Annotated in this window: 52 protein-coding genes and 1 tRNA gene (2 of these 53 cut by a window edge); 15 read left to right on the plus strand and 38 right to left on the minus strand. The window is 68.0% G+C overall.

Annotated features, from left to right (window positions below):
* The 4 genes from MJ605_RS06285 to MJ605_RS06300 form a co-directional block, all read right to left on the minus strand.
* Positions 1 to 789, minus strand: partial view of a lysophospholipid acyltransferase family protein gene (locus tag MJ605_RS06285; protein ID WP_243040374.1) — the 5' portion only. The gene continues 165 nt to the left of window position 1, outside the view; 789 of the gene's 954 nt are visible here — the first part of the coding sequence; it begins with the start codon at positions 787 to 789; the stop codon falls past the left edge of the window.
* Positions 786 to 1085, minus strand: coding sequence for an ApeI family dehydratase (locus tag MJ605_RS06290; RefSeq protein WP_243040375.1), 300 nt, complete (start codon positions 1083 to 1085; stop codon positions 786 to 788). The genes MJ605_RS06285 and MJ605_RS06290 overlap by 4 nt, the downstream gene beginning before the upstream one ends.
* Positions 1082 to 1804: a COG4648 family protein gene (locus MJ605_RS06295; protein WP_243040377.1), complete on the minus strand. Its 723-nt coding sequence runs from the start codon at positions 1802 to 1804 to the stop codon at positions 1082 to 1084. Before MJ605_RS06295 ends, MJ605_RS06290 begins: the two co-directional genes overlap by 4 nt.
* 81 nt (positions 1805 to 1885) lie before the next feature.
* Complete coding sequence (locus MJ605_RS06300; RefSeq protein ID WP_243040379.1) at positions 1886 to 2155, minus strand: phosphopantetheine-binding protein; 270 nt, start codon at positions 2153 to 2155, stop codon at positions 1886 to 1888.
* Positions 2156 to 2296: 141 nt separating this feature from the next.
* Here MJ605_RS06300 and MJ605_RS06305 point away from each other — a divergent pair, with 141 nt between their 5' ends.
* The gene (locus MJ605_RS06305) at positions 2297 to 3232 is read left to right on the plus strand and encodes a chorismate transformation FkbO/Hyg5 family protein (protein ID WP_486599037.1); all 936 of its coding nucleotides are present in this window, start codon (positions 2297 to 2299) and stop codon (positions 3230 to 3232) included.
* 8 nt (positions 3233 to 3240) lie between these two features.
* On the opposite strand, the gene MJ605_RS06310 is transcribed toward MJ605_RS06305, so the two are convergent.
* From MJ605_RS06310 to MJ605_RS06395, 18 genes are all read right to left on the minus strand, one after another.
* The gene (locus tag MJ605_RS06310; RefSeq protein WP_243040390.1) at positions 3241 to 4017 is read right to left on the minus strand and encodes a DUF4850 domain-containing protein; all 777 of its coding nucleotides are present in this window, start codon (positions 4015 to 4017) and stop codon (positions 3241 to 3243) included.
* Positions 4018 to 4098: 81 nt separating this feature from the next.
* Positions 4099 to 5472 carry a bifunctional UDP-N-acetylglucosamine diphosphorylase/glucosamine-1-phosphate N-acetyltransferase GlmU gene (gene glmU / locus MJ605_RS06315; protein ID WP_243040397.1) on the minus strand — a complete coding sequence of 458 codons (1374 nt, stop codon included), beginning with the start codon at positions 5470 to 5472 and terminating at the stop codon, positions 4099 to 4101.
* 186 nt (positions 5473 to 5658) lie between these two features.
* The gene (locus tag MJ605_RS06320) at positions 5659 to 6222 is read right to left on the minus strand and encodes an energy transducer TonB (RefSeq protein WP_243040399.1); all 564 of its coding nucleotides are present in this window, start codon (positions 6220 to 6222) and stop codon (positions 5659 to 5661) included.
* Between the two features lie 91 nt (positions 6223 to 6313).
* Positions 6314 to 6739 carry a F0F1 ATP synthase subunit epsilon gene (locus MJ605_RS06325; protein ID WP_243040400.1) on the minus strand — a complete coding sequence of 142 codons (426 nt, stop codon included), beginning with the start codon at positions 6737 to 6739 and terminating at the stop codon, positions 6314 to 6316.
* Positions 6740 to 6833: 94 nt separating this feature from the next.
* Entirely contained in the window at positions 6834 to 8246 is a 1413-nt protein-coding gene (gene atpD, locus MJ605_RS06330; protein WP_243040402.1) for a F0F1 ATP synthase subunit beta, read from the minus strand.
* A 182-nt stretch (positions 8247 to 8428) separates the two neighbouring features.
* On the minus strand, positions 8429 to 9355 hold the full coding sequence (gene atpG / locus MJ605_RS06335; RefSeq protein WP_243040404.1) for a F0F1 ATP synthase subunit gamma: 927 nt from the start codon (positions 9353 to 9355) through the stop codon (positions 8429 to 8431).
* A gap of 121 nt (positions 9356 to 9476) precedes the next feature.
* Entirely contained in the window at positions 9477 to 11027 is a 1551-nt protein-coding gene (gene atpA, locus MJ605_RS06340; protein ID WP_243040406.1) for a F0F1 ATP synthase subunit alpha, read from the minus strand.
* Positions 11028 to 11143: 116 nt separating this feature from the next.
* Positions 11144 to 11677 (minus strand): F0F1 ATP synthase subunit delta, encoded by a 534-nt coding sequence (locus tag MJ605_RS06345; protein WP_243040411.1) that lies wholly within the window; start codon positions 11675 to 11677, stop codon positions 11144 to 11146.
* Between the two features lie 3 nt (positions 11678 to 11680).
* Positions 11681 to 12151 carry a F0F1 ATP synthase subunit B gene (locus MJ605_RS06350; RefSeq protein ID WP_243040412.1) on the minus strand — a complete coding sequence of 157 codons (471 nt, stop codon included), beginning with the start codon at positions 12149 to 12151 and terminating at the stop codon, positions 11681 to 11683.
* 83 nt (positions 12152 to 12234) lie between these two features.
* Complete coding sequence (gene atpE, locus MJ605_RS06355) at positions 12235 to 12522, minus strand: F0F1 ATP synthase subunit C (RefSeq protein WP_074550143.1); 288 nt, start codon at positions 12520 to 12522, stop codon at positions 12235 to 12237.
* Between the two features lie 76 nt (positions 12523 to 12598).
* On the minus strand, positions 12599 to 13432 hold the full coding sequence (atpB, locus tag MJ605_RS06360; protein WP_243040413.1) for a F0F1 ATP synthase subunit A: 834 nt from the start codon (positions 13430 to 13432) through the stop codon (positions 12599 to 12601).
* 3 nt (positions 13433 to 13435) lie between these two features.
* Positions 13436 to 13801, minus strand: coding sequence for a hypothetical protein (locus MJ605_RS06365; RefSeq protein WP_243040414.1), 366 nt, complete (start codon positions 13799 to 13801; stop codon positions 13436 to 13438).
* Between the two features lie 245 nt (positions 13802 to 14046).
* Positions 14047 to 14439 carry a phasin family protein gene (locus tag MJ605_RS06370; RefSeq protein WP_243040415.1) on the minus strand — a complete coding sequence of 131 codons (393 nt, stop codon included), beginning with the start codon at positions 14437 to 14439 and terminating at the stop codon, positions 14047 to 14049.
* A gap of 155 nt (positions 14440 to 14594) precedes the next feature.
* The gene (queD, locus tag MJ605_RS06375) at positions 14595 to 14957 is read right to left on the minus strand and encodes a 6-carboxytetrahydropterin synthase QueD (RefSeq protein WP_243040416.1); all 363 of its coding nucleotides are present in this window, start codon (positions 14955 to 14957) and stop codon (positions 14595 to 14597) included.
* Between the two features lie 52 nt (positions 14958 to 15009).
* Positions 15010 to 15849 (minus strand): aldose epimerase family protein, encoded by an 840-nt coding sequence (locus MJ605_RS06380; protein ID WP_243040417.1) that lies wholly within the window; start codon positions 15847 to 15849, stop codon positions 15010 to 15012.
* A gap of 19 nt (positions 15850 to 15868) precedes the next feature.
* Positions 15869 to 16882 (minus strand): glycoside hydrolase family 43 protein, encoded by a 1014-nt coding sequence (locus MJ605_RS06385; RefSeq protein WP_243040418.1) that lies wholly within the window; start codon positions 16880 to 16882, stop codon positions 15869 to 15871.
* A 25-nt stretch (positions 16883 to 16907) separates the two neighbouring features.
* Positions 16908 to 18392, minus strand: a complete 1485-nt coding sequence (locus MJ605_RS06390; RefSeq protein ID WP_243040419.1) for an MFS transporter — start codon at positions 18390 to 18392, stop codon at positions 16908 to 16910.
* Positions 18393 to 18523: 131 nt separating this feature from the next.
* Positions 18524 to 21451: a TonB-dependent receptor gene (locus MJ605_RS06395; RefSeq protein WP_425600990.1), complete on the minus strand. Its 2928-nt coding sequence runs from the start codon at positions 21449 to 21451 to the stop codon at positions 18524 to 18526.
* Positions 21452 to 21946: 495 nt separating this feature from the next.
* Here MJ605_RS06395 and MJ605_RS06400 point away from each other — a divergent pair, with 495 nt between their 5' ends.
* From MJ605_RS06400 to uxaC, 3 genes are read left to right on the plus strand one after another with little or no spacing between them, the layout of a single operon-like run.
* The gene (locus tag MJ605_RS06400) at positions 21947 to 23197 is read left to right on the plus strand and encodes an MFS transporter (RefSeq protein WP_243040744.1); all 1251 of its coding nucleotides are present in this window, start codon (positions 21947 to 21949) and stop codon (positions 23195 to 23197) included.
* Positions 23194 to 24198 carry an endo-1,4-beta-xylanase gene (locus MJ605_RS06405; RefSeq protein WP_243040421.1) on the plus strand — a complete coding sequence of 335 codons (1005 nt, stop codon included), beginning with the start codon at positions 23194 to 23196 and terminating at the stop codon, positions 24196 to 24198. The genes MJ605_RS06400 and MJ605_RS06405 overlap by 4 nt, the downstream gene beginning before the upstream one ends.
* A 46-nt stretch (positions 24199 to 24244) precedes the next feature.
* Entirely contained in the window at positions 24245 to 25669 is a 1425-nt protein-coding gene (gene uxaC, locus MJ605_RS06410; protein WP_243040422.1) for a glucuronate isomerase, read from the plus strand.
* A 15-nt stretch (positions 25670 to 25684) separates the two neighbouring features.
* Here the strand turns inward: uxaC and MJ605_RS06415 are convergent, their stop codons facing one another.
* From MJ605_RS06415 to MJ605_RS06440, 6 genes are read right to left on the minus strand one after another with little or no spacing between them, the layout of a single operon-like run.
* Positions 25685 to 27172 carry a mannitol dehydrogenase family protein gene (locus MJ605_RS06415; RefSeq protein ID WP_243040423.1) on the minus strand — a complete coding sequence of 496 codons (1488 nt, stop codon included), beginning with the start codon at positions 27170 to 27172 and terminating at the stop codon, positions 25685 to 25687.
* Positions 27172 to 28212: a sugar kinase gene (locus tag MJ605_RS06420; RefSeq protein WP_243040424.1), complete on the minus strand. Its 1041-nt coding sequence runs from the start codon at positions 28210 to 28212 to the stop codon at positions 27172 to 27174. The genes MJ605_RS06415 and MJ605_RS06420 overlap by 1 nt, the downstream gene beginning before the upstream one ends.
* 13 nt (positions 28213 to 28225) lie before the next feature.
* Entirely contained in the window at positions 28226 to 30880 is a 2655-nt protein-coding gene (locus tag MJ605_RS06425; RefSeq protein ID WP_243040425.1) for a glycoside hydrolase family 3 protein, read from the minus strand.
* Positions 30880 to 32133, minus strand: a complete 1254-nt coding sequence (manD, locus tag MJ605_RS06430; RefSeq protein ID WP_243040426.1) for a D-mannonate dehydratase ManD — start codon at positions 32131 to 32133, stop codon at positions 30880 to 30882. The genes MJ605_RS06425 and manD overlap by 1 nt, the downstream gene beginning before the upstream one ends.
* A complete protein-coding gene (locus MJ605_RS06435) occupies positions 32130 to 34154 on the minus strand; it encodes a sialate O-acetylesterase (RefSeq protein ID WP_243040427.1) in 2025 nt (674 codons plus the stop codon). Before MJ605_RS06435 ends, manD begins: the two co-directional genes overlap by 4 nt.
* Positions 34151 to 36364, minus strand: coding sequence for an alpha-glucuronidase family glycosyl hydrolase (locus tag MJ605_RS06440; RefSeq protein WP_243040428.1), 2214 nt, complete (start codon positions 36362 to 36364; stop codon positions 34151 to 34153). The genes MJ605_RS06435 and MJ605_RS06440 overlap by 4 nt, the downstream gene beginning before the upstream one ends.
* A 101-nt stretch (positions 36365 to 36465) precedes the next feature.
* On the opposite strand from MJ605_RS06440, the gene MJ605_RS06445 reads away from it, so the two are divergent.
* On the plus strand, positions 36466 to 37551 hold the full coding sequence (locus MJ605_RS06445) for a LacI family DNA-binding transcriptional regulator (RefSeq protein WP_243040429.1): 1086 nt from the start codon (positions 36466 to 36468) through the stop codon (positions 37549 to 37551).
* 40 nt (positions 37552 to 37591) lie between these two features.
* Here MJ605_RS06445 and MJ605_RS06450 read toward each other — a convergent pair whose 3' ends face one another.
* The 4 genes from MJ605_RS06450 to MJ605_RS06465 all read right to left on the minus strand — a co-directional run bounded on the left by MJ605_RS06450 (position 37592) and on the right by MJ605_RS06465 (position 43344).
* A complete protein-coding gene (locus MJ605_RS06450; protein WP_243040430.1) occupies positions 37592 to 39025 on the minus strand; it encodes a sugar porter family MFS transporter in 1434 nt (477 codons plus the stop codon).
* A gap of 109 nt (positions 39026 to 39134) precedes the next feature.
* Positions 39135 to 40475 (minus strand): xylose isomerase, encoded by a 1341-nt coding sequence (gene xylA, locus MJ605_RS06455; protein WP_243040431.1) that lies wholly within the window; start codon positions 40473 to 40475, stop codon positions 39135 to 39137.
* Positions 40476 to 40524: 49 nt separating this feature from the next.
* Positions 40525 to 42039: a xylulokinase gene (gene xylB / locus MJ605_RS06460; RefSeq protein WP_243040432.1), complete on the minus strand. Its 1515-nt coding sequence runs from the start codon at positions 42037 to 42039 to the stop codon at positions 40525 to 40527.
* 312 nt (positions 42040 to 42351) lie between these two features.
* Positions 42352 to 43344 carry a quinone oxidoreductase family protein gene (locus tag MJ605_RS06465; protein ID WP_243040433.1) on the minus strand — a complete coding sequence of 331 codons (993 nt, stop codon included), beginning with the start codon at positions 43342 to 43344 and terminating at the stop codon, positions 42352 to 42354.
* A gap of 146 nt (positions 43345 to 43490) precedes the next feature.
* Here MJ605_RS06465 and MJ605_RS06470 point away from each other — a divergent pair, with 146 nt between their 5' ends.
* A complete protein-coding gene (locus MJ605_RS06470) occupies positions 43491 to 43973 on the plus strand; it encodes a winged helix-turn-helix transcriptional regulator (protein ID WP_243040434.1) in 483 nt (160 codons plus the stop codon).
* A 291-nt stretch (positions 43974 to 44264) separates the two neighbouring features.
* On the opposite strand, the gene MJ605_RS06475 is transcribed toward MJ605_RS06470, so the two are convergent.
* A tRNA-Met gene (locus MJ605_RS06475) sits at positions 44265 to 44341 on the minus strand.
* A gap of 168 nt (positions 44342 to 44509) precedes the next feature.
* Here MJ605_RS06475 and MJ605_RS06480 point away from each other — a divergent pair.
* The 8 genes from MJ605_RS06480 (at position 44510) to MJ605_RS06515 (ending at position 49629) form a co-directional block, all read left to right on the plus strand.
* Complete coding sequence (locus MJ605_RS06480) at positions 44510 to 45064, plus strand: RNA pyrophosphohydrolase (protein ID WP_243040435.1); 555 nt, start codon at positions 44510 to 44512, stop codon at positions 45062 to 45064.
* Positions 45065 to 45133: 69 nt separating this feature from the next.
* The gene (locus tag MJ605_RS06485; protein WP_243040747.1) at positions 45134 to 45334 is read left to right on the plus strand and encodes a (2Fe-2S)-binding protein; all 201 of its coding nucleotides are present in this window, start codon (positions 45134 to 45136) and stop codon (positions 45332 to 45334) included.
* 140 nt (positions 45335 to 45474) lie between these two features.
* Positions 45475 to 45945 (plus strand): bacterioferritin, encoded by a 471-nt coding sequence (gene bfr / locus MJ605_RS06490; protein ID WP_243040436.1) that lies wholly within the window; start codon positions 45475 to 45477, stop codon positions 45943 to 45945.
* Positions 45946 to 46106: 161 nt separating this feature from the next.
* Positions 46107 to 46859 (plus strand): DUF6776 family protein, encoded by a 753-nt coding sequence (locus MJ605_RS06495; RefSeq protein ID WP_243040437.1) that lies wholly within the window; start codon positions 46107 to 46109, stop codon positions 46857 to 46859.
* Entirely contained in the window at positions 46846 to 47277 is a 432-nt protein-coding gene (locus tag MJ605_RS06500) for a bactofilin family protein (RefSeq protein ID WP_243040438.1), read from the plus strand. Before MJ605_RS06495 ends, MJ605_RS06500 begins: the two co-directional genes overlap by 14 nt.
* A gap of 46 nt (positions 47278 to 47323) precedes the next feature.
* Entirely contained in the window at positions 47324 to 47701 is a 378-nt protein-coding gene (gene erpA / locus MJ605_RS06505) for an iron-sulfur cluster insertion protein ErpA (RefSeq protein WP_243040439.1), read from the plus strand.
* A gap of 13 nt (positions 47702 to 47714) precedes the next feature.
* Positions 47715 to 48689, plus strand: coding sequence for an NAD(+) diphosphatase (nudC, locus tag MJ605_RS06510; RefSeq protein WP_243040440.1), 975 nt, complete (start codon positions 47715 to 47717; stop codon positions 48687 to 48689).
* A 70-nt stretch (positions 48690 to 48759) separates the two neighbouring features.
* Positions 48760 to 49629: a cobalamin biosynthesis protein gene (locus MJ605_RS06515; protein ID WP_243040441.1), complete on the plus strand. Its 870-nt coding sequence runs from the start codon at positions 48760 to 48762 to the stop codon at positions 49627 to 49629.
* Between the two features lie 93 nt (positions 49630 to 49722).
* On the opposite strand, the gene MJ605_RS06520 is transcribed toward MJ605_RS06515, so the two are convergent.
* On the minus strand, positions 49723 to 51597 hold the full coding sequence (locus MJ605_RS06520; protein WP_243040442.1) for an MFS transporter: 1875 nt from the start codon (positions 51595 to 51597) through the stop codon (positions 49723 to 49725).
* 140 nt (positions 51598 to 51737) lie between these two features.
* Between MJ605_RS06520 and MJ605_RS06525 the strand changes: the two genes are divergently transcribed.
* Positions 51738 to 52382, plus strand: a complete 645-nt coding sequence (locus tag MJ605_RS06525; protein ID WP_243040443.1) for a dihydrofolate reductase family protein — start codon at positions 51738 to 51740, stop codon at positions 52380 to 52382.
* Positions 52383 to 52463: 81 nt separating this feature from the next.
* Here the strand turns inward: MJ605_RS06525 and purD are convergent, their stop codons facing one another.
* From purD to MJ605_RS06545, 4 genes are all read right to left on the minus strand, one after another.
* Positions 52464 to 53747 carry a phosphoribosylamine--glycine ligase gene (gene purD / locus MJ605_RS06530; protein ID WP_243040444.1) on the minus strand — a complete coding sequence of 428 codons (1284 nt, stop codon included), beginning with the start codon at positions 53745 to 53747 and terminating at the stop codon, positions 52464 to 52466.
* 262 nt (positions 53748 to 54009) lie between these two features.
* Positions 54010 to 55392: an AMP-binding protein gene (locus MJ605_RS06535; protein WP_243040445.1), complete on the minus strand. Its 1383-nt coding sequence runs from the start codon at positions 55390 to 55392 to the stop codon at positions 54010 to 54012.
* 186 nt (positions 55393 to 55578) lie between these two features.
* A complete protein-coding gene (gene tsaC, locus MJ605_RS06540; RefSeq protein ID WP_243040446.1) occupies positions 55579 to 56151 on the minus strand; it encodes an L-threonylcarbamoyladenylate synthase type 1 TsaC in 573 nt (190 codons plus the stop codon).
* Between the two features lie 2 nt (positions 56152 to 56153).
* Positions 56154 to 56933, minus strand: the final stretch of a protein-coding gene (locus MJ605_RS06545; protein WP_243040447.1) for a DNA topoisomerase I. 1725 nt of this gene lie beyond the right edge of the window; only the last 780 of its 2505 coding nucleotides appear in the window; its start codon lies off the right edge, out of view — the gene reads right to left on this strand; it ends in the stop codon at positions 56154 to 56156.

Here is a 56933-nt window from a genome sequence, read left to right on the forward strand (position 1 = left end):
GCGCTCCTGGCGCGGGATCCGGACCTGGTCGGCGAACGGCTCGAACACCAGCCGGTAGCGGTTGCCGCCTTCGTACAGGCCGAAGCACAGCATCACCGGCACGCGCAGCGTATGCGCCAGCAGCCACGGGCCCACCGGGAACGGCGCCGGCTCGCCGAGGAACGGCGCGCGGCGCAGCACCTCGTGCTCGCGGCCGCGATCAGCAAGCAGGGCCACCATCGCGCCCTGCGCACAGGCTTCGGCGGCGGCCAGCGTGATGGAGGCGCCGCCGCGCGAGGCATCGATCACGTTGGCGCCGACTTCGGGCGCCAGCGCTTCCAGCAGCTCGGTCATGGCCGGCGTCTTCTGCTTGTCCAGCACCACCCGCAGCGGGATGTCGGGCCGGCGCGAGCTGATCGCGCGCAGGGCCTCGAAGCTGCCCTGGTGCGTGCCCAGCAACAGCAGGCCGCGCCCCTGGGCGAGGCAAGCCTCGAGTGCGTCGAGGCCCTCCACGCGGATGTCGAAGCCCCGCTCGCCATGCGCGAGCAGGAAGATGCGGTCGAGGAGGGTGGCAGCGAAGCAGTGGATATGCTTCATCACCTGCCACGGCGTGGCCGGCCGGCCCAACACGCGCTCCAGGAAGCGGCGCGAGGCCTCTCGCTCGGGCCCGCGCCGCCAGTAGAAGTACAGCGTGATCGGATACAGGAACAGCCGCCCCAGTGGCCGGCCACCGTGCAGGGCGATGCTGCGGATCAGCCATATCGCGAAGCGGCCGCCGCCTTCGGGCCGGCTTTGCCAGTGCTCGCTCATGCCGCGCCCTCGATGATGCCGCGCGCGAGCAGTTCGCCGCCGCGATGAATGGTGAAGCGCACGCGCCCGGATGCCTCGGCCAGGGCCACCTGCGCCTCCTGTTCCGGATGCAGCGGCGCCACGAACTTCGCCTCGGCCACGCGGGCCAGGCGCTCGCCGCGCCAGGCGCGGAGCGCCTGCGCCACCGCTTCCAGCAGCAGCACGCCAGGCACCAGCGGCTCGCCCGGGAAATGCCCGGGCAGGCAGGGATGGTCGGCGGCGACCCGGAAAGTCCGCTGGAAGCCGGCGTGGCTCATGGCGCGGCAGGATCCTCGCCGCGCACCAGCTGCGGCCAGCGCGAGGCGATGCCCAGCGCCAGCTCGTGCAGGCGCGGATGGCGGATATGCCGTAGGCGCCAGCGACGAAAGGCATGTTCCAGCAGGAACGCCAGGGCGATCAGCACATAGCCGCCCACATGGGCGTACGACTGCGCCGGCCCCGCCGGCACCGGCCAGGGCAAGGCCAGGCCCAGCGAGGCCAGCAGGCCGCCCGGCTCGGCGCACAGCAGCAGCACCGACAGCACCAGCGCCTGGGTGGCGGTTAGCACGGTCCAGAACCAGGTGAGCCCCCGCGCGTAGGCCGCCAGGCCGGGCGTCCGCAGCCGTTCGGGACCTTCCACCGCCGCGATGAAGCGTGCGATCAGCGGCGTCGCCCCGGCGCGCAGGCTGCGGCCGAACAGCGAGGCAAGCAACAGGTTGATCGCGATGGGCACGCATGCCAACAGCACCCCCACCAGGCCATGCCACCACAGCCAGCCCATGGCCAACAGGGCCAGCAGCCAGGCCACCCATGGCGCCGGGCGGCGCGACGCCAGCCCGGGCGCCATCAGCAAGGTCAGCAGCAAGGCGCACGCCGCCAGCGAGAACGCCTGGCGGTGGGTGAGCACGCCGGCCATCGCCAGTACCGGATAGCCGAACATCAACGGCAGCCAGCGCCGGGGCGCGGATGACGACGGTGAGGCGGGTAGGGACGACATGGACGGATCAGCCTGCTCGCTCGGCATGGGACGACTGCGGCAGGACCTGCCGCGCACGTCGACCATCATGCCCGATGTTCGTTAAACGGCGCGGTGCCGTTCGATATGCTCGGAAAGCGTGCGCAGGCTGGTGAAGATCTGGCGGTTGTCCGGGTTGTCCGAGCGCAGCTGGAACCCGTAGCGCTTGGACACGGCCAGCGCGATCTCCAACGCATCGATGGAGTCCAAGCCCAGATCTCCGCCGAAAAGCGGGGCATCGGGGTCGATCTGATCGGCTGTGACGGTTTCCAGATTGAGGCTTTCCACGATCAACGTGGCCAGTTCGTGTTGTGCGGTGCTCTGCTCAGCCATGCTTCAATCCGTACGGTGCGAACGCCTCTCCCCCAGAGGCGACGGTCATCAAGTGTAACATGGCGCCCCCTTCTTCCCCGGCTTTCGCCCATGGTTCAGGGTTGTGAAATCGCCAATCCCGTCGCACGTCGGGCACCGCGAGTGTCCTACCGCCAGGCCGAAGCGGAGGCCGTGCTTGGCGAGCCCGGCACGCTCGCCGTGCTCGGCTTCGGCCGCGGCGCCGCCGGCAGCGAGGATCCCCGCTGGCTGGGCGTAGGCCTAGAGGGTTTCGACGCCCCGGCGCCGCTGGAGATCTGGCAGGTGGACGGCACGGTCGTCCATGGCCGCGTCGGCGCCCTGCGCTGGGCCGCTGGCGCGGGCTGGCTCTACGCGGCCATCGAGATGGACGAGCGCGAGCATGGCGGACCACTCGGCGCAGCCACGGCCGCCTACCGGCAACTGGGCGACTTCCTCGCCGTCCGCCGCGAACGGCATGTGCAGCGCCTCTGGAACTACCTCGCCGACATCAATCGGGGCGACGGCGACGACGAGCGCTACAAGCTGTTCTGCGAGGGGCGCGCGGCCGGCATGGGCGACCGCTTCGGCGAGGGTTTTCCCGCCGCCACGGCCATCGGCCACCACCTCGGCGAGCCTCGCCTGCAGGTCTACCTGCTGGCCTGCGACGAGCCCGGCCGGCGCGTGGAAAATCCCCGCCAGGTCAGCGCCTGGCGCTATCCGCGCCAATACGGCCGCATCTCGCCCAGCTTTGCCCGGGCCATGGCCCTGCCCGCCCAGGACGCGCTGGCGATTTCCGGCACTGCGGCGGTGGTCGGCCACGCCTCGGCGCATCAGGACGACCTGCTCGCCCAGTTGGACGAGACCCTGGCCAACCTGGAAGCGCTGCTGGCCAGCGCGGGCATGGCGACGGGCTTCGACACCCAGTCGCCGCTCAAGGCCTATGTGCGCCACGCCACGGACGCCCCGCAGGTACGCGACTTCATGCGGCGGCGCCTGCCCGGCGTGCCGGTGCTGCTGCTGCACGGCGACATCTGCCGCCGGGAGTTGCTGGTGGAGATCGACGGCTGGCGCTACGTCTGAGAGCCTGTTCAGCCCGACCAGCCGTTGGGTGCGCGGCAGGCGGGAAAGGCCTGCTGGAAATGCCCGACGAGGAAATCGGCCAGGCCGGTCTCGCGCTCGGGCAGCGCGGCATAGACGTCGGCCAGCGAAAGATCGCCCTTGCCGTCCGCGATCGGCACGCTGCTCAACACCGCCGCGCGTACCGTCAACCCGCCCATGCGGTAGCGGAACAGCGCCGTGCATTCGTCCGGGCGCGATTGCCAGCTCATCACCGGATTGGTCTGGCCGAGGTTGATCACGGGCTGGTCGTTCAGGGCGGCAAGGCGTTCGCCAGCCCCCGGCAGCAGGCCGGCGGCCTCGTCCAGCATGCATCCCACGCAAGCGGGTATCACCGTATACGTGACCCAGCCGGCCGACGCGCCCTCGGGCGCCGTGAAGGTGTAGATGGCATTGCCGTCGGCGCCGATGACGGCGCGCTGCACGCGCCATCCCGCGGGCACCGGCATCCAGCCCGCCGTGTCGGCGTAGAACCAGTGCGGCGGCTCCTTCGCCGCCGACCAGCCCGCCGGCAGGGGCGGCAGGCGGGCGGCATCGACGCGTACCCAGTCGCCGGAGCCGGCACGGACGTCGATCAGGGTCACCGCGACGCTGCCCACGGCGCTCTCGCGCAGCGCGTAGTCCGTGCCGGCGGCGGAGCGCAGGTCCGGCGTGGATCGCAGCTCGCGCACGCCAACGGCGGCCTGCGCCGTCGATAGATACAGCCAGCAGAGCATGGCGGCGGCAGCCGCCCGGAACATGCGACGCATGCGCTTTCCCCTGTCGCCAACGCGGCGGCCAGTTATACGCCGCCACCGCCGGCGCCGCGCCCCGCCGTTGGAGATAGGCCGTCAGTCCGCCTTGGTGGGGCGTCGCCAGCCATGCACGGTCGCCTGCCGGGCGCGGGCCACGGTCAGTTCGCCGGCGGGCGCATCCTTGCCGATCACCGAGCCGGCGCCGATGGTAGCCTGCGCGCCGATCGTCACCGGCGCCACCAGCGCGCTGTTGGAGCCGATGAAGGCGCCGTTGCCGATGGTGGTGAGGTGCTTGTTCGCGCCGTCGTAGTTGCAGGTGATGGTGCCGGCGCCGATGTTGACGCCGCTGCCGATCACGGCATCACCCAGGTAACTGAGGTGGTTGGCCTTGCTGCCCTCGCCGAGCGTGGCCTTCTTGGTCTCGACGAAGTTGCCGATATGCACGCCAGCCGCCAACGCCGTGCCCGGACGCAGGCGCGCGAAGGGACCGATGACGCAGGGGCCATGGGTCACCACGCCCTCGATGTCGCAATGCGCCAGCACCACGGTGCCGGCGGCGAGGCTGGCGTCCTTCAGGCGCGTGAAAGGACCGATGCGCACGTCGTCGCCCAGCGCTACCTCGCCTTCCAGGATCACGTCGACGTCGATTTCCACATCCATGCCCGCCGATACCTTGCCGCGCACGTCGATGCGCGACGGATCAGCCAGGCGCACGCCATCGGTCATCAAGGCCCTGGCCACGCGCGAACGGTGCTGCGCTTCGAGCTCGGCCAGTTGCAGCGGATTGTTGGCGCCGGCCGCCTCGACCTCGTCCTCGCATTCCACGCAGGTCGCCGCGCGGTTTTCGCCCGCGGCCATGGCGAAGATATCGGTGAGGTAATACTCGCCCTGCGCATTGTTGCGGCCGAGCCTGGACGTCCAGCGCTTCAAGGCCTCCGCCTCGGCGGCGACGATGCCGGTGTTGATCAGGTTGATCGCGCGCTGCGCGTCGTCGGCGTCCTTCTCCTCCACCACCGCGCGCACCAGGCCGTTGCCGTCGCGCAGCACGCGGCCGTAGCCGAATGGATCGGCCACGCGCGTGGCCAGCAGCGCCACGGTGCCCTCGGCGGCCACCAGCCGCTGCAGGGTCTGCACGCGGGTCAGCGGCACGTCGCCATACAGCACCAGCACGACGGCGGCGTCCGGCACGTCCAGCAATGCCTCGCGCACCGCATGCCCGGTGCCGAGCCGCTGCGACTGCAGCACCCAGCACAGGTCCGCCTGGCCTTCGAACGCGGCGCGCACCTGATCGCCGCCATGGCCATAGACCACGTGGATCGCCTGCGGCTGCAAGGCGCGCGCGGCATCCAGCACATGGGCCAGCAACGGCCGGCCAGCCAGCGGCATCAGCACCTTGGCCTTCTTCGATTTCATGCGCTTGCCTTCGCCGGCGGCAAGGATGATGACGTGCAGGGGAGCGTTCTTGTGCATACGCGGAAAACCATCTTGACTGGCCCGGGAGGATAGCAGCCGACATGCGGCGCTCCCCGGGCCCGATGATGTAGATCGTATAGCCAAGCCCTTCCCCAACCTCCCGCGACCATAGGGAGTCCCTCTTCTGGGCAAGCAGGGAGAGGCCGAATGGGGATGCCTGTGATTAAGGGCTTTGTTTGAACGCTAAGGCGTGGCGCGTCCGGATGCGCTCGCGTCGGCGACGGGCCGGCCGTCCCGCCAGGCAAAGCGGAATACATAGTCCAGGCTGAAGGGCCGCGTCTGGCTGCCTACTTCATGCGTGTTGCCGTCGGCATCCGCGGCCCATTGGCTGATGCGCAGGGGTTCGAACGTCCATTGCATGGCCGTGGCGCGCACCGCCTCGTCGAATAGGCGGGTGCGCGCGTCCGCCTGGGCCTCGTCCTCGATGCGGACCTCGCTGACCCTGCCTTGCTCGTCCACCACCAGGCGGGCCTCCACTTCTTGCGGCGGCAGTCGCTGGCCGAGCAGCGACGGCGGATAGGCGGGCGCGGGATGCTCGGCGGGCACGGCGCCGGTCGAGACCTCGCCCAGGGCCAGCTCGTAGTGCTTGAGGTCGCCCTTCGCGACGGCGCGATAGGAGGTGTCGCTCTCGGTCGTCGCATGCGGGCCGGCGGCCGGCACGCACGCGCACGCCGCCAGCATGGCCGCCGCCAGTCCCATCGGCCAGCCGCGGCAAAGCACCCGGAAATCCGCATGTGCCGTGCGCATGTCGTCGCCTCCTTGCCGAATCGCGGGGAGCATAAACAAAAACGCCGGCCCAAGGGCCGGCGTTCCGCTGGACGGTGGCTGGCCGCCCGCTTCAGTGCTTGAGCGTCTTGCGCAGGCGCTCCAGCGCCTGCAGCTGGGTGACGGCCTCGGCCAGCTTGGCCTGCGCCTCGGCGATCTCCACCGCATCGGTGCGGTTGGCCAGGGCGTCCTCGGCCTCCTGCTTGGCGTGCTGCGCGGCGGCTTCGTCCAGGTCGGCGGCGCGCGCGGCGGTGTCGGCCAGCACAGTGACCACTTGCGGCTGCACTTCCAGGATGCCGCCGGACACCCAGAACTGCTGGCGCTCGCCACTGCCCAGCACCACATCGACGTGGCCCGGCTTGAGGCGGGTGATCAGCGGCGCGTGGCGGGGCGCGATGCCCAGCTCGCCCATCTCGCCGGTGGCGACCACCAACTGCGCCTCGCCTGAGAAGATCTCGGCTTCGGCGCTGACGATGTCGACACGGAGGGTATGACTCATGACGGTATTCCGGTGCGTTCGGTGAAAAGCAGACGATGCTGTGTGATGCCGGTGAAGCACGACGGTCGCGCTTCACCATCATGCGTCACACCGATCAGGCCGCCTTCTTGGCGCCCATTTCCTCGGCCTTCTTGATGGCTTCGTCGATGCCGCCGACCATGTAGAACGCCTGCTCCGGCAGGTGGTCCACGTCGCCGTCCACGATCATCTTGAAGCCGCGGATGGTTTCCTTCAGCGGCACGTACTTGCCCGGCGAGCCGGTGAACACTTCGGCCACATGGAACGGCTGCGAGAAGAAGCGCTCGATCTTGCGCGCGCGGGCCACGGCCAGCTTGTCCTCTTCCGACAGCTCGTCCATGCCCAGGATCGCGATGATGTCCTTGAGCTCCTTGTAGCGCTGCAGCGTGCCCTGCACGCGGCGGGCCACGTCGTAGTGCTCGGCGCCCACGATGTCCGGGTCCAGCTGGCGGCTGGTGGAATCCAGCGGGTCCACCGCCGGATAGATGCCCAGCGAGGCGATGTTGCGCGACAGCGTGACGGTCGAGTCCAGGTGGGCGAAGGTGGTGGCCGGCGACGGGTCGGTCAGGTCGTCCGCAGGCACGTATACCGCCTGGATCGAGGTGATCGAACCGGTCTTGGTCGAGGTGATGCGCTCCTGCAGCACGCCCATTTCCTCGGCCAGCGTCGGCTGGTAGCCCACGGCGGACGGCATGCGGCCGAGCAGCGCGGACACTTCGGTACCGGCCAGCGTGTAGCGGTAGATGTTGTCCACGAACAGCAGCACGTCCTTGCCCTTGCCGGTCTCGTCCTTCTCGTCGCGGAAGTACTCGGCCATGGTCAGGCCGGTCAGCGCCACGCGCAGGCGGTTGCCCGGCGGCTCGTTCATCTGGCCGTACACCATGGCCACCTTGTCGAGCACGTTGGAGTCCTTCATCTCGTGGTAGAAGTCGTTGCCCTCGCGGGTACGCTCGCCCACGCCGGCGAACACGGACAGGCCCGAATGCGCCTTGGCGATGTTGTTGATGAGCTCCATCATGTTCACGGTCTTGCCCACGCCGGCGCCGCCGAACAGGCCGACCTTGCCGCCCTTGGCGAACGGGCAGACCAGGTCGATGACCTTGATGCCGGTTTCCAGCAGGTCGCTGGTGGCAGCCTGCTCGTCGTAGCTCGGAGCCTCGCGGTGGATCACCCAGCGGTCCTGCTCGCCGATCGGGCCGGCCTCGTCGATGGGGTTGCCCAGCACGTCCATGATGCGGCCCAGGGTGGCCTTGCCGACCGGCACCTTGATGCCTTCGCCGGTGTTGCGCGCGACCAGGCCGCGCTTCAGGCCGTCGGTGGAGCCGAGGGCGATGGTACGGACGATGCCGTCGCCCAGCACCTGCTGGACTTCCAGCGTGATGTCGGTGCCGTCGATCTTCAGCGCGTCGTAAACCTGCGGCACCTGATCGCGTGCGAACTCCACGTCGATGACCGCGCCGATGATCTGTACAACTTTGCCCTGACTCATGGATGTGCTCCGGATGGATCTTTTAGGTTCTGTACTAGCGCCGCCAGGGCGTCGCTCTTGTTTAAAAGTGCAACCATGGATGGTTGCTTCTTGACTCTAGCGATCACGGATGATCGCCCTGAACATTCACGGCCATAGATGGCCGCTTTTTGATCTGCTCTTGCAGGCAGGGATGCCTGCACTCATACAGCCGCCGCGCCGCCCACGATTTCCGAAATTTCCTGGGTGATCGCCGCCTGGCGCGCCTTGTTGTAGATCAGCGTCAGTTCGCCGATCACCTTGCTGGCGTTGTCCGACGCGCTCTTCATCGCCACCATGCGCGCCGCGTGCTCGCTGGCGAGGTTCTCCAGCACGCCCTGGTACACCACCGACTCGATGTAGCGGCTCAGCACGTGCTCGAGCACGGTGGCCGGATCGGGTTCGTAGATGTAGTCCCAGTCGTGCCTCTGCTCGAGCTTGAGGCCAGCGACCGGATAGTCCGGCAAGGTGGATGCGCTTTGCGCCTCGGCCATTTCCTCGGCCACCACCGGCAGCGGCAGCAGCGCATGCACCGCCGGCTTCTGCGTCATGGTGTTGACGAAGTCGTTATGGGCCAGGAACACGCGGTCGAGCTTGCCGTCGGTATAGGCGTCCAGCGCCACCTTGATCACGCCGACCAGGCTTTCCAGCTTGGGCTTCTCGCCCAGATGGCTGGCGCTGCCGATCAGGTTCACGCCCTTGAGGCGGCGGAAGAACTGGATCGCCTTCTGGCCGATGGCGATGACATCCACTTCCACGCCCTTGCCCTGCCATTCGCGGATGGCCGGCAGCAGGCGGCGGAACAGGTTGGAGTTGAGGCCACCGCACAGGCCGCGATCGGTGGTGATGACCAGGTAGCCCACGCGCTTGACCGTCTCGCGCTCGGCCAGGAACGGATGGCTGAAGTCGGTGCTGGCCTGGGCCACGTGCGCGATCACCTTGCGCATCGAGCGTGCATAGGGACGCGAGGCTTTCATCATGTCCTGCGCCTTGCGGATCTTCGAGGCCGAGACCATCTCGAGCGCACGCGTCACCTTGCGCATGTTCTGCGTGCTCTTGATCTTGGTTTTGATTTCGCGTCCGCTTGCCATTGTTCTCGCTCGCCTTGCTCGCTCGGGGGAATCGTGAATAGAGAGTAGGGAATAGTGAGAGCGTGGAACGAACCGGCTCTTGGCTATTCCCGATTCTCTATTCCCTATTCCCTGCTCTTACTCACCAGCTACCGGTCTTCTTGTACTCGTCGAGCGAGGCCTTGAATACACCCTCGATCTCGCTGTTCCAGTCACCGGTGGCGACGATCTTCTTCATCAGGTCGCCGTGGTTCTGGTGCATGAAGGCGTGCAGGCCCTTCTCGAAGGGCAGCACCTTGTTCACCGGCAGGTCGTCGAGGTAACCCTTCTCGGCGGCATACACCGACAGCGCCAGCTCGGCGATCGACAGCGGCGAGTACTGCGCCTGCTTCATCAGCTCGGTCACGCGCTGGCCGCGGTCCAGCTGCGCGCGGGTGGCCGGATCGAGGTCGGAGGCGAACTGCGCGAACGCGGCCAGCTCGCGGTACTGCGCCAGCGCCAGCTTCACGCCGCCGGACAACTTCTTGACGATCTTGGTCTGGGCGGCACCGCCCACGCGCGACACCGAGATGCCGGCGTTCACGGCCGGACGGATGCCGGCGTTGAACAGGTCGGTTTCCAGGAAGATCTGGCCGTCGGTGATCGAGATCACGTTGGTCGGCACGAACGCGGACACGTCGCCGGCCTGGGTCTCGATGATCGGCAGCGCGGTGAGCGAGCCGGTCTTGCCCTTCACCTCGCCGTTGGTGAACTTCTCGACGTATTCCTCGGACACGCGCGCGGCGCGCTCGAGCAGGCGCGAGTGCAGGTAGAACACGTCGCCCGGATAGGCTTCGCGGCCCGGCGGGCGCTTGAGCAGCAGCGAGATCTGGCGGTAGGCCACGGCCTGCTTGCTGAGATCGTCGTAGATGATCAGCGCGTCTTCGCCGCGGTCGCGGAAGTACTCGCCCATGGCGCAGCCGGAGTACGGCGCGATGTACTGCAGCGCGGCCGATTCGGAGGCGGAGGCGACCACCACGATGGTGTTGGCCAGCGCGCCGTTCTCTTCCAGCTTGCGCACCACGTTGGCGATCGACGAGCGCTTCTGGCCGATCGCGACGTAGATGCACCTGATGCCGGAATCCTTCTGCGCGATGATCGCGTCGATGGCCAGCGCGGTCTTGCCGGTCTGGCGGTCGCCGATGATCAGCTCGCGCTGGCCGCGGCCGATCGGGATCATCGCGTCGACCGACTTGTAGCCGGTCTGCACCGGCTGGTCGACGGACTTGCGCCAGATCACGCCCGGCGCGACCTTCTCGATCGGTGCGTTGAGCTTGGCGTCGATCGGGCCCTTGCCGTCGATCGGATTGCCCAGCGCATCGACCACGCGGCCGAGCAGCTGCGGGCCGACCGGCACTTCGAGGATGCGGCCGGTGGTCTTGGCGGTATCGCCCTCGCGCAGATGCTGGTACTCGCCCAGCACCACGGCGCCGACCGAATCGCGCTCGAGGTTCAGCGCCAGTGCATAGGCGTTGCCCGGCAGTTCGATCATTTCGCCCTGCATCACGTCGGCCAGGCCGTGGATGCGCACGATACCGTCGGACACGCTGATGATCGTGCCCTCGTTGCGAGCCTCCGCGCCGAGCTTGAACTGCTCGATGCGGCTCTTGATCAGTTCGCTGATCTCGGACGGGTTCAGGGTGGTGCTGGACATGGTCGGTATCCTGAAAATTTAGAAACGAGTTAAGAGGAGGGAGCAGTGAGTGGGAGCGGCGGCATCGCGGTTGCGTGTCCTCTCGTTTCCCACTTCTCCCCCGCTCTTGTCCGCGCTCAGTGCGTCAGCGCGCGGGTCATGCGCGCCAGACGCCCACGGGCGGAGCCATCGATCACTTCGCTGCCGGTATCGATCACCACGCCGCCGAGTAGCGATGCATCGACGCTGGTTTCCAGCTCGATCTCGCGCTTGAAGCGGCGCTTGAGCGACATCTTGAGCTGCTCGGCCTGCGCGGCGTCCAGCGCGAATGCGCTGGTCACCTTGACCAGCAGCTGCGACTCGGACTCGCGCTTGTACGCTTCGTACAGCGCCGCGATCTCCGGCAGCAGGGCCAGGCGGCGACGCTCGGCCAGCTCGCCCAGGAAGCGAGCGAACGGCGCATCGGCGGCCACGTCCTGCGGCAGGTGCAGCGCCACCAGCTGCGCCGGCTGCACGCGCGGGTCGCCGGCGAGGCTGGACACGCGCGGGTCCTTCGCCACCGCGGCGGCGAACGCCAGCGCCTGCGACCATGCGCCCAGCGAGCCGGCCTCGTGGGCCAGCTCGAAGGCGGCGCGCGCATAAGGGCGGGCGAGGGTGATTGCCTGGGCCATGGCTCAGATCTCGGCGACGAGCTGGTCGAGCATCGCCTTGTGGGCGGAAGCGTCGATCTCGCGCTGCACGATCTTCTCGGCGCCCTGGACGGCCAGCCGGCCCACCCAGCCACGCAACTCCTCGCGGGCGCGCTGCTGCATGCTGGCGATCTCCTCGGCGGCGGCGGCCTTCAGGCGATTGGCCTCGTCGATGGCCTCGGCACGGGCCTTGTCCACGATCTGGTTGGCCTGGCCCTGGGCGCGCTCGATGATCTCGTTGGCCTGCTGGCGGGCCTGCTTGATTTCGGTGGCGACCTTGGCGTCGGCATCCTTCAATTCGGCGCGCGCCTTCTCGGCGGCGGCCAGGCCGTCGGCGACCTTCTTCTGGCGCTCCTCGATCGCATGATTGAGCTGCGGCCAGATGAACTTGGTGGTGAACCAGACCAGGATGGCGAAAGAAACCATCTGGCCCAGGAAAGTCAGATTGATATCCATGAGCTTTCCGATTGACTCCGGTAACGCGTTAAACCGCCGATCGCCGCAGCGCTATCACGCTGCGGCGACTCTTGTCGCGCCGATCAGTGGCCGACGGCCGCCTGCACGGCCGAGAGCAGCGGGTTCGAGAACGCGAACAGCAGCGCCACGGCCAGGCCGATGATGAACGCGGCGTCGATCAGGCCGGCCAGCAGGAACATGCGGCCTTGCAGCAGCGGCACCAGCTCCGGCTGGCGGGCGGCGGACTCGAGGAACTTGGAACCCATGATGGCGATGCCCAGGCAAGCGCCGAGCGCGCCGAGGCCAATGATGATGCCGATGGCGATGGCGGTCAGGCCCTGCACATGGGTAAGAAGTTCGGCGACGTTCATGGAATTCTCCTGTGGATCTTTCTAAAGAGTGATAAAGGCAAAGCGGTTTAAAGCGGAACCGGATGGAACAAAGACCTCAGTGATGCTCACGCGCCGTGGCGATGTACACGATGGTCAGCATCATGAAGATGAAGGCCTGCAGCAGGATGATCAGGATGTGGAAGATCGCCCATGCGGTGTTGAAGATCACACCCGGCAGGAAGCTGATCCAGCCCGCGAACAGGCCCGCGATCAGCATGAACACCAGCTCGCCACCGTACATGTTGCCGAACAGTCGCATCGCGAGCGACACCGGCTTAGACAGGTATTCCACGACGTTGAGCAGGAAGTTGAACGGCACCAGGATGGCCACCACGACCGGGTTGTGGGCGTGGAAGGGGGCGGTCATCAGCTCCTTGCCGAAGCCCAGCGCGCCCTTGGCCTTCACGCCGTGCGCCAGCACGATGAAGAACACGGCCAGGGCCAGGCCCACGGTGGTGTTGATGTCGGCGGTGGGCACCCAGCGGAAGAACGTATGGTGGGCGGTCTCGGCGCCGGCGGCGGCCTTGATCGTCCAGCCCGGGGCATCCAGCGGCAGCAGGTCCATGGCGTTCAGGAACGCCACCCACATGAAGATGGACAGGGCCAGCGGGGTCACCGTGCGGCGGTCGCCGTGGAAGGTGTCCTTCACCTGGGTGTCCACGAACTCCACGATCAGCTCGACCAGGGCCTGGCCCTTGGAGGGCACGCCCGAGGTGGCCTTGCGGGCCTTGAGCCAGAACCACAGGCAGAACAGCGCACCCAACAGGAAGGCCACCACGATGGAGTCGAGGTGGACCTGCATGAACGCCCCATCGCCCAGGCTCACCGTATTGTGGTGAAGGTGGTGCTGGATGTATTCGGTGAGTCCGCCCTGCGGCTCGCTTGCCATGTGTTAGCCCTTGAATCTGAACGCCAGCAGATTTATCGCGTAAGCAGCCACCAGCCCCGTGATGGCAGCTAGTGGCGGTAGTTTCCATTGACCCAGGATCGCGATCAGCCCTCCGAAGATCACGATCCATTTCAGGACCATGCCTGACACCACGCGCCACAGCGTCATGCCGCCACCACCCAGTCCCGCGAAGGTGCGCCACGCCAGCAGCGCGGAACCCAGCGCCACCAGGGTGGCACCCGCAGCGGCCGCCCATGCCTCGCGGCGCCCCTGCGTCAGGAAGGTGAGACCTACGGCCGCCGCCACGGCAAGTTGCAGCAAGATCATGCGCAATGCCAGACGACGGCCGGAAGCAAGACTGTTGAGCACGTGACGTTCCCGCGCGGCTTCGCTCTAGGCGGCACCGAACCAGCTACGGGCCACGGTCCAATCCTAAAAAGTATATCAGTGGGTTATTTACAGCGACAAGCCGCCGCTGCCGCGGCATCTTGTCAGGCAAATGCGCCGTTCACGTCGCCTTCGCGAAATCTCACGCATAGAAAAAGGGCCGGACACGGGGTCCGGCCCTTGACGCAACTGGGGGGAAGAGGCGCTGCGTCGATAAAACCTTGGGCTTACTTGGCCGCGGCGGCCTTCTTGACGGCGGCCACCGGGGCGGTCACGGCGTCATTGGCGGCCTGCTGCTGTTCCTGCACCAGCGAGCCCAGCGACTCGGCGGTCTTCTGGGTCACGGCGATGATTTCCTGGGTCACCGCAACGGCACGCTCGGCGTTCTCGCGGCTGGCGGTGGCGGCCTTTTCCCACAGGACGCGCAGGCCGTCGATGTCACGGGTATCCAGGGCCTCGCTGATGAACTCGGCAGCGGCCTCGGACTGCTTCTCCAGCGCCTTGATCTGCAGCTCGGCGATCTTTTCCAGACCCTTGAGGGCCACCGACTGCGCCTTGAAGGCACTGTCGGCCAGCTGCTTGGCATAGGCAAAAACCTGGGTGTTCAGTTGCTGCGTCATGACTTGCTCCCTCGGCAGGGAATGGGGGGTAGTGCCATGCACTCTACCAAGCATTTTTGTGCAGTGCAATATATTTTTATCCCGCCATCTTTTCTGTCATGAATTGTTCAACAAATACATTGCCTTGTTTCATTGCCGCGAAATTTTGCACTGCGTCAAAAACTGTCGCGGCTGCAGCTGGCCCCCGAGGTGCAGGTCTCATGGACCACCACCTTGCCCAGGCCCGGCAGGGCCGGTTGCAGGCGCTGGAAGATCCAGCGCGCCAGCATCTCGCTGGTGGGGTTCTCCAGTCCCTCGATATCGTTGAGGTAGCGATGGTCGAGCTGGTCGAACAGCGGCGCGAAGGCCGCCTTCACGTCGGCGAAGTCCATCACCCAGCCCAACCGGGGATCCGGCTCGCCGCTTACGTGGATCTCGATGCGGAAGGAATGCCCGTGCAGGCGGGCGCACTTGTGCCCCGGCGGCACGTTGGGCAGCCGGTGAGCGGCCTCGATCTGAAAGACTTTGAAGATATGCATGCGTCTATTCTAGCGCCGCCGCCCATGCCCACCCGGCGACCGGCGACCCGCCTCAACGCCGGTCGCCTGGAACATCCGGCTCCAGCCACTCCAGCAGGAACCACGCGGACAGCGAGGCGCCCGGCGCGAGGCAGCGCTCCGGATCGAGGTTGAAGGCGTCGGGCGGGCCGCTCTGCGGCTCGACGCAGGTGGCGTGCGCGGTCTCGTCGTAGACCACCCAATGGTCGCAATCGGAGGTCAGCCGCAGCGATTGGCCGCCCCGTTCGAGCAGCACCGGCTGGCCATTGATGAAGCAGTCGTCCCACGGACCCGGCGGGGGCGCCGCCAGCGGGAGCGTGGGCAGGCCCTCCGGGTCGCGCGGGTAGTAGCGGCTGGGCCGGAAGTCGAGCCGGTCCGGCTTGCGGAACCAGGGATGCCAGCCGATCGTCGCCGGCATCGGCAGGTCGCCGGCGGTCACCGCCAGGCTCAGGCGCAGTTGGCGCGCGCCCACCTCGATGCGCTGGCGGGCCATGCCGCCGAACGGCCAGCGCTCATCCTGCGGCAGCCGCAGCGACAGCTCCGCGCGTGCCGCCGACAGCTGGCCCACATGCCATGGCAGGCCGAACGCCACGCCATGGATCGCATGCCCGCCGAGGTTGGCCGGCAACTGGTGGCGACGGCCACCGAAAGCGAAGCGGCCGTGGCGGATCCGCCCTGCCCAAGGCAGCATCGGGTAGCTGCCCCAGGCGATCATCGCCTGGTGACGGCTGTCGTAACCGACCAGCCAATCTTCGCCATGGAAGGTGATCTGGGCGATCCGGCCGCCCGCCATGGGCGCGAGGTCGACGGCCAGCGCGCCCTGCGCCAGGCGCACCAGCGGCCCGGGAGCCAGCGGGCTCGCGGCGTCGCGCATGGCCGCCGCCGACGGGGCATCATTCGCCATAGGGATGCAGGCAGCGGATCGCGCCGTCTTCGTCGTAGCGCAGCTCGGCCATCTTGATCGAGCGCAGATGCGTCACGCCACCCGACAGCAGGGAGTCGTGATAGAACAGATACCAGCGCCCCTCGAACTCGCAGATGGAGTGGTGGGTGGTCCAGCCGACCACCTCGGTGAGGATGGGCCCTTGGTAGGTGTACGGGCCATAGGGGTTGTCGCTGGTCGCGTAGCACAGCAGGTGCGTATCGCCGGTGGAATAGGACAGGTAGTAGCGGCCCTGGTAGGCATGCATCCACGGCCCCTCGAAATAGCGGCGCGCGTGGTCGCCGGCGAGCAGTGGCTGGCCGTGCTCGTCCAGGATCACGATCTCGCGCGACGGCTCGGCGAACTGCGTCATGCCGTCGGCCAGGCGGGCGATGCGCGGTCCCAGCGCGGGCTGGTGCGGCAGCGGTTCGCGATGGCTGGCGGCATAGGCGTTGTCGCGATACTTCTGCAGCTGTCCGCCCCAGATGCCGCCGAACACCATGTAGAACGCACCGTCGTCGTCGCCGAACACGGCCGGGTCGATCGAGTAGCTGCCCTCGATGGCCTCCGGCTCGGGCGTGAACGGGCCTTCGGGCCGGTCGGACACCGCCACGCCGATCTGGAACAGCCCATTGCTGCGCTTGGCCGGGAAGTACAGGTAATAGCGGCCGTCCTTGCAGGCCGCGTCGGGGGCCCACATCTGGCGCTCGGCCCAGGGTACGTCCTTCACGTGCAGGGCGACGCCGCAGTCGACGGCTTCGGACGTGGGCGAATCCATGCGGAAGACGTGGTAGTCCTCCATGCAGAAATGGTCGCCGTTGTCGTTGAAGGGCACGCCGCCGTCGATGTCGTGCGAAGGGTAGATGTAGATCTTCCCTTCGAATACGTGCGCGGAAGGATCGGCGGTATAGATATGCGTCACCAGCGGCCGGGAAAGGGCCCTGGCGGCAAGCGAGGCGAGGTCGAGGTTCGTTTCGTCCGACATGGAAGTACCTGCTGGATCCCGCCGCTCAGGAAGCGGCGCCGGCCAGCGACCGGCGCTCGCCGAGCTCCCGCTCGATGCGGAGTTCCATGGATTTGTTGATCTTGTAGAAGAACAGCAGCGCGACCGCCGCCAGGAAAGGCACGGAGCAGAACACGCTGACGGTGAGCCGGATGCCGTTGACCACGCCCGACGCCTGCGCCGCCGCATCGGCCACGTAGCCGTAGTGGGCCAGGATGCCGGCCACCATGGCGCCGCCGATGCTCAGGCCCATCTTCAAGCCGCACAGCATGGCTGAGAAGATGATGGCGGTCGCGCGGCGGCGGTTGCGCCATTCCGAATAGTCCGCCACGTCGGCGATCATCGCCCATAGCAGCGGGATGGTGATGCCGTAGAAGAAGCCATGCAGGATGTACGAGCCTACCACCAGGGCGACCGCATCCGGCGAGTACGCATAGAAGGCCAGCAGGAACAGGGTGGAGGCCAGCAAGGCGCCGCCGAACACGTCGCGCTTGCCGTAGCGGTCGGCCAGCCGCTTGGAGAAGCCGATGCCCACGATCATGAAGATGATGCCCAGCCCGTTGAACAGGCTGAAGGCGGAAGTCGGTGCATCCTTGGGCCAGCGGAACTCGGTCAGCCCCACGCCGGCCAGCAGCCGGTTCAGTCCCGCGATGAAGGCGTTGAAGCCCACGCGGTCGAGGAAGCCCGCCAGCTCGGCCTCGCTGAGGTAGTACTTGAAGTAATAGACGTACATGCCGCCCTTCAACGCCAGGTTGATGAACAGCAGCACGGTCACCGCCAGCATGATCTGCCAGGGGCGGTTGCGCAGCAGGTCCGCCAGGTCCTCGCGCACGGAGGAGTGCTGTTCCGGCGCGGGAACGATGCGCTCGCGGGTGGTGAAGAAAGTGGCCAGGAAGAACACCGTGCCGACCACGGCGAACAGCGTCATGGTGTTGTGGAAGCCACGCGCCTTGTCGCCGTCGCCCAGGATCAGCACCAGCGGCAACAGCAGCACCTGGATGATGAACTGCGCCACCATCACCGCCACGAAGCGATACGACGAAAGGCTGTTGCGCTGCGCCATGCTGCCGGTCAGCACGCCGCTCAGCGCGGAGTACGGCAGGTTGTTGGCCACGTACACCAGCACCAGCAGCGTATAGGTAGCCACCGCGTAGGTCACCTTGCCATGCTCGCCCAGCGCGGGCGTGCTGAAGGCCAGCAGCGACAGCGCGCCGAACGGCACCGCGGTCCACAGCACCCAGGGACGGAACTTGCCCCAGCGCGTACGGGTGCGGTCGGCGACCAGGCCCATGATCGGGGTGAACACGAAGGCCCCGAGCATGCCTACCGAGAATATCAGCGTCGCCGCGGTGGCCGCGGGAATGCGGAACACGTCGGTGTAGAAGAACGCCAGGAAGGTCACCAGCGTCTGGAAGATCAGGTTGGCAGCCAGGTCGCCGAGGGCGTAACCGACTTTCTCGGTGACCGAGAGTGCTTGGGCGTTGCTTGTCATGCGCGAGTCGGGACCACTGGAAACTTCGGGAAGCCCGCCGGCGCCGGCCGGCGAGCGCGGCGCGACGCGCAACGGCCCGCCCGGCATCGATGCCGGGACGGGCCGCGATACATCACGAGCGGACGTCACTCTCAGAAGCTGCCGCGCACGCCCAGCATGATCGTATAGCCTGGGGTGTAGTAGGTGTATGCGGCATTGTTGTAGGTGAAGGTGGTGCGCAGCGGCGCCTTCGTCATGTTGATGAAGTTGAAGGTAATCATCGGCTTGGACGGGAGCGACGCGAACTGGTAGCTGGCCGACAGGTCGAGCTGGCCGCGCGCATCGGTCTTGATCTGGCCGAACGACAGGCCGTTCTGGTTGGCGGTGGAGCTGATCTGCGCCGCGTTCCACACGTACGACAGGCGGACCATGGCGCCGTAGCCTTCCCAGTAGCCGGTGACGTTGTAGGTATGCGGCGAGATGCCGATGGCCTGCGCGGGCACGCCGCTGCCGATGCTCTTCTGCGAGACGACGGTGTAGTTCGCCTGGAAGCCCAGTCCCTTGACGAGGAAGTCCAGTGGCTGCACCCAGTTCGCCTCGGCGCCCTTGATGAAGAGCGTGCCGTCGGCGTTCACCTGCTGCTGTACCTGCACCTCGGCGGAACCCGGGCCACCGCGAAGATTGATCGCCTGCTGCTGCGTGTCGGTGAGGCTGGAGAACGGAATGCCCAGTTGGTTGAAGGGCACCAGGTTGACGCCGTTGACGGTGAAGCCGGTGATGCGCTTGCCGAATAGGTCCAGCGCCACGTAGCCCTCGTTGCCGGTGTACCACTCGCCGCCGAAGTCGAGGTTGGTGGCCAGGTACGGCGCCAGCTTCGGATTGCCCTGGGTGGCGACTTCCGCCGCCGGGTCGCTGAAGTTGGTGTTGGGCACCATCGCGCTCGGGTCGGGCCGGGTCAGCGAGCGCGACGCGGCCAGGCGCAGGACGATGTCGTCGGATGCGCTGTAGGCCAGGTTGAACGAGGGCAGGTAGTAGCCATAGCTGTTCTTGAGCGTCACGTACTGCAGCTGCGTGCCGATCGTCGACGGACCAGAGATGGTCTGGTCGGTGGAAGCGTGGCGCACGCCGCCGTTGACGCGCAGTTCGTGGCCCCACAGGTCGAACTTGCCGTTGCCTTCCAGGTACCAGGCCCAGGTCTTCTCTTCCATGTCGGCACTGTTGGCGCCGGTGGCGGCCGCGGTCGCGATCGGCGAAGTCGCGTTGTAGTAGCCGTAGTTGCTGGCGGCCATCAGCGCCGCGGTGTCGGTGGTGATGAAGCCGCCCGGCCCCGGCATCAGGTAGGACGCCAGCGCGGCATTGGGAATGGCGGCTTCCGCCGCGGCCTGCCAGGCCGCGCTGTTGTCGTAGGCGTTGATCTCGCGCTTGATGTCGTCGTAGGCGACGCCGACGCGGATGTTGTTGCTGTCGTCGCCGATCTGCAGGTCCTCGCGCGTGCCCTGGTTGCTGGTGACGCGGCGCTCCTTCTGCAGGTTCAGGCGATACCACTGCCAGCCGAGGTTGGGATCGTTCAGGCTGCTGCTGGGCGTGATGGTCGGATAGTTGCCGCCGGTATTGTTGTAGTTGACGGTGAGGTTCTGGCCCAGCGGCGTCTGCACCAGGATGGACGGCTGCTCGTTGAGGTACCAGCTGCGCTGCGAATAGCCCTGGAAGTCGAGCTTGATGTTCTCGTCGGAACCGAACAGCAGTTCGCCGCCCGGGTTGATGTTGTAGAACTTCACGTGCTCGTCGTACGGGCGCTGCTCCAGGAAGTACTGCGCGTTGGCGAAGGTGGCCTGGGTGACCACGTCATTGGAGTCCACCTTCATGTTGACCGGGATCATCGTGCCGCTGCGGCCCACCAGGTCCATGTCCAGGCGATCGAACTCGCGCTCCTGCTTGGAGAACATCGTGTCGAGGTAGAAATGCGCACGCTCGCTGGGACGGAACTCGAACGACATCAGTTCCGCCTGGTGATCGTTGGTGCCGTTGATGTACGCATCGCGGCCCAGGCGCGGGATCAGTGCATTGGCGATCTGCTGCGTGTTCAGGCCCGGGTTGTGGGCCAGCAGCCAGGCGTTGTCGATCGTCTGCCCGGCCGGCAGGCCCGCGCCGGCGCCCGCCGGCACCGTGCCCGGGATCACCCAGCTGCCGCCCGCCGGACTGCAGCCCGCGGTACCGCCGCATTGGGCGGCGCTGAGCAGCGGCGTGGTCCAGCCGATCGTCTCGAAGCCGCGCACGTCGTAGTCGCTGCGCGAGCCGGTCAGGCCGATCAATGCGCCGAACGTGCCCGACTCGTTGGTCCAGCTGCCGATGATGGAGCCGCGCGGCTTCACGTCGCTGCCGACCGAGCTGTAGCTGCCCTGCGCGGAGTAGGTCAGGTGCGTGCCAGGATTGTCGAACGGCCGCGTGGTGCGCATGTCCACCACGCCGGCCACGCCGCCCTCGGTCATGCTGGCTTCCGGCGTCTTGTTCACCGTCAACTGCGTGAAGAACTCGGTGGGCAGCAGGTCCAGGTCCACTTCGCGGTTCTGGTTCTGCGAATCCAGCGTACCGGACGAGGCGATGGCCACCTGGCTGCCGTTGAGCAGGATCTTGGTGAAGTCCGTGCCCAGGCCGCGGATCTGGATGTTCATGCCCTCGCCATCGACGTCGCGCGACATCTGCACGCCGGGAATGCGATTCAGCGATTCGGCGATGTTGGTGTCCGGGAACTTGCCGATGTCCTCGGCGAACACCGAATCGGTGACATTGGTGGCGTCGCGCTTGGCGTCGGTGGAGAACTGGATGCTGCTGCGGTAGCTGCCGCTGACGTTCACCGCGCCCAGCGTCTTGGCGGGGCCGGGAGGCGGCTGCGTGCCGCTGGCGTCCTGTCCGTTCGCCGGCGCATCGGCGCTCTTGGACTGCGGCTTCGCCTGCTGGTTCTGCGTCGTGGTCGATGCTGGCGCCGGCGTCTGTTCCTGCGCTTGCGCGGCCCCCACCACGCCAAGCAACGCCAAGCTCAATGCACGCGACAACACGGCTCTTGTGATCTGTGTCTGCACCATACTCCCCTCTCGATTCTGGTGGCGTCATCGTCCCCGGGGCGCCTTGCGGCACCCGCCGATGATTTGCTTTGCTGCAAATGGCTATCGCCGCGATTAGGCAAACCGCGGTTGTGGCGGAAAGGTAGCGCTAACAATTTCGGGGCGCACGCTGCATGGCAGCATTCGCTTTCGACACATTGCAAGTAACTTAAAGCAAAGCCAAATACGCCAACGAATGGTGGCGCGTGAACACGCCGAAAATAGCCGTGACTTTCGTATTACGCGACGACAATAATGGTAGCGCTATCACTTCGATGGCCCGGTCGGAGGGGACTGGCAATGAGGAGAACCGAACGCATGCGCGATATTCCAGCGACGCCTGGCCACGATCCCGCATCGCCCGGCCAGGAGATCGGCGGCAACCGGGCCAGCGCGTCCGCCTTCGCGGGAGATGACGTGGAAGCGGCCTCTCTCCATGCGCGCATCGGCCGCTTCCGCTGGCGCATCTGCGCGATGCTGCTGGCGGCCACCACCATCAGCTATATCGACCGGCAGGTGCTGGGCGTGCTGGCGCCGTTCCTGCAGGACAAGCTGAACTGGAGCGAGCTGCAATACAGCTATATCGTCACCGCGTTCCAGGCCGCCTATGCGATCGGCCTGCTCGGCGCGGGCGCGATCATCGACCGCTTCGGCACGCGCATCGGCTATGCGCTGGCCATCGGCATCTGGAGCGTGGCGGCGATGAGCCATGCGCTGGCCACCGGCGTCGTCAGCTTCGCGGCGGCGCGCTTTGCGCTGGGCCTGGGCGAATCGGGCAATTTCCCGGCCGCCATCAAGGCCGTGGCCGAATGGTTTCCGCAGCGCGAGCGTGCGCTGGCCGCGGGCATCTTCAATTCCGGCTCGAACATCGGCGCCATCGTGGCGCCGCTGCTGGCGCCCGTGGTGGCGGCGCGCTGGGGATGGCAGGCGGCCTTCCTGTGCACCGGCGTGCTGAGCGCCACCTGGCTGACGGTGTGGCTGCTCACCTACCGCACACCGGACCGGCAGCCCAGGCTCGCGCCGGCCGAGCGCACGTACATCGGCAGCGAACCGGCAGCGCCGGCGCAACGCGTGTCGTGGGCACACCTGCTGCGTCATCGGCAGACCTGGGCCTTCGTCGCTGCCAAGTTCCTGACCGACCCGATCTGGTGGTTCTTCCTGTTCTGGCTGCCGAAGTTCCTGCACGCCGAATATGGGCTCAGCCTGCTGGAACTGGGCATACCGCTGATCACCATCTTCCTGCTCGCCGACATCGGCAGCATCGCCGGTGGCTGGCTGGCGGGGCGCCTGATCCGCCGCGGCTGGAGCGTCAATCGCGCGCGCAAGGGCGCGATGCTGCTGTGCGCGCTGCTGATCGTGCCGATTTCGTTCGCGGCGAAGGCCAACCATCTGTGGCTGGCGGTCGCGCTGGTCGGCATGGCCACGGCGGGCCACCAGGGCTGGTCGGCCAATGTCTATACGCTGACCTCGGATATGTTCCCGCGCCACGCGGTGGCCTCGGTGGTGGGCATCGGCAGTTTCGCCGGCGCCGTGGGCGGCATGCTGATCTCCACCCTCACCGGCCTGCTGCTGCAGGCCACCGGCACCTACGTGCCGGTGTTCCTGATGGCCGGGGGCGCCTACCTGCTGGCGCTGGCGGTGGTGCACCTGCTGGTGCCGGCGCTGGCCCCGGCATCGCTGGATGGCCGCGATGCATCCCTCACCGCCGATGGAGTGACGCCATGACGAAGCCCCTCGCCTGGCTGGCGATCGCGCTGGCCGCACTCGTGCCACGCGCACATGGCCAGCCGATCGCCGCGGGCCAGCCCAAGTTCCTGGGCAGCGCCTACAGCGCGGCGCAGGCACCGGGTTTCGCCGACTACTGGAACAAGCTTACGCCGGAGAACGCGGGCAAATGGGGCAGCGTGGAGGCGGTGCGCGGCACGATGAACTGGACCGCGCTGGACGAGGCGTATCGTTTTGCCAAGACCCATGGCCTCCTGTTCCACCTGCATGTACTGGTATGGGGACAGCAGCAACCGGACTGGCTGCGCACACTGCCGCCCGCCGAGCAACGGCGCGCCATCGAGGCATGGTTCGACGCGCTGGCCCAGCGCTATCCCGATGCCGACTTCGTCGAGGTGGTCAACGAGCCGCTGCAGCATCCGCCCAGCGGCAAGCGCAAGGGCGCCGGCGACTATACCCAGGCGCTGGGCGGCAAGGGCGCCACTGGCTGGGACTGGGTCATCACCGCCTTCCGCCTGGCGCGCCCACGCTTCCCGCATGCCAGGCTGCTCATCAACGACTACGACATCACCCCTAGCACGGCGAACACACGGCGCTACCGCCAGATCATCGACCTGCTGCACCAGCAAGGGCTGATCGACGGCATCGGCGTGCAGGAGCATGCCTTCGAGACCCGGCCCAACGTGCCGATGGCCGTGCACCGCGCCAACCTCGACGTGCTGGCCGCGGCGGGCCTGCCGATCTACGTCACCGAACTGGATATCGACGGCCGCGACGACGCGCGGCAGCTCATGGACTACCAGCGCGTGTTCCCGGTGTTCTGGCAGCATCCGGACGTCAAGGGCGTCACGCTGTGGGGGTTCCGGCCGGGACTGTGGCGCGACAGACAGGGTGCCTACCTGGTGCGCAAGGACGGCAGCGAGCGGCCGGCGCTGGCCTGGTTGCGCCAGTATGTGCACGACCTGGCGGCGACGGGCGCCGCGCCTTCGCCACTCCATTGATGTGTCCTTCCGCGCTTCTCCATCTTCTTTCGGAAAACCACGTCCCATGACCACCGTCACGCATCCCCTGGCGCTGCACGAAGACCGCCTGTTCCCCGCCGACGCCACGCAGCGCGCGATCGCCCGCCGCCTGTACACACAGGTCGGCGGGCTGCCGATCATCAGCCCGCACGGCCACACCGACCCGGTCTGGTTCGCCACCGACGCGCCGTTCGCCAACGCCACCGAGCTGCTGCTGGTACCGGACCATTACGTGTTCCGCATGCTCTACAGCCAGGGTGTGCCACTGGACACGCTCGGCATTCCCCGGCGCGACGGCTCGCGCGGCGAGGTTGACGCGCGCGAGGCCTGGCGGGTGTTCGCCAGCCACTTCCACCTGTTCCGCGGCACGCCCTCGTCGATGTGGCTGAACCATGTCTTCCATGACGTGTTCGGCCTGCGCGTACGACTGGAGGCAAGCACGGCGGACCTGTACTTCGACCATATCAACGAGGCACTGCGTACCAGCGCGTTCCGGCCGCGCGCGCTGTTCGAGCGCTTCAACATCGAGCTGATCGCCACCACCGAATCACCGCTCGATCCGCTGCGGCACCATGCGGCCATCCGCGAAAGCGGCTGGCGGGGGCGTGTCATCACCGCCTATCGCCCGGATCCCGTGGTCGATCCCGAGCACGAGCAATTCCCCGATGCGCTGCGGCAATTCGGCGAGATCACCGGCGAGGACGTCCATACCTGGGATGGCTACCTGCGCGCGCATCGCCAGCGCCGCGCCTATTTCGCCCGCATGGGCGCCACCTCCACCGACCATGGCCATCCCACCGCGGCCACGGCCGACCTGTCGCCGGCGGAGGCGAGCCGGCTGTTCGACACGGTGGTGCGTGGTGGCGCCACGCCGGCGCAGGCAGAACTGTTCCGCGCGCAGGTGCTCACCGAGATGGCCGCGATGAGCCTGGACGACGGCCTGGTGATGCAGCTCCACCCCGGTTGCTTCCGCAACCACAACCGCGAGCTGTTCGAGCGCTTCGGCCGCGACAAGGGCGCCGACCTCCCGGTGCGCACCGAGTACGTCCATGCGCTCAAGCCGTTGCTGGATCGCTACGGCAACGAGCCGGACTTCCGGCTGATCCTGTTCACGCTGGACGAGAGTACCTACAGCCGCGAGCTGGCGCCGCTGGCCGGGCATTATCCCTCGCTGTTCCTCGGCCCCGCCTGGTGGTTCCACGACGCACCGGAGGGCATGTGGCGCTTCCGCGAGCAGACGCTGGCCAGCGGCGGCTTCTACAACACGGTGGGCTTCAACGACGACACGCGCGCCTTCCTGTCGATTCCCGCGCGGCATGATGTGGCGCGCCGCATCGACTGCGCCTTCCTGGCCAGGCTGGTGGCCGAGCACCGCATGGACGAGGACGAGGCGGCCGAACTAGCGGTGGCGCTGGCCTACGAGCTGCCGAAGAAAGCGTACAGGCTCTAGCGCGGCGCTGTCCGGTCAGCCGGATAGCGACTCGCCCAGCGCGCGCGATACCGACGATGGCGATGCATCGCCGAGCGCGGCGTACGCCCGCTGCTGCGCGGCCACGTAGGCGGCCTCGCCGGACCATGGCGCGAACACTTCCTTGATCGCGAGAAAGGCCGCGACATCGGCCGCGGGGTCGCCGGTGCAGGCCAGTCCCACCGCCGTCAATCGTTCGTTGAGCGGGTCGACCAGCGCCACGCCGCGTTGGGCCTGCCGCCGCACGAAGTGCATCCAGGCGGCGATGGGCAGGCATAGCGCGTCGATGGAACGTCCTTGCGCCAACGACTCGCCGAGGGTGCCCAGCAATCGCACGGGCAACTTCTGCGAGCCATCCCAGGCGATCTGCGAAAGGCGATGGCGGATCGATGGGTTGCGGAAGCGTTCGAGGATGGCGCCGATGTAGCGATCCGCCTCCAGGCCCTCCGGCAGGGCGATGGCCGGGGCGATGTGCCCGCGCATCAGCCGCTCGACGAAACCCGCCAGCGCCGGCGCGCCCATCGCATCGGCCACGCTGTCCAGCTCCATCAGCGAGCCCAGGTAGGCCAGCGAGGAATGCGCGCCGTTGAGCAGGCGCAGCTTGGCGCGGTCGTAGCCGGCGATGTCGTGGCTCAGGGTGGCGCCCAGGCGCTCGAACGGCGGACGCTCGTTGCAGAAGCGGTCCTCGATCACCCACTGGGCGTAGGTCTCGCGCTGGATCGGCCAGGCATCCACGCAGCCCAGCGCGGCATCGGCGCGTCCGCGCAGGGCGTCGTCGGTGGCGGGCGTGATGCTGTCCACCATCGAGCAGGGAAAGGCCACCTCGGCCTCGATCCATGCGGCCAGCGCGGTGTCGATGCGTTGCGCGTACTGCAGCACCGCGCGGCGCAGGCGATGGCCGTTGCCGGCAAGGTTGTCGCAACTCAATACGGTGTATGGCGCGATGCCGCGCTGCCGGCGTTCGCGCAGGCCGGCGGCCAGGTAGCCGATGGCGCTGCGCGGCGTGGCCGGCGCGGCCAGGTCGTGCACGATATCCGGATGGGTGAAGTCCAGGTCCTCGCCGGCCAGGCAATAGCCTTTCTCGGTGATGGTCAGCGTCACCAGCCGCACGGCGGGATCGGCCAGCCGCGCCAGCACGGCCGTGCCCTCGTCGCGCGCGCACAGCAGCTCGCGCAGCGCGCCGATCACGCGCCACGCGGTCTGCGGGCCAAGCAGGGCCAGCGCATACAGGCCGTCCTGCGGGCGCAGCGCGTCGCGCACCTCGCCGTTGTGCAGGGAGACGCCGCAGATCGCCCAGTCCGGGTGATCCGCCAGCAGGTCGTCCACGTACACCGCCTGGTGCGCGCGATGGAACGCACCGGCACCGAGATGCACGATGCCGATGCGGGTTCGCTCCAGCGCATAGGCGGGTCGCGCCACCGTGGGCGGCAGATCGGCAAGCGCCTGCGCGGACAGGCGCGGAAGGATGCGTGATGCGGCGGCCATCAGCGCTTCACCTCGAAACCCTCCTGCGCCAGGAAGGCGAGCATGTCCGCCTCGCGCAGCAGGTTGGCATCGCCGGGCACGGAATGCTTGAGGCAGGCGGCGGCGATGGCGAAGTCCAGCGCGGCCTCCTCGCTCATGCCACGCAAGAGACCGTGCAGCAGGCCGGCGGCGAAGGCATCGCCGCCGCCGATGCGATCGACGATGCCGGTCAAGGCATGGGGCACCGTGGCCAGCAGGCGCTCGCGCGTGGCGAGCATGCCGCGCAACGCCTGGTCGTCCACCGTGCGATGGCTTCGTTCGGTGGCTGCCAGGTAGCGCAGGCGGGGCCAGACCGAAAAAGCCGCGGAGGCGGCCGCGTGAAAACGCCCGGCCGCCTCCGCTTGGGGAAACTCCATGCCCAGCGCGAGGGCGATGTCGCGATCATTGCCGAACACCAGGTCGGCACCCGCCATGATCTCCCGCAGCAAGGCGGGTGCCTGCGAGGCGCGCGCGCCCCACAGCCGAGCGCGGTAGTTGCCGTCGAACGACACCCGCACACCCGCCGCGTGGGCCGCATGAACCGCCGCCAGGGCGGCCTGGGCCGTGGTCTCGTTGAGCGCCAGGTTGATGCCGGACAGGTGCAGCCATTGCGCGCCCGCCAGCAGGCGCGGCCAGTCGTAGGCGCTTGCCGGCGTGCCGGCAAACACCGAGCCGGCGCGGTCGTAGATCACCTCGGAGGGCCGCTGCATCGCGCCGGGAGTGAGGAAATAAAGGCCCATGCGCCCCTCGGCATGGCGCAGCCCCGCGGTATCCACGCCGTGCCTGCGCAGCTCGCCCGCGCAGGCATGGCCCAGCGCGTGGTCGGGCAAGGCGCTGACCATCAGGCTGTGGTGCCCCAGGATGGCCAGCGACACGGCCACGTTCGCCTCGGCCCCGCCGAAGCGCGCGTCCAGGCGTGGCGATTGCAGCAGCAGTTCGTGGCCCGGCGGCGACAACCGCAGCATCAGCTCGCCGAAGAGGACGATCCGTCCCTGGCCGGCGCTCGATGGTGGATGGCTCATGCGTCGTACTCCATCACGGCTGCACCGTGAATGTCGCGGTCGCGCGGATGTTCGCGCTGGAAGCGCCGACCTGCGCCTCGTAACGGCCCGGATCGACCGCATAGGCATGCCGCTGCTCGTCGTAGTAGCGCAGGTCGCGCTCGGGCGAAATCTCGAAGCTGACGCGGCGCTCCTCGCCGGGCTGCAGGTGGATGCGCTGGAAGCCCCGCAGTTCCTTGATCGCCCGTGGCCTCGACGGATGCAGCGGCCGCAGGTAGAGCTGCACCACCTCGTCGCCGGCGCGCTGGCCGGTGTTCTTCACCGTCACGCTGACCGTCAGGGGATCCTTGCCGCCCACGCTGGCGCGGTCGAGCGCGAGATCCGCATAGCCGAAGCGGGTGTACGACAGGCCATAGCCGAAGGGATAGAGCGGCTTGCCGCCGAAGTAGCGGTAGGTGCGCCCCTGCATGCGGTAGTCGTCGAAGGCGGGCAGCTTTTCGCCGGCCTTGTAGAAGGTCACCGGCAGGCGTCCGCCGGGATTGGCGTCGCCGAACAGCACGTCGGCCACCGCGTTGCCACCGCGCTGGCCGGGATACCACGCCAGCACGATGCCAGGGATATGCCGCTGTGCCCAGTCGATCGCCAGCGCCGAACCGGAGGTGAGCACCAGCACCACCGGCTTGCCGGTGGCATGCAGCGCCTCCAGCAGCTTTTCCTGGCTGGCCGGCAGGCGCAGGTCGGTGCGGTCGCCACCGGCGAAGCCGGGATAGTTCACCGTCATTTCCTCGCCTTCCACGTCGCTGGTCAGGCCGCCGACGAAAACCACCGCGTCGGCATGCCGGGCCGCGTCGAGCGCTTCCTCGAACGGCGGCTTGGCACCCGGTAAACGCCAGGCCAGCCGCACGTCGGCATTGTGCTCGCCCTTGGCGTATTCCAGGCGCAGGTCGTAGGCCTTGCCCGCCTCGAGCTGGATGAAGGCACTCGATGCATGCGGCACGCCCGCCTGCCACGCATCCAGCAGCAGCTGGCCGTCCACGTACAGCCGGTAGCCGTCGCTGGCAACGGCGCCCAGCTCGTAGCGGCCGGACACCGGCGGCAGCAGCTGGCCGGTCCAGCGCACACTGAAATCGTTGCCGTGCAGCGCGCGCTCGGCGGGCAGTTCGCCCTGGGCGACCAGGTCGTCGGTGGGCGTGGCGTGGTCCCATTGGAAGCCGATCTTCGCATCGACGCGGGTCAGCACCGGCGTCGCATGGAAGTCCGTGCCCTGGAAATACTCGCCCTTGAGGCCATGCTCGGCGGCATCGGCCGCAGGACGCAGATAGGCCGCGCCGATCGGCGTGCCGGTACCGCGTCCCCCGAAGCCCTCGACCAGCGGCGCGCCCTGAGCGTAGCTGACCTGCGCCTGCGGCAGGGCCTCGCGGATGCCCTGCAGGATCGTCACCGGCGCCGCGGGCGTGCCGTGGTAGTTGCCCAGCAGCGCGGTGACGTCGTCGGCCGTCGGCCCGATCACCGCCACGCGGCGCAACGCGTGCGACAGCGGCAGGATGCCGTCGTTCTTCAGCAGCACGATGGATTCCTGCGCGGCGCGGCGCGCCAGTGCGTCATGCGCCGGCGACTGGTTCACCGCATAGGGGATCTGCGCCCAGCGCACCTTTTCCGGCGGGTCGAACATGCCCAGCCGGAAGCGCGCGAGCATCAGCCGCTTGAGCGAGGTGTCGATTTCGGCCTCGCTGACCAGGCCCTGGTGCACGGCGGCGACGAGCGCCGCATAGGTCCTGCCGCAATTGAGATCGTCGCCATGCTTCACCGCCAATGCGGCGGCCTGCGCGGCGGTGGCCACGATCTTGTGGTGCAGGTAGATGTCCTCCACCGCATCGCAGTCGGAGACGACGTAGCCGTCGAAGCCCCAGTCCCTGCGCAGGATGTCCTCCAGCAGGCGCTGACTGGCCGAGGCCGATTCGCCGTCCACCCGATTGTAGGCGCCCATCACCGCATCGACCTTGGCCTCCTGCACCAGCGCTTGGAACGCCGGCAGGTAGGTCTCGTAGAGGTCGCGCTCGCTGGGATGCACGTCGAAGCGGTGGCGCTCCGACTCGGGCCCGCTGTGCACGGCGAAGTGCTTGGCGGTGGCGTCGAGCTTGCGATAGACGGGATCATCACCCTGCAGGCCACGCACGAAGGTCACGCCCATGCGCGAGGTGAGGAACGGGTCCTCGCCGTAGGTCTCCTGGCCGCGGCCCCAGCGCGGGTCGCGGAAGATATTGATGTTGGGCGACCAGAACGTGAGTCCTTCGTAGCGGCCATGCATGCCGCGCCGCAGGAACTCGTTGTGCTTGGCGCGCGCCTCGTCGCTGATGGCATTGGACACCTCGCCCATCAGGCCGGTGTCGAAGGTCGCGGCCAGGCCGATCGCCTGCGGGAACACGGTGGACTGGCCAGCGCGGGCGACGCCATGCAGGGCCTCGTTCCACCAGTCGTAGGCGGGTACGCCCAGGCGCGGGATCGCCGGCGCGGTGTTCTGCATCTGCGAGACCTTTTCGTCCAGCGTCATGCGCGCGACGAGGTCCGCGGCGCGCTCCTCGAAGCTGCGGCTGGTGTCCTGGTAGGCCGCCGTCTGCGACCAGGCCGGCAACGCGCAGGCGGCGGCGAGGATGGCAAGGCCAAGGATGGGCAAGCGTGGAGTCTTCATCACCAGTCCCACATCGAGCCGTCTTCCAGCCGCGCGACGGGCAGCTGCTTGGGCGCGTAGGGATAGCGCGCGGCCAGCTTCTCGTCGATGGTGACGCCATGCCCGGGCGCCTCGCCGCAATGCAGGCGGCCAGCGCGGAAGGCGTAGTCGTGCGGGAACACCGCGTTGGTCTCCTCCGAGTGGAACATGTATTCCTGGATGCCGAAGTTGGGCACCCAGGTATCGAAGTGCAGCGCCGCGCCCATGCACACCGGCGACAGGTCGGTGGCGCCGTGGAAGCCGGTGCGCACCTGGTGCAGCGCGGCGAAATCCGCCAGCCGGCGCAGGTGGGTGATGCCGCCGCCATGCACGATGGTGGTGCGGATGTAGTCGATCAGCTGGTGCTCGATCAGGTGCTTGCAGTCCCAGATCGAGTTGAACACCTCGCCCACCGCCAATGGCGTCACCGAGTGCTGGCGGATCAGCTCGAACGACTTCTGGTTCTCCGCCGGCGTGGCGTCCTCCAGCCAGAATAGCCGGTACGGCTCCACGCTGCGCGCCAGCCGCGCCGCCTCGATCGGCGTGAGGCGATGGTGCGCGTCGTGCAGCAGCTCCACGCCATCGCCATGGTCGGCGCGCAGCCGCTCGAACAGTTTCGGCACGATGTCCAGGTAGCGCGGGGTGGACCACACCGTCTCCAGCGGCAGCTCGCTCTCGGCCGGCTCGTAGGGCTTGCCGGCGGTGGCGACGCCATAGGCCTTCTTCACGCCCGGCACGCCGCATTGCGCGCGCACGGCCAGGAAGCCCTGCTCGACGTAGCGCCCCACTTCCTCGCTGGCCTCGCTGATGTCGCGCCCGTTGGCGTGCGCATAGACCAGCGCGCCCTCGCGCGAGCGCCCGCCCAGCAACTGGTAGAGCGGCAGGCCCGCCATCTTGCCCAGGATGTCCCACAGCGCCACGTCGACGGCGGCGATCGCGGTCATGGTGACCGGGCCGCGCCGCCAGTACGCGCCGCGATAGAGGAACTGCCAGATATCCTCGATGCGGCCGGCGTCACGGCCGATCAGGTTAGGCACCACGTGGTCCTGCAGGTAGGCGGCCACGGCCAGCTCACGTCCATTGAGCGTGGCGTCGCCCAGGCCGGTGATGCCAGAACGCGTCTCGATCTTCAGGGTGACGAAGTTGCGGCCCGGGCAGGTGACGATGACGCGCGCGGCGACGATCTCACGGTCGCGCGAGGAACCTTGCGGGGTGGCTTCAGCGGTGGTACTCATGGATGGCGTTCCTGTTCGGCAGGCGTCGAAATGAGGGAAAGCTCGAACGGCCCCACGGGGAGGCCCGAGCCGTCGTAAAGAGTGCAGACCGGGCTGTCGGCCCAGCCATAGCGCACGCGCGCGATGGCCGATGGCGCCATCGGCGCGCGCAGCACGACCTGGCGGCCACGGATATCCGCGCTGGCGTAATGGCACGAGTCCGGCTGCGCGCCGCACAGCTCGAAGCCGATCGGATGGTTCGCGCCATAGGCGACCAGCTCACCGGTGACCTCGCCGAAGTCCAGCACCACCGCATCGCCATCGCGCCGGGCCGAGACAGGTACGGGGCCGGAGGGTGGCAGTGATTCGCCATAAGCCACGCGACGCGCGGCGCGAGCCAGCCGTCGTCCCAGCTCCTGCTTGTTGGCCGGATGGATGTCGCCGCGCTCGCCGATGTCGATGGTTACCGCCAGGGCCGAATGCGCATCCTCCGCGGCGACCTCGCGTTGCGCCTCGCGCAACGCGGCCGAGCCGCTTTCCATGGGATGGACCGGCGGCGCGCCATAGTTGGCGATCTGCACGATCAGCATCGGCAGGGTCGCGCCGAAGCGCGCGCGCAGGTCGTCGCGCAGGCCTTCCAGCAGCACGCGGTAATGGCCCGCGTCGCCGGTGTTGGATTCGCCCTGGTACCACACCGCGCCGCGCAGGCCGTAGGCGCCCAGCGGCGCGATCATGCCGTTGTGCAGCGTGGACAGGCCGCTGGTCGATTGCCACGGCAGGCTGGGCGGCGAACCGTAGGACTTGGGCACGACCCGGTATTGCCATCCTTCGCCCAGCGGCACGCTGGAGCCATCGGCCAGGCGCAGCGCGCGCTGGTCGGCCGGCCCGTACAGGCCATCGCCGCGATAGGTGCCCAGCACGTTGACGGCGACCAGGTTGTCGCCCTCGTGCAGCACGCCGGCCGGCAGCGCATAGCTGCGCTCGCCGCCGTAGCCGGTGCCCACCCAGCGGCCGTTCACCCAGGTCTGGTCGGTTTCGTTGACCGTGCCCAGCGACAGCGTCGCGGCCTGCGCCGCCTGCCGCGCGCTCAGCCTGACCGTGATGCGGTACCACAGCATGCCGGTGAAATCAGCCAATGACGGTACGCCCCATTGCTGCCAGGGCCCCTTGCCGAGCGGCGCGGGAAGCCAGCCGTCGCGGCTGGTGCGCGCGGGGTTCCACGGCTCGTCGCCGGCCACCACGCCGGGGCGCGCGCGCCACCAGGCCTGCCACTGGCGATCCCACCGCTCGCCGGCCTGGGCGCGGTCCCTGGCGTAGAGCGCGAGCAGGTCCAGCGCCTCATCGTAGCCGCCGATCCTGCGCAGGGCCTGCGCACTCAACCATGGCTCGATGCGCGAGCCGTTCCAGGCCGACACGATCAGGCCCATCGGCACCGAAGCCGTCCTCTGCAGTTCGCGCGCGTAGTAGTAGCAGGCGGCGGAAAAGTCGGGGACGTTCGCCGGCGTGGCCTTCAGCCAGTGGTCGCCGGCGGGAATGGCGTCCAGCGGCACGGGGCTGGCGGCGTTGTCCACGGTGAGCATGCGGATGCGGTCGTTCGCGGCATCCTGGATCTCCGCCCAGGCGTTCAGCGTGTGCTTGACCGGCAGCACCATGTTGGACTGGCCCGAGCACAGCCACACGTCGCCGACCATCACGTCGCCGACGCTTTGCGACATGCCATCGGCGGCGGCGACCTTGAGCGTGTATGGACCGCCCGCCGAAAGCGGCGGCAGGGTCGCCTCCCAGCGGCCATCCGCGCCGGCACGGGCCTGCACGCTGTGCCCGGCGATGGCGATGGCCAGCGTTTCGCCGGGCCTGGCATGGCCCCACACCGGATTGGCGTGGTCGCGTTGCAGCACGGCATGGTCCTGGAACAGCGGATTCAGCAAGGCCGCATCCGCGCCATCGGCCCGCGCGCCGACGACGCCCAGGCAGCACAGCGCCACCAGGGCCAGTCCGGCGCGGCGCAGTCGCTGGCTTAGGGGCGTCGGGCGGACCGTCATGGACCGTGGCCCGGCACGTAGGGGAAGCGCAGCGCCTGGTAGTAAGCGAGCGGATGTTCCGGCGCGGGGTAGCCGGCCGGCAACGGCAGGCCGTTGAGGCTCTGGAAATAGGCGATGCTGGCGTCGCGCCACCACTGCGCCTCCTTCTGCTGGATCGCCAGGAACACGGCCGCCTTGCGGTAGCGCTCCGCATCGATATGGCCGTCCAGACGTCCCCATGTCTCGCGCATCTTCTTCACGTCGTCGACGCCCCGCGTGTAGTGCGTCACCAGCTCGTCCCACAGGGTATGGCCCGAGCGCATGCGATAGGTCCACGGCAGGTGGTGGAACCACAGCAGGTAGGCATCGGGAACGCGCCGCACATCGTCGAACTGCGCCGCGACCGGCGGCGCGTACTGCGCCACGGCGTTGCTGCCGGTGCTGCTGCGGTCGAAGCCGATGCCCTGCTTGTCGGCGCGGTGGTAGTACACCGGCGTCCAGTCCGCGCGCGGGCCGCTGGCATCCCACGGCTCGGGACCGTAGTGGTGGCCGTGGCCCATCAGGTGGTGCAGGCCAAGCGGCGTCATGTAGTCCACCACCGCCTCGCGCGAGAGCATCATCATGTCGACCACCGGCTTCACGAACGCCTCGTCGTTGCCGAAGGTCATGCGCGTCCATTCCTCGGCGATGGCGCGCGAGGACAGCGTGGGATCCCAGGCCAGGCGACCGTACGCATACCAGTTGGCCTGGTCGAAGTCCGAGCCGCACCAGTCGCGGTCGGCGCCGATGTTGGCCACGCCGGCCATGCCGGTCAGCGCGTGGCCGTCCAGCTCGCCGTCGACCACCTTGGCCACGGTGGAGCCCTTGCCCCTGGCCATGGTGTCGGCCGCCAGCGTTTCCTCGAACAGCGGCCCCAGGTAGACCAGGTGCGTGGCGAAGCCCAGGTACTCCTTGGTGACCTGGAATTCCATCATCAGCGGTGTCCTGGGCATGGCGCCGAACAGCGGATTGAAGGGTTCGCGCGGCTGGAAGTCGATCGGGCCGTTCTTCACCTGCAGCAGCACGTTGTCGCGGAACGCGCCGTCCAGCGGCTTGAACTCGGCATAGGCCTGCTTGGCGCGGTCGTCCACGTTGGTCTGCGAATAGACGAAGGCGCGCCACATGACGATGCCGCCGTGCGGCGCCAGTGCATCGGCGAGCATGTTGGCGCCGTCGGCGTGGCTGCGGCCATAGTCCTGCGGACCCGGCTGTCCCTCCGAATTGGCCTTGACCAGGAAGCCGCCGAAGTCGGGAATCAGCCGATAGATCTCATCGGCCTTGTCGCGCCACCAACGCCGCACCTGCGGATCCAGCGGGTCGGCGGTCTTCAGTCCGCCCACCTCGATCGGCGCGCTGAAGCGCACGCTCAGGTACACGCGGATGCCGTACGGGCGGAACACGCCGGCTAGCGCCTTCACCTTGTCCAGGTAGAGCGGGGTGAGGATGGCGGGTTGCGCGTTGACGTTGTTGAGCACCGTGCCGTTGATGCCGATGGAGGCATTGGTGCGCGCGTAGTCGGTGTAGCGCGGGTCGAGCCAGTCGGGCAGCTTCTGCCAGTCCCAGATCGAGGCGCCCGCGTAGCCGCGCTCGACATGGCCGTCGAGGTTGTCCCAATGATCGAGCAGACGCAGCTTCATGCGGGTGGATTGGCGCAGGTCCAACTGGGCGATGGGCTGTTCCGTCTGCAGCAGGCGCAGGAAATGGAAGACGCCGTAGAGCACGCCCACATCGTCCTGGCCGGCGATGACAGTGCCCGGATGGCCATCGATGACCACGCTGCGGATCAGGTAGCCGTCATGGCCCAGCCCGGCGGTATCGAGCTTGAGCCGCGCGACCAGCGGCGACGATGCCGGCGTGCCCACCACGATGGCGCCGTCGCGGGTGACCGTATCCTCCAGCGGCGGCGCCTTGCCCAGCAGGCCGCCCAGGCCGCGCAGCAGCTCCTGCCGGATCGCCTGCTGGGTCGGCGTGGCATCGCCCGCCAGCAACTGCGAGGCGTGGTCGCGGTATGTCGCCGCCTGCGCCGCCGGCAGCGCGTGGTAGCGCAGCCATAATTCGTAGCCGTCCTCCGCATGCGCCAGGCGCGCGCCGAACAAAGCCAGCAACGCCAGCAAGGCCGCGACCAGGCCGACCGGCACTGGCCGGCGGTCCCGGACAGCGCGTCCTTCGGCATCGGCGGTTATCGCTAACATATGCAAGAATGCGCTCATATCCGATCCGGAGTCAGTAGGGTTCCCCGTGCCCCGTACGACACGGTCGCTGCGGCTCCAGCTTCGCGCGAGGGGAAACGGCATTGAAGAAGACAGGCAGGAAGTCGGTTCGCCGCAAGGGAGCCGCCGTGACGATCGACGACGTGGCCGCGCTCGCCAAGGTATCGGCCATGACGGTATCCCGCGTGGTCAACGGCCACAGCAAGGTGCGCGACTCCACCCGCGAGCGCGTGCTGCACGCGGTGCAGGAACTGGGCTACATCCCCAACCTCGCCGCCAGCTCGCTGGCGGCGGCGCAGGACGCGCGCATCGCGCTGATCTACACCAACCCCAGCGCGGCCTACCTGCGCGAGCTGCTGCTCGGCGCGCTGCGCGGCTCGGCGCGCACCGCGTCGCAGCTGGTCATCGAGGACTGGGACGAGCTGGACGCCAACGGCGACCGCAAGGCCGCGCGCGCGCTGGCCAAGAGCGTCGCCGGGGTGATCCTGCCGCCCCCCCTGTGCGAATCGAAAGTGGTGATCGAGGAACTGGTCGACGCCGGCGTGCCGGTGGTGGCGATCGCCTCCGGACGCTTCAACCACGACATCTCCAGCGTGCGCATCGACGACTACCTCGCCAGCAGGGAGATCACCGAGTACCTGCTCACGTCGGGCCACGCGCGCATCGCCTTCGTCAAGGGCCATCCCAACCAGACCGCCAGCACGCGGCGCTTCGAGGGCTACCAGGCCGCGCTCAAGGAGGCAGGCATCGCGCCGGACCCCGCGCTGGTGCAGCAGGGCTACTTCACCTACCGCTCGGGGCTGGAGGCGGTGGAAAAGCTGCTGTCGCTGAAGCGGCCGCCCACCGCCATCTTCGCCAGCAACGACGACATGGCGTCCGCCGCGATCTCGGTGGCGCACCGGCGCGGGCTGGATGTGCCGCGCGATCTTTCCATCGTGGGCTTCGACGATACCTCGGCGGCGACCACGGTGTGGCCGGAACTCACTACGGTGCGCCAGCCGATCGCCAGCATGGCCGACTCGGCCATCGACATCCTGCAGCGCACGATCCGCCGCAAGGAAAGCGAAACCAAGGTGGTGGTCGATCACGTGGTCGCCCACCAGCTGATCAAGCGCGGCTCGGTGGCGCCGCCGCCGGCCACCGCCAGCGGCGGCAAGCCGCGCGGCTGAAAGAAGGCGACGGCGGACGAGGGCATCGCGGCGCACCACGCTAGCCCTCCATCTGTTCCAGTTCCTTGCCGCGCGTCTCGTGCACGCAACGCAGCACGAACACGATCGACACCGCCGCCGCCGCCGCATACAGCCCATAGGCGCCCGCCAGGCCGATGCTGGCCAGCAGGATCGGAAAGGTCACGGTGATGGCGAAATTGGACGTCCATTGCGCCGCGCCCGCCACCGCCAGGCCCGAGCCGCGGATCTGGTTAGGGAACATCTCGCCCAGCATCACCCACATCACCGGCCCCCACGACATGTTGAAGAAGGCCACGTAGACATTGGCTGCCACCAGCGCCAGCGTGCCCATCGCCGGCGACAGCGCGAGCTTGCCGCCAGCGTCCAGGCCCGCCCGGGCGAAGGCGAAGGTCACCAGCGACAACGTAATCGCCATGCCGACCGAACCGATCCACAGCAGCGGCTTGCGCCCGACCTTGTCGATCAGCAGCACCGCGATCAGGCACGCGCCGATGCTCAGCGCGCCGGAAATCACGTTTATCAGCAGCGCGTCGCTTTCGGAGAAACCCACCGCCTGCCACAACACCGCGCCGTAGTAGAACACCACGTTGATGCCCACCAGCTGCTGGAACGCCGCCAGGCCGACGCCCACCCAGACGATGGGGCGGATCTTGCCGCTGGCCTTGTCCAGCAGGTCCGACAGCCGCGGACGGTGGCGGTCCTGCGCCAGCGACGCGCCGATCTCGACCAGCTTGGTGCGCGCCTCGGCCTCGCCGTACAGGCGCGCCAGCACCGCCGCGGCCTCGACGTCGCGCTTGCGCACCACCAGGAAACGCGGGCTCTCGGGAATGAACAGCAGCGAGACCAGGAACAGCGACGAGGGCAGCGCCTGCATCCAGAACATCCAGCGCCACGCATCCTGGCCCAGCCACAGCGTGCCGGTGGAGGCACCGGCCGCCCTGGCCAGCAAGTAGTTGCTCAGGAAGGCACAGAACAGCCCGCTGATGATGGCGATCTGCTGCACCGTGGCCAGCCGTCCGCGATAGCGCGCCGGCGCCACCTCGGCGATATAGGCCGGGGCGATCACGCTGGCCGCGCCCACCGCGAAACCGCCGGTGATGCGCGCGGCGACGAACCAGGCGGCGCCGGCTGCCGCGCCCGCGCCCAGCGCCGACAGCAGGAACAGCAGCGCCGAGATGATAAGCACCGAGCGCCGCCCCCAGTAGTCGGCGACGCGGCCGGCGAAGAACGCGCCCAGCGCGCAGCCGAGCAGCATCGAGGCGACCTCGAAGCCGATCGCCGCGGAGCTGGAATGGAAGGCCTGCTTCAGGCCGTCCACGGTGCCGTTGATGACGCCGCTGTCGAAACCGAACAGGAAGCCGCCCAGGGTGGCGACGCAGCTGATCTGCACGATGAGCCGGGTGTTTTCCGCGTGCCGCGTGCCGAGCGCGCTTTCAAGCAGGACGCTGTTCATGCCGTCGGTATCTCATGACCGTATGTCTGACCTTCCCCTATCGGCAAGGCACGTTCCTGCGTGCCTTGCCGCCCCTCGATCCGACGCGGACGATGCGCGCCGCCGCCGCTCAGCGCAGCAGGTACTGGTTGAACAGGTTCTCGTAGCGTTCCTGCTTGCCGCTGGTCTTGGCCGGCTCGCCACTCTTCGCCGCCAGGTCGCGCAGGTCGGCCAGGCTGAGCTTGCCCTGCTCGAAGTCGCGGCCCGCGCCGGCATCGAAGCTGGCATAGCGTTCGGCGCGCCATTTTTCCAGCGGCGACTGAGTCAGCAGCGCGTGGGCCACTTCCAGGCCACGCGCGAACGCGTCCATGCCGCCGATATGGGCCAGGAACAGGTCATCGGCATCGGTCGACTCGCGACGCACCTTGGCGTCGAAGTTCAGGCCGCCCGGCGCCAGGCCGCCCTGGCGCAGCACCACCAGCATCGCGCCCACGGTGTCGTACAGGTCGCTCGGGAACTGGTCGGTATCCCAGCCGTTCTGCGCATTGCCGCGGTTGGCGTCGATGCTGCCGAGCAGGCCGTGGTCGGAGGCCACCTGCAGATCGTGCTCGAAGGTATGGCCCGACAGCGTGGCATGGTTGGCCTCGATGTTGAGCTTGAAGTCCTTGTCCAGGCCGTGCTGCTGCAGGAAGCCGGCCACGGTGGCCGAGTCGAAGTCGTACTGGTGCTTCATCGGCTCCATTGGCTTGGGTTCGATCAGGAAGTTGCCCTTGAAGCCGATGCTGCGGCCATAGTCGCGTGCCAGGGTGAGGAAGCGCGCGAAGTGCTCCAGCTCGCGCTTCATGTTGGTGTTGTGCAGCGTGGCATAGCCCTCGCGGCCACCCCAGAACACGTAGTTGCCGCCGCCCAGCTCCACCGTGGCCTCCAGCGCCGCCTTGATCTGCGCCGCCGCGCGCGCCACCACCGCGAAATCGGGATTGGTCGCCGCGCCGTTCATGTAGCGCGGATGGCTGAACAGGTTCGCCGTGCCCCACAGCAGCTTGATGCCGGTGGCCTGCTGGCGTTCCTTGGCCAGGGCCACCATGTGCTTGAGGTTCTTCTCGTATTCGGCCACGTCGTCGGCGTCCGGCGCCATGTCGATGTCGTGGAAGCAGTAGTACGGCACGCCCAGCTTGGTGAAGAACTCGAACGCGGCGTCGATCTTGTCCTCGGCGCGGCCCAGCGGCGTGCTGGCCGCCGTGTCCCACGGGTAGACACGCGTGCCCGGGCCGAACGGGTCATGCCCGGTGTTGCAGAAGCTGTGCCAGTAGCACACGGCGAAGCGCAGGTGCTCGGCCATGGTCTTGTCGCCGATCTTCTTGTTGGCGTCGTAGTGCTTGAAGGCCAGCGGGTTGTCCGATCCGAGGCCCTCGAACGGAATGCGGCCGATACCGGGGAAATATTCGCGTTTGCCGATGAAAGGGGTGCTCATGGGTTCGAGTCCTAGTCGGGAAGTGGTTGGATGCAAGCTCTGCGGCGAATCAACCGGCGCCCGCCGCCGGGGGATTCGCGTAGAACGACCTGGCCACCTCGAGGTGGCGCAGAAACTGGCGGTAGTGGCCCTGGTAGGCCACGCTGTCTTTCGGATCCGGACGCGCCGACAGGCCGGGCGCGATCAGCACGTGCTCACGCGCGATAGTGGCCAGGTCGGCCTTCTCGCCCGTGGCGCGCGCATGCGCCCACAGCGCCTGCAAGGCGGCGCCGAACGCGGCGCCCTCGGCCTGCAGCGGCACTTCCACCGGCAGGCCGAACACGTCGGCCACCATCTGCCGCCATGCGGCACTGTGGCTGCCGCCGCCGGTGAGGCGGATGGCGTCGAAGCGCAGGCCGGCGCCCAGCAGGGCGTCGTAGCCGTTGCGCAGCGCGTAAGTCGCGCCTTCCATCGCGGCGCGGTAGACGTTGGCGCAGGTGAGGTTGCCCAGGTCCACGCCGTGCAGGCTGCCGCGCGCGTACGGCAGGTCCGGCGTGCGCTCGCCGTTGAAGAACGGCAGCATCACCAGGCCGCCCGCACCGGGCGCGGTTCCGGCCATCACCACATCGCCATCGCGCGTGCCGAAGCCGAAGGCCTTGGCCACGCCTTCGGTGGCGAGGGTGCAGTTCATGGTGCAGATCAGCGGCAACCAGCCGCCGGCGGAAGAGCAGAACGCGGCCCAGCCGGCCGCGTCGTCCACCACCGGATGGTCGGCGTGGGCGAACAGCGTGCCCGAGGTGCCCAGGCTCATGCTCAGCACGCCCGGCGCGACGTTGCCGGTGCCGATCGCCGCCATCATGTTGTCACCGCCGCCGGCGGACACGCGCACGCTGCGCGGCAGGCCAAGTTCCGCGGCGATGGACGATGCGATGGGGAAGCTCGCGTCCGCCTTCACCAGCGGCGGCAGGCAGGCGGACAGGTCACGGTCCGGATCGGTGGCGGCGAGCAGCTCCGGCGACCAGCGTCGCGTGCGCACGTCCAGCCAGCCGGTGCCGGACGCGTCGCCGGATTCCATCCAGCGCTCGCCGGTGAGCCAGAAGTTCACGTAGTCGTGCGGCAGCAGGATCGTCGCCAGCCGCGCGTAGACGTCCGGACGATGCTTGCGCGTCCACGGCAGCTTGGAGGCCGTATAGCCGGCCAGGATCGGATTGCCGGCAAGCTCGACGCAGCGCTGCGCGCCGCCGACGGCGTCCATGATCTCCTCGCATTCGCGCTGCGTGCTGGTATCGCACCACAGCTTGGCCGGCGCCAGCACCTGGCCGGCGGCATCCAGCGGCACGAAGCCATGCTGCTGGCCCGACACCCCGATGGCGGCCACGCGCGAGCGCGAGGCCGCATCCAGCTTGCCGAAGCAGGTGCGGATCGCCCCGATCCACCATTCGGCCCGCTGCTCGCGGCTGCCGTCATCGCCGGCGATCAATTCGAGCGAATGGCCATGGGTGGCTACTACGCGGCGTGCCGCAGCATCGTAGGCGACCAGCTTGACGCTCTGGGTACCGACATCGAGTCCAACCACAAGGCTCATACGTTTCCACAGCCCGAAATGTTAGCGCTACCATCAATCCAGCCAAGAAAACCCCCAACGACGAAGCAAGCGCTCGCCAGTCGGAGGTTGCGGTGGGCCGACTGTACTCGCGCCTTCGGGAAAAGCCATGTCGCAGTGCAAAAAAGCGGGCGGCGCATGACCGCTGGCCGGCAACGACATGAACCGCATGCGCCAGCGGCGGCGCATACGGTTTCGCACCAGGACTCGACAATTGAGCAGCCTCGTTCAATACCGTAATGACATCGCGCGACGTCCGTTCATCACCGCTTCGCTTTCGCTCCGGAACGATGCTTACACTTCCATCACCACTCGGCCATATGGGCGGCTTTCGATCAGGTAGCGCAAGGCCTCGGGGGCGTGTTCCAACGGGAAGGTCTTGCTGATCTTGGGCTTGAGCGCACCTTCACCCAGGTAACCGAAGATCGTACGCATGGCGGCGCCAATGGTTTCCGGCGCGAAGGCACGGAAGCTGAAACCGTGCACGGACGAGGCCTTCCAGATGATGTCGGTGACATCAACGTCGACCTCGCGGCCGCCCGCGTAGCCAGCGATCACGAGACTGCCGCCAAATGCCAGTGAGGCAAGGGCCTGACTCGTCAGCTTGCCGCTGACGCCATCCACGACAGTGTCAACACCTTTGCCTTCGGTGATGCGCATGACGCCGTCCTTGAGGGTCTCCCTGGAAAGGTCGATGACATGCTCGTAGCCATCCGCACGCGCCAGCTCGACCTTCTCGGTGGTGCTGGCCGTGGAGATCACTTTGGACGCGCCCAGCCGACGTGCAATCTGGACGGTTTCCATGCCCACGGCGCTGCCAATCGCTGGAGCGAGTACGGTCTGGCCTTCCTTGAACTTCGCCAGTTCGGTAAGCGCCAAGTAACCGGTCAAGTAACCGGCGCCCGCCAGAAACGCCGCGGCGTGCGCGTCATCCAGTTGAGCCGGCACGGGTATGAGGCCGCCTGCCGGAACGGCGACGAACTCTCGCCAAGTGCCGTCCACCGTCAAACCCAAACCCTGACCCGTAACGAAAACGCGATCGCCGGCATGGAACTGGGAACCGCCGGATTCGACAACGACGCCTACGCCGGTCTGGCCGCCAATGCGAGGCAGATTCTGGGGGGTGGCGAAATAGATGTGACCGGAACGGAAGGTGTTGTCCAGCGGGTTCACGCCGACCGCGCGCATGGCCACCAAGACCTCGCCGGCCTTGGGCACAGGGCGTTCCAGGGCGACCAGGCGGTTTTCCTCATAGCTTCCATAGGACTGATATTGAATGGCTTTCATTGGGGATCTCAAAGACGGGTTCAGGGGTAAGGACCGGCCCTGAAGAAGGGCGGGCGCGGCTCTAAAGTTAGTTTAATAATGCAACCAAATTTGAAGTATGCCCCTGCGCGGTTGCATAATGCAACTAGATTTTGGTGAGACTTCTCATGCGACGCATAAGCTTCGATAAATCCGCTTGTCCTATTGCCCGCAGCCTGGATGCGGTGGGGGATTGGTGGTCGCTATTGATTGTTCGGGACGCCCTGGCTGGGGTCCGGCGCTTTGGCGATTTTCAGAAGAGCCTCGGCCTGGCCAAAAACATTCTCACGCAGCGCCTCAAGCGTCTGGTGGCGTTGGGCATCATGGAAACGGTTCCCGCGTCCGACGGCAGCGCCTATCGCGAGTACGCTCTCACGCCCAAGGGGGAAGGGTTGCTGACCGTAATCGTGGCTTTGCGCCAATGGGGCGAGGAGATGTGTTTCGCGCGGGGCGAAAGCCACCCGCCGCTGCTTGAAGCCAAGACAGGGCGCCCAGTGGCGCGCCTTCAGGTGACTTCGCATGATGGCCGCCCGCTACGCGTCGCCGACCTGCTACTCGGGCGCCTGTCCTGCGACCAGCCGCCTGCAGGGGAGGCGGGCGACTTCCCATGATCGTATGGCAAGGGAGGCCCGAGCGCGCACTTGCTTCCGCCATCGGCGACACGCTCTTCTATCTAGCCGGCCCTACGGGCTGCATCAAAGTGATTCGCGACCAACATCCCACTCCCTGGCCTGACCCTCAAGAGCCCTTAGAGCCTGTTCACGATCTCCCCGGCGCGGGCTACGGGGAGATCGTGAACAGGCTCTTAGATTTCAATGGACAAGCTTGGATGCCACGATGGCTGGAAACCCTTGCTGCAACAGGATTCCCTGGACGCCATTGGACAAATATGGATGCTTATATGGTGGCTATGGGTGGACTCGAACCACCGACCCCAGCATTATGAGTGCTGTGCTCTAACCGGCTGAGCTACATAGCCATGGGGTGCGTCCCGCCGGGTGTCGTCGACCTGGCGTCGATCAGGCGGGGCGCGGCAGTTTAGTCGCCCTGGCCCTTGGGTTCAAGAGGCTGGCTTGCCCGGACCTTACCCGCATGGTTGAATCGTCCTTGAGGGCCGCCGCCTGGCGCGCTGGCCCGAGGAGGCGACATGATCGACGTTGATGGCTACCGTCCGAATGTGGGCATCGTGCTGCTGAACGCAGACGGCCGACTGTTCTGGGCGCGCCGCGTCAATCGTGACGGCTGGCAGTTCCCCCAGGGCGGCATGCGCAGCGACGAGACCCCGCTGGAGGCCATGTACCGCGAGCTGGAGGAGGAAACCGGCCTCGCTCCGCATCACGTCGAAGTGGTCGGCGCCACCCGCGGCTGGCTGCGCTATCGCCTGCCCAGCCGGTACATCCGCCATCACCAGCGCCCCACCTGCATCGGCCAGAAGCAAGTGTGGTTCCTGCTGCGCCTGGTGGGCGGCGAGGAGGCGCTGCGCCTGGACGCCTGCGAAAAGCCCGAGTTCGACCACTGGCGCTGGGTGGATTTCTGGTATCCCGCCGCGCACGTGGTCAATTTCAAGCGGCAGGTCTACGAGCGCGCGCTGCGCCACTTCGCGCCGCTGGTGGAATCGCTATTAAGCATGGATCTGGGCGACCTGCCCCAGCGCCCGTCGGACCAGCGCGACCATCCACGCAAGGGCCAGGCGGCGGCCTGACCTCGCTTCCGCCCCGGGTTGCCAGCCAATAGTTGACAATCATTCGCATTTGCGTTCCCATACATGCCCATGTATATCTGCATGTGCAACGCCGTGACCGACGGCGACATCCGCCGCGCCGCCGCCGAGGGCATCCACCGCTTCAGCGACCTGCAGGCGCGCACCGGCTGCTCGGACTGCTGCGGCTGCTGCGAACAGGAGGCGAGGGCCACCCTCGACAAGGCTGTCCAGCAGGTATCGCTGGCCCTGCCGGTCGCCGCCACGGCCTGATTCCGGCGCACGCACGCTCCACCCGAAACGCGCAGCCCCTGCTGCGCGTTTTTCGTTGGCCACGCTGAGTCATTCTCGTTCCGTCATCCCTGCCGGGGGAGGACGTATAGTCCCTCGCTGTCAGCGTAAGGAGACTACCCATGAAGGGCGACGCCAAGGTCATCGAGTTCCTCAACAAGGTGCTCTACAACGAACTGACCGCGATCAACCAGTACTTCCTGCATTACCGCATGTACAAGAACTGGGGCTACAACGAGCTGGCGGAGCACGAGTACAAGGAATCAATCGAGGAAATGAAGCACGCCGATCACCTGATCGAGCGCATCCTGTTCCTCGACGGCCTGCCCAACCTGCAGCACCTGGGCAAGCTGCGCATCGGCGAAAACACGGCCGAATGCCTGCAGGGCGACCTGGACCTGGAGATGGCCGCGGTGAAGGACCTGCGCGAGGCCATCGCCTACAGCGAAGGCATCGCCGACTACGTCAGCCGCGACCTGTTCAAGAGCATCCTCCACGACGAGGAAGAGCACATCGACTGGCTGGAAACCCAGTTCAGCCTGATCAAGGACATCAGCATCGAGCGCTACCTGCAGGCCAAGATCGACAGCTGACCGGCAGGTCCCCCGCGAAGCGCCCTGCCGGCGCCTTCGCCGGACGGCACAAGCAGCGGGGCCATGCCCGCTGTGCCCAGGGCCACGCAAAGCGTGGCCTTGTTCCTTGACGCTTCCGTCACGCCGCGGCTATACCTTGGCTTTTCCCGGGAAGGCCGCGCATGGCTTCACGCCCACCCCCGCGCTTCGTGGTGCGGCCGCACGATGCGGCCGGCCAGCGGCGGCGCGCGCTATGGATGGGCCTTGCCTGGGTCGCCAGCCTGGCGCTGGTGGCCGTGCTGGCCGGCGGCCTGGCCCACCGCGCCACGCCCGCCGCCACCGAGATGCGCCAGCTCAAGGCGCTGGCCAGGCAGAACGACGACCTGCAGCAGCAGGTGGCCAACCTGCAGCGCGCAGGCCAGGTGGCCGACATCGCCAACCGTTCGGTGCGCAAGACCCTGGCCGAGCGCGAGGAGGAGATCAGCGGCCTGCGCGCCGACCTGGGCTTCTACGCGCGCCTGACCGGGGGCGATGCCCAGCGCGAGGGGCTCAAGGTGCAGGAGGTGCGCCTGCGGCCGGTCGCCGACTCGCATGCCTGGAACCTCACCCTCAGCCTGACCCAGAACGCCAAGCGGGGCGAGGACGTGATCGGCACCGCCACGGTGAGCGTGGAGGGCCTGCGCGGCGACAAGGTGGTCCAGCTGGGCTGGGACGCGTTGGGCGACACCGCCCAGGCCGGCGGCGTTCCCTTTCGCTTCAAGTATTTCCAGCAGCTGCACAGCACCATCGTGCTGCCCGCCGACTTCCGGCCCACCCGCCTGCTGGTCACCGCCCGTCCGAGCGGTGACGACGCGGTCACTCGCCCGGTGGCCTGGGGCGAGGCGCTGTCCGGCCACCTCACACCGACCCAGGGGGAACAAGATGCTCAACCGTAAACGCTCCGAACGCGCCGCGACCGGCGCGGACACCAGCCTGATCGCGCGCGGCACCCTCATCCGGGGCCAGGTGCGTTTCAGCGGCACCCTGCACCTGGATGGCCAGGTCGTGGGCTCGGTACAGGCCGGCGAGGAAGGGGCGGTGTTCACGCTCAGCGAGCACGGTATCGTGGAGGGTGAGATCCAAGTGCCGCACGCCATCATCAACGGCCAAGTGCGGGGCGACATCCACGCCAGCGAACGCCTGGAACTGGCGCCGGCGGCCCGCGTCACCGGCGACGTGCACTACCGCACCCTGGAAATGGCCGCCGGCGCCCAGGTGAACGGCCACATGAGTCACCACACCGCCGAGATGCCGCTGCGCGAGCTGCCGTCCCCCGCCATAGCCGAGACAGAGGCCGACGCCGTGCCGGCCTGATCGCGCTATCCTTGCGTACATATCGTCGCACCCCCATCTGGGTCCCATGGATACCGTCGTCCCCCTTCCCATCGTTCCCGACTACCGCAACGCCGGCGAGCCGCTGGTGTTCACCCAGGCCGCGGCCCGCAAGGTGCACGAGCTGATCGCGGAGGAAGGCAATCCCGAGCTGAAGCTACGCGTGTACATCACCGGCGGCGGCTGCTCGGGCTTCCAGTATGGCTTCACCTTCGACGAGGCCCAGGCCGAGGACGATTTCGCGCTCAACCGCGAGGGCGTCACCCTGCTGGTCGACCCGCTGTCGCTGCAGTACCTCACCGGCGCCGAGATCGATTACTCGGAAAGCCTGAGCGGCGCGCAGTTCGTCATCCGCAACCCCAACGCCAAGACCACCTGCGGCTGCGGCTCCTCCTTCTCCACCTGAGCGCCGCCACGGCATGGACCGCAATCCCCTGCCGCGCCTCAACACTTTCGCGGGCCTGAGCCACGTGCTCGATCGCGTCGCCGAGCGGCGCGACGAGTCGATGTGGGTGGGCGATCTGGCCGCTTCGGCGCAGGCGCGCTACCTGGCGATCGACCCGCTGGGCGAAACCTACCTGCATCCCGGACGACCCGCGCTGCGCTGGCTCGACGTCGCCGAGCGCGAGCGCTGGCTGGGCGACCTGAAGGCCAGTTTCCTAGGCTTCGCCCATGAGCAGCCGCGTTTTCTGCTGACGGTGGACGACGACGCCCGCGCCGCCGAGCTGGCGACCCTGCTGGACGCGCGCCGCGCCAGCCTGCGCGAGGTGGGCCTGCAACTGCCCGCCGACGAGGCCGGGCTGTTCGCCTACGGCAAGGGCCTGGCGCATTGGCAGCGCGAGACGCGCCACTGCGCCTACTGCGGCGCGCCGGTGGTGCTGGTGGCCTCAGGGCATCGCGCGCAGTGCACCAACAACGATTGTGGCCGCATGCACTTCCCCCGCACCGACGCGGCGGTGATCGTGATCGTCGAATACGAGGGCCGCTGCCTGCTGGGCCGCCAGGCCGGCTGGCCCAAGGGCCGCTATTCCACCCTGGCCGGCTTCGTCGAGCCCGGCGAGGCGCTGGAGGATGCCGTGCGACGCGAGGTCGCCGAGGAATCGGGTGTGCTCGTGGGCGAGGTGCGCTACCACTCCTCGCAGCCCTGGCCGCTGCCGCAATCGCTGATGGTGGGCTTCACCGCCAAGGCGGTCTCGCCTGAAATCCGCCTGCGCGACCGCGAACTGGAGGAGGCGCGCTGGTTCACCCCGCAGGACATCGTCGACGGCCTCGCCAATGGCAGCTTCCTGCCCTCGCCGCCCTTGTCGGTGTCCTACCACCTGCTGTCCCATTGGCTGCAGCAACAGGCGGGAACGGACCTCGACACACTGGTGGCGCAATACGCCAGACGCTGACGTCCGGCACCCGCAAGCGGGCCTGCCCCTTGCCCTACAATGCGGCCATCGACAGGGAGAACTCACGTCCATGGCAGTCAGCCTGCTTACCGCGCTCATCGCCCTCGGCCTGTTGCACGTGCTGCCACAACTGGCGCACTGGCGCGGCGACGGCGGCTTCCGCCGCTGGGTGGCGCAGCTGGGCGACACCGCCGGCCCCGCGCGCGTGGCGGTGACGCTGGGCGTGCCGGTGGTGTTCTGCCTGGTGGTGCTGTGGCTGCTCACGCTGCTGCCGGGCAGCGAGCTGTTCCGGCTGGCGTTCTCGCTGGTGGTGCTGTTGTACTGCTTCGGGCCGCATGCCTTCGAGGCAGACCTGGAGGCCATCATCAAGGCCCCGGACCAGGCCTCGCGCGAGGCCGCCGCGCAGGCGTTGTCCGATGACGGCGAGGCGGTGGCCTGGAACGCCATCGCGCTGGGCGAGGCCACGGCCTACGCGGCGCTGCGGCGGCGCTTCGGCGTGCTGCTGTGGTTCTTCCTGCTGGGTCCTGCCGGCGCGCTGCTGTACCGCCTGGCGCAGACGCTGGGGCGCGATCCCAGCTTGCGCCTGGACCCGTCCGCGCGCGCCGCGGCGCATGCCTTCGCCAACGCCGCCGACTGGCTGCCCGCGCAACTGATGGTGTTCACGCTGGCCCTGGTCGGCCATTGGGACGCGGTGATCGGCGCGTGGAAGCGCTGGCACCAGCAGCAATCACCCAACAGCTGGTACGTGGAGGGCCCGGGTTTCCTCGGCGCCGCCGCGCGCGCCGACGTGCAGGTCGATATCGAGGCCGGCGACGGCTACGCGGAGGAGCGCGTCGATACGCTGGGCGAACTGGTCCGCCTGCGCAGCGCCCTGCTGCGCGCCCTGTTGACGTGGCTCAGCCTGGTGGCGCTGGTCGTACTGGCCGGCTGGATGCGCTGACCCCACGACAGCGCCTGTAGGCGCGCACCCAGTGCGCGATCATCGTTGCCTCGGGTTCGCGCACTGGGTGCGCGCCTACAGGGGCGATGACGCCTACGCGTAGTCGCCGCGCAACTCGCGTACCCGCGCTTCCAGCGTCGCCAGGCCCGCGTCGTCCGGCGCAATGGGCGCGCCGGCCACCAATTCCACCCGCGCCCGGAAACGGCGCGGCAGGCGCGCCCGGTGCAGCATCGAGTCGCGCCGGCTCCATACGCTGCCCCACAGGCCACGCAGCGCCAGCGGCACCACCGGCACCGGGCGGCGCTCCAGGATATGCGCCACGCCCGGGCGGAACGGCGCGATGTCGCCGTCACGGGTGAGCCCGCCCTCGGGAAAGATGCACACCAGCTCGCCCGCCGCCAGCGCGGCATCCACTTCGTCGTAGGCCTTCCGCAGCACGGCCGGATCTTCCTTGTGGCCGGCAATGGGGATCGCCCGGGCCGTGCGGAACACGAACCGCAGCACGGGAACGTTGAAGATCCGGTAGTACATGACGAAGCGCGCGGGCCGCCGCAGGTTGGCCATCAGCACCAGCGGGTCCATGAAGCTGACGTGGTTGCACACCAGCAAGGCCGGACCTTCGTGCGGAATGCGTTCCAGCCCGTCCACGCGCACGCGGTACAGCGTGTTCACCAGCACCCAGGTGATGAAGCGCATCAGGAACTCGGGAACGATGGTGAAGATGTACGTCGCCACCGCCACGTTGAGCACGGCGGCGGCGAGGAAGATCTGCACCGCGGTCAGGCCCAGCGCGCCGAGCGCCAGGCCGAAACCCGACGCCAGGCAGATGAACAGTGCGTTGAGGATGTTGGTGCCGGCGATCACCCGCGACAGCCGGCTGCCCGGCGTGCGCGCCTGCACGTAGGCGAACAGCGGCACCACGTAGAAACCGCTGAAGACGCCGATCAAGGTGAGGTCCAGTGCCACGCGCCAGCTTCCCGCGCCACGCAGGAAACCGAGCCAGTCCAGCCCATGCACGGTCGCCACGTGCGGATGGGCGAAGTAGAGATCCACGCCGAACGCGGTGAGCCCGAACGCGCCGAGCGGCACCAGGCCCACCTCCACGCGGCGCCCCGACATGCGCTCGCACAGCAGGGCGCCAACGCCCGTGCCCAGCGAGAACAGCGTAAGCACCAGCGTGTTGACCGAACCATCGCCACCGAGGTTGACGCGCGTGTAGTTGGGCAACTGCGCGATCAGCACCGTGCCGAAGAACCAGTACCAGGAAATCCCGAGCACCGCGTTGAACACGCGCCGGTCCTGCCGGGTGATGCCGAGCACGCGCCCGGTCTCGGTGAGCGGATTCCAGTTGAAGGCCAGTTCCGGCGCGGTGGCCGGCGCCGGTGGGATGCGCCGGCTGGCGAGATAACCGAGCACCGCCACCAGGATGGTGGCCGCCGATGCGGCGACCGGTCCGTAGCCGGCGATCAGCATCAGCCCATTGCCGGCAATCATGCCGACCAGCATGGACAGCTGCGTGCCCATTTCCACCATGCCGTTGCCGCCCACCAGTTCCTCCGGCTTCAAGGCTTGCGGCAGGATGGCGTACTTGATCGGACCGAACGTGGTCGAATGCAGCCCCATCAGGAACAGCACCACCAGCAGCAGGATGGTGTGATGGGTGTAGAAGCCGACCGCCGCGATCGCCATCGCGGCGATCTCGAACAGCTTCACGTAGCGGATGATGCGCGATTTCTCGTACTTCTCCGCCAGCTGGCCGGCGGTGGCCGAGAACAGGAAATACGGCAGGATGAACAGGGCCGGCGCCAGGTTGGTGTAGAGCGACACCGTCCTGTCGTCCAGCCCCATCTGGAACGCCACCAGCATGACCAGCGCATTGCGGAAGGCGTTATCGTTGAACGCCCCCAGCGCCTGAGTCCAGAAGAACGGGGCGAAGCGGCGGCTGCCGAGCAGTTGGAATTGGCTCATGCGCGGGGCTGGTGAGGGATCACGGCAAAGCCTAGCGCGAAACGATGGCGGCCACATATCAAGCCACGACGTCGAAATCGGTGCCGCAGGTTCGTCGACATCATGCCGGGCCGATCCGGCTCAACCTTGACGAGAACATGATGTCCAAGCTTCGCGTACAGAGCTTCACCCTTTCCCTGGATGGCTACGGCGCGGGCCCTGGCCAGGACCTGGATAATCCGCTCGGCCGGGGAGGCGCGGACCTGATGGAATGGTTCTTCCACACGCGCGCCTGGCGCCGGATGCACGGCCAGGAGGGCGGCGAGACCGGTGTCGACAATGCCATGGCGGAGCAGGGTTTCGAGGGCATCGGCGCGTGGATCCTGGGGCGCCACATGTTCGGCCCGGTGCGCGGCCCCTGGCCGGACGACAGTTGGAAAGGCTGGTGGGGCGAGGAACCGCCCTACCACGTGCCGGTGTTCGTACTGACCCACCACGCGCGGCCGTCGTTCACGATGGCCGGCGGCACCACCTTCCACTTCGTCACCGAGGGCATCCATGCCGCGCTCGAACAGGCGCGGGAAGCGGCGGAGGGACGCGACGTGCGCCTGGGCGGCGGCGTCGCCACCGTGCGCGCCTACCTGCGCGAACGCCTGGTGGACGAGATGCACCTGGCCGTGCGGCCGGTGCTGCTCGGCACCGGCGAATCGCTGTTCCGCGATCTGGACTTGCGCGCGCTGGGCTATGCCTGTACCGGCAGCATCGCCGGGGAACGCGCCACCCACGTGTTCCTGCGGCACAGTTAGCAAGGCGCACTCCGCCTTGTGGGCGGCTATCCGCTTATGCCTCTCGACGTCGAGACGCAAGGATGGCCATCGTGCAACGGATCAGCCGCGATGCAGCGCCCGATGGGCGATGTCGCGGCGGCAGAACGCGCCGTCGTAGTGGATCTTGCCCACGGCGGCATAGGCGTGCTCGCGCGCGGCGGCGATGTCCTTGCCCAGCGCGCATACGGTCAGCACGCGGCCGCCGGCGGTGACCACCCGCCCCTGTGCATCGAGCTGGGTGCCGGCGTGGAACACCTTCACCTCGGCGCCGAAGTCGCCGTCCAGGCCGGTGATGACGTCGCCGCTGCGCACCTTGCCCGGGTAGCCGCCGGCAGCCATCACCACGCCCAGCGAGGGACGCGGGTCCCATTGCACGTGGGTGTGGTGCAGCTCGCCGTCCAGCGCGGCCTCGATCAGGTCGACCAGGTCGGACTTCAGGCGCAACATGATCGGCTGCGTTTCCGGATCGCCGAAGCGCACGTTGAATTCGATGACCTTGGGTGCGCCGCTCTTGTCGATCATCAGGCCCGCGTAGAGGAAGCCGATGAAGGGCGCGCCTTCCATCGCCATGCCGCGCAGGGTGGGCTCGATCACTTCCTTGAGGATGCGCTTCTCCACCGCTGGCGTGACCACCGGCGCGGGCGAGTACGCGCCCATGCCGCCGGTGTTGGGGCCGAGGTCGCCCTCGTCGCGGCGCTTGTGGTCCTGGCTGCTGGCCATCGGCAGCGCGTGCTGGCCATCGCTCATCACGATGTAACTGGCTTCCTCGCCTTCCAGGAATTCCTCGATCACCACGCGGGCGGAGGCATCGCCGAAGGCATGCGCGCCCAGCATGTCGTGCAGCGCCTGCTCGGCATCGGCCTGGGTCAGCGCCACCACCACGCCCTTGCCGGCGGCGAGGCCGTCGGCCTTGATGACGATCGGCGCGCCATGCTTGCGCACGTAGGCCAGCGCGGGGCTGAGTTCGGTGAATACCGCGTAGCGCGCGGTGGGGATGTTGTGGCGCATCAGGAAGTCCTTGGCGAAGGCCTTGGAACCTTCCAGCTGCGCGGCCACGGCGCGCGGGCCGAAGCAGCGCAGGCCGGCACTGCGGAACTTGTCGACCAGGCCAGCGACCAGCGGCACCTCGGGGCCGACCACGGTCAGCTCGATCTTCTCGTCCTTGGCCAGCTTGAACAGGCCATCCAGGTCGTTGACGGCCACGTTGGCGTTGCGCAGGCCCTTCTCACGGGCGGTGCCCGCATTGCCCGGGGCCACGATCACCTCGCTCACGCGCGGCGACTGCTTGAGCTTCCACGCCAGCGCATGCTCGCGACCGCCGCTGCCGATGACCAGGACTTTCATGCTTGCTCCAACTGCGTAAGGGTGGCGCCGATCACAGCGCAGTACGCCATTGTAAGGGGGCCGGGCGGACTTGCGCAGCGCAGCACGGGCACCGGTTCAAAGAGCCTGTCAAAGTTTCGGTGTCATCCGGCTACCCCTCCCGACCTCCCCCCTGCAAGCAGGGGTGGAGCCAAAAGATATGCGCTCCGGCCGCTGTGCGCAGGGGAGGTCGGGAGGGGTAATTGATGGCACGCCGAGATCGTGAACAGGCTTTAAGAAATGCTCAGCTTCGCCCTTCCAGCAAGGCCAGCAGGGCCGCGCGGGGCAGCTTGCCGGTCTCGTTGCGCGGCAGGGCATCGACGCGCTTGAGCGGACGCGGCAGGAACACCGGGTCCACCGCCTGGCGCAGCGCGTCGAGGATGGCGTGCTCGCTCAGCTCCGGCGCCACCGCCAGCGCGGCGATGCGCTGCACGCCGAGGGCGTCGCCATCGTCGAGCTGGAACACCACGCCGTCCTTCACGCCGGGCACGGCCAGCAGGCGATGGGTGAGATCGCCCAGCGAGGCGCGCTTGCCGGCGATCTCCAGCATGTCGGCATGCCGGCCGCGCAGGCGGAAGCGGCGGCCGCCGTCGTGCAGGGTGACGATGTCGGCCAGGGTCATCGGCTGTTCCAGCTGCGGCGCGCGGATCTGCGTGCCGTCCGGCTGGGGATGCAGCTGCACGCCCTCGTACAGGGTCCAAGGTTCGTCGGCGGCCGCGCGACGGCTGGCGAACACGCAGGTCTCGGTGGAGCCGAACACTTCCAGCAGCGGAGCGCCGTAGCGGGCCTCGGCGGCCTGGGCCAGCGCCACCGGCATCGGCGCGGTGGCCGACACCAGGGCGGCCAGCGGCGGCAGCGCCACGCCTGATTCGATCAGGGCGCGCAGGTGCACCGGGGTGGTCACCAGCACGCGCGGCATCGGTACCTGGGCCAGCGCAGCGGCCACGTCGGCGGGGAAAAACGGCCGGCCGGCATGCACGCTCACCTCGTCAAGCAAGGGCAGCAGCACCGACATCTCCACGCCGTACATGTGCTGCGGGGGCACCGTGGCCACCACCTGGAAACCCTTGCCCACCTGCGCATGCAGCGCGCGCAGGTTGCCGGCGTTGCTGGCGTGGAAACTGCCCCAGGTCTTGGACGTGCCCTTCGGCGCGCCGGTGGAACCAGAGGTGTAGCCGATGGCGACCACCTGATCGGCGGGTATCGGCGGCACTGCCAGGTCGCCATCGTCCACCGCGTGCGGCTCGGCCAGCAGGGGCAGGTGGCGGTAATGCGGCGGGGGATTGTCCAGGACCAGTTCGCCCACGGCGTAGCAGCCCGGATGGATGGCCATCACCTCGGCCACCGCCTGCGGCGCGCGGGAGGAGGGCAGCAGGTTGGCCTGGCCGCGCAGCGCGATGGCGCAGAACGCCACCAGGAAGGCATAGCGGTCCTCGCACAGGTTCACGGCGGTCGCGGCGGGCGGCAGCTGATCGGCCACCGCGCGCACGTGGGCCAGGAAGCGACCGGCGCCGATGGCCTCGCCATGGCGCCACGCCACCGTGCGCTGCGGATGGCCGGCCGCGAGCAAGGGCAGGGCAAGGCCTTGCGCCTGTTCCTGCCGGGCATTTTCAAAAACCTTGGCCAAGACGATCTCCGGCAAACTGCAATCGATCCCCGACCGGTCCGGCGCACACCGGGCCAGCCCACGGACTGGTGGAGAGAGCCCGCGAGGCCCCCATCCTCACGGTAGCCACTGAATCCGCCCCGACCGGCGGCTCATGGCATGTGCCAGCCGTTCATCCTTCGGTCGATCCGGCTGAACGGTCCCCTATCAGCCACGGATGATAGCGCCGGAAATGGCGTCGCGGATGGCCGTGGGGCGCTCCTGGCCGCCCAGCGGCGCATCCAGCAGGCCGTCCAGCGCCTCGCCGAAATAGGCCTCCACCGTCGCCGCGGAACGCGCGGGCGGCTGGCCGTGGGGATTGGCGCTGGTGGAGACCAGGGCGCCGCCGAAGGTGCGGCACAACGCGGCCGCCGGCGCATGGGCGGTGACCCTGAGGGCGATGCCGGCATGCCCGCCGGCCACCCAGGACGGCACCTCGGCCGAACGGGGGAATACCCAGGTATAGGGCCCCGGCCAACTGGAGAGCACCTGCTCGAATACCTCGCGGGGAAGTGCCGCGCGATCGATGTAGCGCTCGACCTGGCCGACGTCCGCCGCGATCAGCAGCACGCCCTGCGTGGGCGGCCGCTGCTTGAGCGCGAACAGCCGTTCGAAGGCCGCCTGGTCGTGCGGATCGCAGCCGAGCCCGAACACCGCCTCGGTGGGATAGGCCAACACGCCGCCACGGCGCAGCAGCGCGGCGGCGGCGTCCAGGTCGGCGAGGGTGAAGCGCGCCGCCACTTTCAGGCGGTGGTCTTCTTCGCGGCCACCTTCTTCGCGGTGGCTTTCCTGGCCGGGGCCTTCTTGGCGGCGGTCTTCTTCGGCGCCGTCTTGCTGGATGCGGCCTTCTTGGCAGCGGCCTTCTTCGCGGCCGGCGTCTTGGCTACAGCCGCCTTCTTCGCCGCGGGCGCCTTCTTGGCCGCCGCCTTCTTGAACGCGCCACGTCCCTTCTTCACCGGCGCGGCCGCCAGCAGCTCCAGGCACTGCGCCTCGGTCAGGTCCTTCGGCTCGGTGTCCTTCGGGATGCGCGCGTTCTTCTCGCCATCGGTGATGTACGGGCCGAAGCGGCCGTTGAGCACCTGCACGCCGTTGCCGAAATCCTTGATGACGCGGTTGGCCAGCATCTCCAGCTTTTCCTGCACGATCTGCAGGGCGCGCGGCAGCTCGATGGTGTAGGGGTCGTCCTCGGCCTTGAGCGAGGCGTAGGTGTTGCCCTGCTTCACGAACGGGCCGAAGCGGCCCACGCCCACGCTCACCTCGTCACCGTTCTCGGCATGGCCCAGCTTGCGCGGCAGCTTGAACAGCTCCAGCGCCTGCTCCAGCGTGATGGTGTGCATGCTCTGGCCGGGACGCAGCGAGGCGAACTGCAGCTTCTCGTCCGTATCCTTGTCGCCGATCTGCGCGTAGGGCCCGTAGCGTCCCAGGCGCACCGACACCGGCTTGCCGCTCTTGGGGTCGCTGCCCAGCTCGCGCGCGCCGGTGGCCTCGCTGCGGTCCACCGTCTCGGTCTTTTCCTCCACCTG

The sequence above is a fragment of the Dyella sedimenti genome (assembly GCF_022760995.1).
In the GTDB taxonomy this organism is placed as follows: Bacteria; Pseudomonadota; Gammaproteobacteria; order Xanthomonadales; family Rhodanobacteraceae; genus Dyella; species Dyella sedimenti.

Coding starts and splice junctions, on each gene's coding strand:
- MJ605_RS06440 (WP_243040428.1), bottom strand. CDS start 36,364: ATGTTAGCGATAACCGCCGATGCCGAAGGACGCGCTGTCCGGGACCGC.
- manD (WP_243040426.1), bottom strand. CDS start 32,133: ATGAGTACCACCGCTGAAGCCACCCCGCAAGGTTCCTCGCGCGACCGT.
- atpA (WP_243040406.1), bottom strand. CDS start 11,027: ATGTCCAGCACCACCCTGAACCCGTCCGAGATCAGCGAACTGATCAAG.
- MJ605_RS06515 (WP_243040441.1), top strand. CDS start 48,760: ATGGCAGTCAGCCTGCTTACCGCGCTCATCGCCCTCGGCCTGTTGCAC.
- MJ605_RS06400 (WP_243040744.1), top strand. CDS start 21,947: ATGCTGCTGGCGGCCACCACCATCAGCTATATCGACCGGCAGGTGCTG.
- MJ605_RS06380 (WP_243040417.1), bottom strand. CDS start 15,849: ATGCGCGACGCCGCGAGCCCGCTGGCTCCCGGGCCGCTGGTGCGCCTG.
- MJ605_RS06495 (WP_243040437.1), top strand. CDS start 46,107: ATGGCTTCACGCCCACCCCCGCGCTTCGTGGTGCGGCCGCACGATGCG.
- bfr (WP_243040436.1), top strand. CDS start 45,475: ATGAAGGGCGACGCCAAGGTCATCGAGTTCCTCAACAAGGTGCTCTAC.
- MJ605_RS06520 (WP_243040442.1), bottom strand. CDS start 51,597: ATGAGCCAATTCCAACTGCTCGGCAGCCGCCGCTTCGCCCCGTTCTTC.
- xylB (WP_243040432.1), bottom strand. CDS start 42,039: ATGAGCCTTGTGGTTGGACTCGATGTCGGTACCCAGAGCGTCAAGCTG.
- MJ605_RS06300 (WP_243040379.1), bottom strand. CDS start 2,155: ATGGCTGAGCAGAGCACCGCACAACACGAACTGGCCACGTTGATCGTG.
- atpB (WP_243040413.1), bottom strand. CDS start 13,432: ATGGCAAGCGAGCCGCAGGGCGGACTCACCGAATACATCCAGCACCAC.
- MJ605_RS06295 (WP_243040377.1), bottom strand. CDS start 1,804: ATGTCGTCCCTACCCGCCTCACCGTCGTCATCCGCGCCCCGGCGCTGG.
- glmU (WP_243040397.1), bottom strand. CDS start 5,472: ATGCACAAGAACGCTCCCCTGCACGTCATCATCCTTGCCGCCGGCGAA.
- MJ605_RS06525 (WP_243040443.1), top strand. CDS start 51,738: ATGTCCAAGCTTCGCGTACAGAGCTTCACCCTTTCCCTGGATGGCTAC.
- atpG (WP_243040404.1), bottom strand. CDS start 9,355: ATGGCAAGCGGACGCGAAATCAAAACCAAGATCAAGAGCACGCAGAAC.
- MJ605_RS06345 (WP_243040411.1), bottom strand. CDS start 11,677: ATGGCCCAGGCAATCACCCTCGCCCGCCCTTATGCGCGCGCCGCCTTC.
- atpD (WP_243040402.1), bottom strand. CDS start 8,246: ATGAGTCAGGGCAAAGTTGTACAGATCATCGGCGCGGTCATCGACGTG.
- MJ605_RS06320 (WP_243040399.1), bottom strand. CDS start 6,222: ATGCGCACGGCACATGCGGATTTCCGGGTGCTTTGCCGCGGCTGGCCG.
- erpA (WP_243040439.1), top strand. CDS start 47,324: ATGGATACCGTCGTCCCCCTTCCCATCGTTCCCGACTACCGCAACGCC.
- queD (WP_243040416.1), bottom strand. CDS start 14,957: ATGCATATCTTCAAAGTCTTTCAGATCGAGGCCGCTCACCGGCTGCCC.
- MJ605_RS06470 (WP_243040434.1), top strand. CDS start 43,491: ATGCGACGCATAAGCTTCGATAAATCCGCTTGTCCTATTGCCCGCAGC.
- MJ605_RS06485 (WP_243040747.1), top strand. CDS start 45,134: ATGTATATCTGCATGTGCAACGCCGTGACCGACGGCGACATCCGCCGC.
- uxaC (WP_243040422.1), top strand. CDS start 24,245: ATGACCACCGTCACGCATCCCCTGGCGCTGCACGAAGACCGCCTGTTC.
- purD (WP_243040444.1), bottom strand. CDS start 53,747: ATGAAAGTCCTGGTCATCGGCAGCGGCGGTCGCGAGCATGCGCTGGCG.
- atpE (WP_074550143.1), bottom strand. CDS start 12,522: ATGAACGTCGCCGAACTTCTTACCCATGTGCAGGGCCTGACCGCCATC.
- MJ605_RS06435 (WP_243040427.1), bottom strand. CDS start 34,154: ATGACGGTCCGCCCGACGCCCCTAAGCCAGCGACTGCGCCGCGCCGGA.
- MJ605_RS06415 (WP_243040423.1), bottom strand. CDS start 27,172: ATGGCCGCCGCATCACGCATCCTTCCGCGCCTGTCCGCGCAGGCGCTT.
- MJ605_RS06480 (WP_243040435.1), top strand. CDS start 44,510: ATGATCGACGTTGATGGCTACCGTCCGAATGTGGGCATCGTGCTGCTG.
- MJ605_RS06420 (WP_243040424.1), bottom strand. CDS start 28,212: ATGAGCCATCCACCATCGAGCGCCGGCCAGGGACGGATCGTCCTCTTC.
- MJ605_RS06370 (WP_243040415.1), bottom strand. CDS start 14,439: ATGACGCAGCAACTGAACACCCAGGTTTTTGCCTATGCCAAGCAGCTG.
- MJ605_RS06450 (WP_243040430.1), bottom strand. CDS start 39,025: ATGAACAGCGTCCTGCTTGAAAGCGCGCTCGGCACGCGGCACGCGGAA.
- MJ605_RS06385 (WP_243040418.1), bottom strand. CDS start 16,882: ATGTCGGACGAAACGAACCTCGACCTCGCCTCGCTTGCCGCCAGGGCC.
- MJ605_RS06465 (WP_243040433.1), bottom strand. CDS start 43,344: ATGAAAGCCATTCAATATCAGTCCTATGGAAGCTATGAGGAAAACCGC.
- MJ605_RS06325 (WP_243040400.1), bottom strand. CDS start 6,739: ATGAGTCATACCCTCCGTGTCGACATCGTCAGCGCCGAAGCCGAGATC.
- MJ605_RS06310 (WP_243040390.1), bottom strand. CDS start 4,017: ATGCGTCGCATGTTCCGGGCGGCTGCCGCCGCCATGCTCTGCTGGCTG.
- MJ605_RS06405 (WP_243040421.1), top strand. CDS start 23,194: ATGACGAAGCCCCTCGCCTGGCTGGCGATCGCGCTGGCCGCACTCGTG.
- MJ605_RS06500 (WP_243040438.1), top strand. CDS start 46,846: ATGCTCAACCGTAAACGCTCCGAACGCGCCGCGACCGGCGCGGACACC.
- xylA (WP_243040431.1), bottom strand. CDS start 40,475: ATGAGCACCCCTTTCATCGGCAAACGCGAATATTTCCCCGGTATCGGC.
- MJ605_RS06390 (WP_243040419.1), bottom strand. CDS start 18,392: ATGACAAGCAACGCCCAAGCACTCTCGGTCACCGAGAAAGTCGGTTAC.
- MJ605_RS06425 (WP_243040425.1), bottom strand. CDS start 30,880: ATGAAGACTCCACGCTTGCCCATCCTTGGCCTTGCCATCCTCGCCGCC.
- MJ605_RS06350 (WP_243040412.1), bottom strand. CDS start 12,151: ATGGATATCAATCTGACTTTCCTGGGCCAGATGGTTTCTTTCGCCATC.
- nudC (WP_243040440.1), top strand. CDS start 47,715: ATGGACCGCAATCCCCTGCCGCGCCTCAACACTTTCGCGGGCCTGAGC.
- MJ605_RS06290 (WP_243040375.1), bottom strand. CDS start 1,085: ATGAGCCACGCCGGCTTCCAGCGGACTTTCCGGGTCGCCGCCGACCAT.